The sequence below is a fragment of the Herbidospora yilanensis genome (assembly GCF_001570565.1).
Taxonomy (GTDB): Bacteria; Actinomycetota; Actinomycetes; order Streptosporangiales; family Streptosporangiaceae; genus Herbidospora; species Herbidospora yilanensis.
Map to the genome: position 1 here is coordinate 1 of NZ_BBXE01000045.1, position 56,668 is coordinate 56,668.

The following is a 56,668-nucleotide window of genomic DNA, read 5'->3' on the forward strand; positions in this document are numbered from 1 at the left end:
GGCCGGGGGGCGGCGGGCGGGGCCGGCCGGGCGGAGCCGTAACGGAAAGGATCTTCGGCTGTCGATAGGGTCGGGCGGATGAGTGATCCGCTGGTCGTGGTGGCTGAACTGCCCGGGGTGCCGGAGGCCGTCTCGGAGGCCCGGGAGGCCGTCGACGTCCTCTATCGGCATCGCATCCTGCGCAGACGGCAGCCCGAAGTGTCGGCCGAGTCCGCATTGCGCGGGGCTCGGGCCTCCGCCGAACTGGAGGGTGTCGACGTTCCGCTGGGCACGTTGCGGGCCGGTGAGGCCGACGATCCGGTGGCGCAGGGGGCGCTGCGGGTCTCCGCCGCGCTGGGGCGGCTCGGGCCGCTGTGGCGGTCGGCGCCGCCGCAGGTGCTGGCCCGTCTCCACACGCTCGCGGCCGCGGGGCTGCTCGCCGATCCGGGGCGTCCGCGTACGGGGGCCACGGCGGCCGATCCTTTCGGGATCGGGCCGGCTCCGGTCGACGTGTCCGCGCGGATGGCCGCTCTGGCCGGGCTGACCTCGACGAAGGCCCCGGCGCTGGTGCTGGGCGCGATCGTGCACGCCGAGATCGTGACGCTGCGGCCGTTCGGCGTGGCCGACGGGCTGGTGGCGCGGGCGGCCGAGCGGCTCAGCCTGGTCGAATACGGCCTCGACCCCAAGTCGCTCGTGGCGGTGGAGGTGGGGCACCGGGAGTCGATGGGGTCGTACACGGAGGCTCTGAAGGCCTATCTGACCGGCACTCCCGACGGTGTCGCGACGTGGGTGATCCACTGCGCGCGGGCGGTGGTGCTGGGCGTCAGGGAGACGACGGCCATTTGTGAAGCGCTGTCGCGGTAAACAATTGCGGACACAAGCGGACGGCGTCCCTGGAATGGGACGCCGTCGCCAGTACGTCGAACCGGGTTACCAAGCGTGCACCTGATTTTGTCGAAACGGGACAAGCCCGCAACGACACGCCTCCCGCGGCTGGTCGCACGTGGGTACCCGGCGGCCGTACCCGGACACTCGGTCCGTACGCCCTTTGTACGTCGGAACTGCGCACTTGGGAACCCCTCCGAGCAAGACCTTTACTGAGCCCGGAACCGGCCGATTACGGCTTCTGGTGTGGTTTGTGGCCATGTGGGGCAATGGATCGATACATCACGTCCCCTCTGACAGTGATCACTGACCGTGACCGCGTGGCCGCATTCCCTCTACTTGCGCGAAGCCCAAAAAAACTGCCGCAAAATGCAGATTGCTCCTCGACGAAACTCGGGCGGATCGGGCAGCATACGGTGTTATCTCCCAGTGTGGGAGTGACTGTGCACAGGGCACCTTTGCAAGTCTCTTGCCATGCCCTGGCCCACTGATGAAAGCTTTCATCACACGGGACCGGCTCTACCCCCCCGGAGCCGGACCGATCGGCGACCCCCGCTCTCCCCCCCGGCGGGGGTCGCCCCTTTTCCACAGGGCGATCCTTATCCACAGATCCCGGTTCGGGCGTTTCCGATCTTCGGCCGGTCGGCACCGTGAGGCTTCCGACCGTCGACCGAGGAGCCTCCGCCCATGCACCGCCCGCTGGCCGTCACCGCCGACCGCGACCTGCTCGACGACCTGCTGCGGGTGGCCGCGGCCGCCGGAGTCGAACTCGACGTCGCCCACGAGGCCGCCCAGGCCCGCCCGCGCTGGCGGACCGCTCCGCTTGTCGTCGTAGGGGCTGACCTGGCCGACGCCCTCGCGGCCACCGGCCCGCCGCCCCGCCAGGGCGTGCTGCTGGTGACGGCCGACCCGGCCGACCCGTCGATGTGGCGGCGCTGCGTGGCGGTCGGCGCGTCCGCCGTCCTGGAACTGCCCGACGCCGAACGGCTGCTCGTCGACGAGTTCGCCGAGGCCGCCGAACCCTCCTCCCGCGCCGGGGCGGTGGTCTGCGTGGCCGGCGGGCGCGGCGGCGTGGGCGCGACGGTGCTGGCCGCTTCACTGGCCCTGACGGCGGCCCGATCGGGCTCGCGAACCCTGCTCGTCGACGCCGATCCGCTCGGCGGCGGCATCGACGTGGTGCTCGGGCAGGAAGAGGCGACGGGCGCCCGCTGGCCCGACATCGTCGGGCGGGAGGGCCGGGTGAGCTACGCGGCGCTCCAAGGGGCCCTGCCGACCTTCGGCGAGTTGACCGTCCTGTCATGGCACCGGGGCGAACCGATGCGGATCCCCCGCGAGGCGATGCGGGCCGTGCTGGAGGCGGCGCGGCGGGGATGTGATCTTGTGGTGGTCGATCTGCCCCGGTTCGTCGACGCCGGGGCCGAAGAGGCATTATCGCGGTCCGGAGTGACTTTGCTGGTGGTCTCGGCTGATGTGCGGGGGGTGCTCGCCGCCGGGCAGGCGCTGGCCGGGGTTCGGGAACGGGCCGGGGACGTACGGGCGGTCGTGCGCGGCGGCAGCCTGGAACCTGGCGTGGTGGCTCGGTCGCTGGGGGTGCCGCTGGCGGGGGTGGTGCCCGAGCAGCGGGGCCTGTCCGAGGCACTCGACCGTGGAGACGCCCCGCCGCTGAAACGGACGCCGCTGGGGCGGTTCTGCGGGGAACTGCTGGCGGGGTTGTCGGTGTCGTGAGCGCGGTGTCCGGGGAACTACTGGAAGCGGTCCGCGTCCGGCTGGCACGCGACGGGCTCGACCCTTCACCCGCCCAGGTGGCCGCCGCCCTGCGGGCCGAGCGGGCGGTCCTCGGTGACGCCGAGGTACTGGCGGTCGCCCGGGTGCTCCGCGCCGAACTGATCGGGGCGGGCCCGCTCGAAGGCCTGCTCGCCGAGCCCGGGGTGACCGATGTGCTGGTCAACGGCCCCCGGGAGGTGTGGGTCGACGACGGGGGCGGGCTACGGAAGACGTCCGTGGCCTTCCGGTCCGACGACGACGTGCGGCGTCTGGCGCAACGGCTGGCGGCCGCCGCCGGCAGACGCCTGGACGACGCCTGCCCCTACGTCGACGCCCGGCTGGCCGGCGGGGTGCGGCTGCACGCCGTGTTGCCGCCGGTGTCGGCGGAAGGCACCTGTTTGTCGTTGCGGTTGCCGCCCCGGCACACCTACGGGCTCGACGACCTGGTGACGGGCGTCGGGGCGCAGGTGCTGCGGTCGGTGCTGCGGGCCCGGCTGGCGTTCGTCGTGTCGGGCGGCACCGGGACCGGGAAGACGACCTTGTTGTCGGCGCTGCTGTCGCTCGCCGACCCGGGTGAGCGGCTGCTGCTGGTCGAGGACTCGGCGGAGCTGCGGCCGGCCCATCCCCACGTGGTGCGGCTGGAGACTCGGCCGCCGAACCTCGAAGGTGTCGGCGGGGTGACGCTCCGGGACCTGGTTCGGCAGGCGTTGCGAATGCGGCCCGACCGGGTGGTCGTCGGGGAGGTGCGCGGGGCCGAGGTGGTCGACCTCCTCGCCGCCTTGAACACCGGGCACGAGGGCGGGTGCGGGACCTTGCACGCCAACACGGCGGCTGACGTGCCACCTCGGCTTGAGGCGTTGGCGTGTGCCGCCGGGTTGAGCCGGGAGGCGGTGCACAGCCAGCTCTCGGCGGCGCTCGACGCGGTGATCCACGTGGTGCGGGACTCCGGCACGGGGGTGCGGCGGGTGGCGGAGATCTGCCTGTTGCGGCGCGGGGCGGACGGGTTCGTGGAGGCGGTGCCGGCGGTTTCGTTCGACGGGCGGGGCGGGGTGCGGGAGGGGGCGGCGTTCGGGGCACTGCGGGAACGGTGCCTGGGGAGGTGAACGGGGCGCTGCGGGAACGGTGCCTGAGGAGGTGAACGGGGCTTCTGTCTTTTCTCCGTTACGGCTCCGCCTGGCCCGCACCGCCCGCCGCCTCCAGAGCTCTCCCTCGAACGGCGGCAACCGGGCGCTTCGGAGCTGCCCCGCTACGGGCGAAGTGCGATCTATGTGGCGTTGGTCTGTGCGGCGTTGGTCTGTGCGGCGCGGCCTGGTTTGTGCGGCGTGTGAGGCGCTTGGCGATTTGGAGTTTTGAATGATCACCCTGCTCGTCGGGTCATGTGCCGGGCTGGCGGTTTGGGTCTGGCTCGGGCCTTCGGTTCCCGTGGTGCGGCTGGCGCACTTGACGCGCGAAGCGAGACCAGGCTTCTCCTGGCCCGCCCTGCTGAAGGTCAGGCGGTCACGTAAGGGGTCGGCGCGGGCCTGGCGTGGCGGAACCGTCGAGTTGTGTCAGGCGATCGTGGCCGAGCTCGCGGCCGGGCGGACGCCTGGTGAGGCGCTTTCCAGGGCCATCGGGTCCATCGAAGGGCCGCCGGAGATCGTCGGAGCGCTTCGGCCGGTCGCCCGGGTGGCTCGCGATGGCGGCGATGTCGCGGCGGCGTTGATCGACGCGGCGCCTCCCGTCGGAGGTGAGGGGTTGCGGCGGCTGGCGTCCTGCTGGGCGGTGGGGGTCAGCGTCGGGGGTGGGCTCGCGCCTCTCGTCGAGCGGGTGGGCGGGGCGTTGCGGGACATGGAGAACCATCGGCAGGAGATCTCGGCGCAACTCGCCGGGCCCCGGGCCACCGCTCGGCTGCTCGCGGGCTTGCCCGTGCTGGGGTTGTTGATGGCGGCCGGGTTGGGCATGCAGCCCCTTCCGTTCCTCTTCACGACTCTGCCGGGGATCGGATGTCTCGTCGTTGGGCTGCTGCTCAATGCGGCGGGGCTGCGGTGGACGGATCGGATGGTGCGGAAGGCCGAAGACGGTGTCCGTTGATGGTCGGGCTCGGTCGGTTCGGGGCGGCAGAGCGGATTGTCGTGCCAGTAGCCCGGCGGCTCGCCAGGGGCCGGCGCGGGCGTCGGGTCAGGCGGTCGAGTCTTCGATCCCGTTGGTTGAGGAACGAGGGTGTGGTGGTCGGGATTCTTTCCGGTCTGTGTGTGGCGCTTGCCGTCATGTGCTGGCCGGTTCGCCGTACCGCGGCTGAGCGGCTCAAGGCCGTGGTCGAGCCTCCCGAGGTTCAGGCCCCTGCGGCCGAGAATCCGGCGGGCCGGATCGCCCTGGTCGCGGGGCCGGTGCTCGTGCTGGTGGTGCTCGTGGTCGGCGGGGTGGCCGGGGTCGTGCTGGGGGTGATTCTGGCCGGGCTCGTGGTCGTGCACCTCAGGCGGAAGGAGGCTCCGCAGGAGCGCCGTCGTAGGGAGCTCGTCCGGGCCGATCTGCCGTTCGCCGCCGATCTCATGGCCGAGTGTCTGCGGGCCGGCCAGCCGCTCGTGGGCGCCGTCGAGATCGTCGCCCGGGTTGTGGACGGTCCGTTGGGGGAGCGGTTGCGGTGGGCGGGTGGGCAGATGCGGCTGGGGGCCGATCCCGTCGAGGTGTGGCGGGGGCTCGCCGCCGAAGACGCGCTCGCTCTGCTGGCCAGGGCCATCGCGCGGGCGGTCGAGTCGGGGGCGCCCGTGGCCGATGTGCTCACCCGGGTCGCTGAGGACGCCCGGCAGGCCGGGCGGGCCGCCTCTTCGGCGGCCGCGCGGCGGGTGGGGGTGCGGGCGGTGGCGCCGTTGGGTCTGTGCTTTCTGCCGGCGTTCTGTTTTCTGGGCATCGTTCCGGTCGTCGCGGGGCTGGCCGCCCAGGTTCTGTCATGATCTTGGCGCGGGGTTTTCCACACCCGTCGGCGGTACTGCACAGGGTGTGGACGGAAGTTGTCCACAGGTGTGGATAACGCGGAGTCTCCATGTGGATTTTGGGCTCGATTCCCCTGTGCACACAGGTCTTTTGAGTTATCCACAGGCCATTCGTTTTCCACAGACCGCGGTCTGCGTCGGTGGAAAGGCCGTCTCGGTCGGCAGGCTGGCAGCGCCGGAACGGAAGGTCCGGGCCGGTGTCAGGAGGACGCGTGAACGTCAAGACCGAAGGCATTTCGTGGACGCGGGAGGCCAAGCGGGCTCGGGCGGCCGAGCGGTTGCGGGAGGCGGCCGCTCGGGCGGCTCGGGTCTTGTCCGAGCAGGGCGGGAGGCGGCGTGCGGACGCGGGGATGTCGACCGCCGAATACGCCGTCGGCACCATCGCCGCGTGTGGGTTCGCGGGGCTGCTGTTCAAGGTGGTGACCTCGCCCGACGTCCAGCAGATGCTCGCCTCGCTCGTGCAGAAGGCGTTGGCGCTGGCCGGGTGAGCCGGCGCGAGCGCGGCTCCGTCACCGCCGAGACGGCCGCTGCGCTGCCCGCGCTCGTGGTCGTGCTCGGGGCCGCCCTGTGGGCGGTGAGTGTGGTCGGGGCCCGGCTGGAGTGCGTCGACGCCGCTCGGGCGGGTGCGCGGGCCGCGGCCCGGGGTGACGGGGTCTCCGCCGTGCGCGAGGGTGCCCTGGCGGTGGCGCCCACCGGGGCCACGGTCGAGGTGACCGTGGGGGCGGCGCTCACGGAGGTGACGGTGCGGGCTCGGGTCCGTCCCGCCTGGGCGGTGGTGCTGCCCGAGGTGGCGGTGTCCGCGTCGGCGAGTTCGGCGACCGAGAAGGGTGTGCTGCCGTGACGGTCGGTCGGTGAGCGGGAGGCGATGGTGAGTGATGTGGGCGGAAGACGTGATCGGGGGTCGGCGACCGTCTGGGTCGTCGCGGTGATGGCCGTGGTGTGGGCGGCGGCTTATGTGCTCGTCCAGGTCGGGATGGCGAGAGTGGCCGTGCACACGGCTCTGGCCGCCGCCGACCTGGGCGCTCTGGCCGCCGCCGAACTGGCTGTCGCGGCCCCCGGTGAGGCCTGTGGGCGGGCGGCGGAGGTGGTCGCCGCCAACGACGCCCGGATCGTGTCGTGTGAGGTCGAGGGAGGGGTGTCGGAGGTGACGGCGCGGGTCCGGCTTCGGTTCCCGGGGTTGACCGAACGGGAGGCGTCGGCCACGTCCCGTGCCGGGCCCGTCTATCTGAACACGGAACGCTGAGAAAGGAGGACGTCGAGCAGTTCCAGCGCTCCGCGCTTGCTCAGCGGCTCGTTCCCGTTTCCGCACTTCGGCGACTGGATGCAACTCGGGCACCCGTGCCCGCACTCGCACGACGCGATGGCGTCCCGGGTCGCCGTCAGCCAGGCCACCGCGTTGCCGAACCCCCGTTCGGCGAACCCGGCCCCGCCGGCGTGGCCGTCGTAGACGAAGACCGTCAGCCGGCCCGTGTCGGGATGCAGTTCGGTCGATACCCCTCCGATGTCCCACCGGTCACACGTCGCGAACAGGGGCAGCAGGCCGATCGACGCGTGTTCCGCCGCGTGGGCGGCTCCGCCGAGGTCGCCGATTCCGGCGGGCAGCGATTCGGGCGGCAGCGTCCACCACACCGCCTTGGTCCGCAGGCTGCGCGGCGGCAGGTCGAGGGGTTCGTCGCCGAGCATCTCGCCGGTGGACATGCGCCGCTTCAGATAGGACACCACCTGCCGCGTCACCTCGACCGACCCGAAGTGCAGTTCTCCCGGGCCGAGGGGATGGGAGCGCAGCGACTCGATCACGGCGATGTCGGTCACGTCGCGGGCGAAGGTCGAGTAGTCGGGGGTGCCGGGGGTGACCAGGGCGACGCCCATCTCCAGGTCGAGTTCGTCGACCACGAACGTCTCCCCCTGGTGGATGTGCACCGCCCCGGTGTGCACCGACGTGTGCGACGAGGCTTCGTCGCAGGTGCCCAGCAGCCGTCCGGTGTCGGTCTCCACGATCTGCACCGGCGAGCCGCCCGAGCCACGGATGTCGGCCAGCCCGGCGGCGAGCTCGCGGCTGGTCCAGAACCAGCCCGTCGGGCGGCGGCGCAGGAGGCCGTCGGCCACCAGGTCGTCGAGCACCGAGGCCGCCGAGGGGCCGAAGATCTCCAGGTCGGCCTCGGTCAGCGGCACCTCGGCCGCGGCGGCGCACAGGTGGGGGGCCAGCACGTAGGGGTTGTCGGGGTCGAGGACCGTCGCCTCGACCGGGCGGCCGAAAAGGGCCTCCGGGTGGTGGACGACATACGTGTCGAGCGGGTCGTCGCGGGCGATCAGAACCGCCAGCGCGTCCTGGCCGTCGCGTCCGGCGCGGCCGGCCTGCTGCCACAGGCTGGCGCGGGTGCCGGGCCAGCCCGCGATCAGGACGGCGTCGAGGCCCGACACGTCGACGCCGAGTTCCAGGGCGTTGGTCGTGGCCACGCCGAGCAGGTCGCCCGACCGCAGGGCCTTCTCCAGCAGGCGGCGGTCTTCGGCCAGATAGCCGGCCCGGTAGGCGGCGATCTTGTCGGCCAGGGGGACGCCCGCGTCCTCCAGGTGTCCGCGGGCGGTGAGCGCCACCGTCTCGGCGGACCGGCGGGAGCGGACGAACGCCAGCGTCCGCACCCCGTCGACCACGAGGTCGGCCAGCAGGTCGGCCGCCTCGGCGGTGGCGGCCCGGCGAATTGGAGCTCCACCTTCGCCGCGTAGATCGGTCAGGGGCGGTTCCCACAGCGCGACCGTCGTCGTGCCTCTCGGGGAGGCGTCGCGGGTCACCTCGGCCATCTGGAGGCCCGTCAGGCGCATGCCGGTCGTCGCCGGGTCGCTCGCCGTGGCCGAGGCCAGGAAGAAGACGGGGGAGGCGCCGTATTTCGCGGAGACCCGCCGCAGGCGGCGCAGGATCTGGGCCACGTGGGAGCCGAAGACGCCCCGGTAGCCGTGGCACTCGTCGACGATCACCAGGCGCAGGCGGCGCCAGAACGACGTCCAGGCCGAATGCCTCGGCAGGATCGAGCGGTGCAGCATGTCGGGGTTGGTCAGCACGTAGTTGGCGTTGCGCCTGACCCAGGCCCGTTCCTCATGGGGCGTGTCGCCGTCGAAGGTCGCGGCGCGCAGACCTTGCACGCCCAGCGCGCTCACCGAGCGGAGCTGGTCGGCCGCCAGGGCCTTGGTCGGGGTCAGGTAGAGGACGGTCCCGCCCGACAGCGCCTCGGTCACCGCCGGCACCAGATAGGCCAGCGATTTCCCCGACGCGGTGCCTGTGGCGATGATCACGTTTTGGCCACGGTGCACCAGGTCGGCGGCCTCTGACTGGTGACTCCACAACCCCTGTATCCCGAGCCCCTCGAACCCCTCGCGCACCAGCGGCGGGACCCAGGAGGGCCACTGGGCTTGACCTGCCTGACGTGCCGGAACATGCTCCACATGAGTGACCCGCCCGTGGCGGCCCGGGACCGTGACCAGACGGTCGAGAAGGGGGCGGCCCCGGTTTGGCGTACGCTCTCGGGGAAGAGCTGGGGATGTCGGCGAAGTCATGGGTTTCCATCCTGGCATCTCGGGGGAGAGTCGCCCGGAGTCGTGATTTCGTATAGACACAGGGGCGTGGCGTGGTTGAATGCCGCGCGTCGGGGTCGTGCTTTCTTAGGATGCACGATCCGCATCGGGACCTACGCAGGCAAGGCGCTGGAGGATCTGTGGATCTGAAGTTGGACCACCGTACCGAGGACCGACTCACCATCGTCGAGGTTGAGGGTGAGATCGACGTCTACACCGCGCCCAGATTGCGTGAGCTGCTCATCGATTTGGTGAACAAGGGGAACTTCCACCTTCTCGTGAACATGGAGAAGGTCGACTTCCTCGACTCGACCGGCCTCGGCGTGCTGGTCGGCGGGCTCAAGCGGGTGCGGGCGCACGATGGCTCCCTGGAACTCGTCTGCACTCAGGAGCGGATTCTGAAGATCTTCCGGATCACCGGACTGACGAAGGTCTTCGGGATCTACGCCTCTGTGGAGGAGGCCAAGGAAGCCCACGGCCGAGACAAGTAGTCATGGCCACCGTCGAGCTGACGTTCAGCGCGCTCCCGGCCCACGTGCGCACCGCTCGGTTGGTCGCGACGGCCATCGCCCGGCGCACCGGGGTGGCCGAGGCGCTGCTGGACGAAGTACGGCTCGCCGTCGGAGAAGCGTGCTCCCGGGCCGTGGAGGCACATCGTCTCCACTGTCCGGGAGAGCCGATCCGGATCGAGCTCAAAGACGACTCGGGGCGGTTCGAGGTCACCGTGACCGACGCCGCCCCCAGCGACGACCTGAAGGCCGTCGACTCCTCTGACGGCTACCGGCTGGTCGACGCGATGCTCGGGATAGTGCCCGAGATGCCCGGCCTCGGGATCGCGGTGATCGCGGGCCTGGCCGACGACGTCGAAGTGTCACCGGGTCCGACCGGTGTGAAGATCAGAATGAGCTGGCCGGCCGCCCCCACCCCTAACGGGCTGGCTGCCGTCTAGTCAGGGCTCCCGGTCATGCGGGAGCCCTTTTTTACCTGTGCGCAATCCCCTCGACATACGGCGATGCCCAATCTTCAGCCGATCTGTTCACCAATTTGCGGGGCGCAGGGGGTTCATATATGGCGAAGCGCTGCGTAGAGTACCCGGCACCGGCCAAGGTATTGCGGAACGCAACCGGAAGCGGCACTGCCAATGACCCGGAAGTGCGCCGCCGGAGCTCTCCTCCTACGGGGCAGCCGTAACATTTTGGGGCAGCCACTCCCGGGCAGGACCTACCCGTCTGGCCGAGGAGGACGGATTGTCTGTTCCTGCACATTTTCTAGCCGTGGATGACGGCGCGGCGGTTTCCCTGAGCGGTGGTCACCTCACTCTCGTGGTCGTGGTGGCGGCCGTGGCCCTTCTCGCCCTCGCTGTCGCGGGCGGGCTCGTACGCGAGGTGCTCGCGGCGGGTCAGGGCACCGAGCGCATGCAGAACATCGCGAAAGCCGTTCAGCAGGGCGCCGCCGCCTATCTCACCCGGCAGTTCAAGACGCTTGCCATCTTTGTCGTGTTGATCCCGTTGGTGCTTCTGTTGCTGCCGGCGGAGACGACGGGGGTGCGTATCGGGCGCAGCGTCTTCTTCGTGATCGGCGCGCTGTTCTCGGCGCTGACCGGTTTCATCGGCATGTGGCTGGCGGTGCGCGGCAACGTCCGCGTCGCCGCGGCGGCCCGTGAGTCCGGTGAGAAGACGGCGATGCGCATCGCCTTCCGCACCGGTGGTGTGGCGGGCATGTTCACCGTGGGGCTGGGCCTGCTGGGCGCGGCGATCGTGGTCTTCGCCTACAAGGGGGACGCGCCGAGCGTCCTCGAAGGGTTCGGTTTCGGCGCCGCGCTCCTCGCGATGTTCATGCGAGTCGGCGGCGGCATCTTCACCAAGGCCGCCGACGTCGGCGCCGACCTGGTCGGCAAGGTCGAGCAGGGCATCCCGGAAGACGACCCGCGCAACCCGGCGACCATCGCCGACAACGTGGGCGACAACGTCGGCGACTGCGCCGGCATGGCGGCCGACCTGTTCGAGTCGTACGCGGTCATGCTGGTCGCCTCGCTGATCCTGGGCAAGGCGGCGTTCGGCACAGAAGGCCTGGTGTTCCCGCTGATCGTCCCGATGATCGGTGTCATCACCGCGATCATCGGCATCTTCATCACCGCGCCCCGGGCGGGTGACCGCAACGCGATGGCCGCCATCAACCGCGGCTTCTTCATCAGCGCGATCATCTCGGCGATCTTCGTGGCGGTGGCGGCGTTCCTCTACCTGCCGGGCAGCTTCTCGGAGCTGAACGGCGGCGTGCAGAACCTCGACGCCGACCCGCGCTGGATCGCCATCGGCGCGGTGCTCGTCGGCCTGGTGCTGGCCAGCGCGATCCAGATCCTCACCGGCTACTTCACCGAGACGAACCGCCGTCCGGTGAAGGAGATCGGCGAGAGCTCGCTGACCGGCCCCGCGACCGTCATCCTGTCGGGCATCTCGGTCGGCCTGGAGTCGGCGGTCTACTCCGCCCTGCTGATCGGTGGCGCCGTCTACGGCGCGTTCCTGCTCGGCTTCGGCAACGTCACCGTGGCGCTGTTCGCGGTGGCCCTGGCCGGAACCGGTCTGCTGACCACGGTCGGCGTGATCGTGTCGATGGACACCTTCGGCCCGGTCTCCGACAACGCCCAGGGCATCGCCGAGATGTCGGGCGACGTCGAGGGCGAGGGCGCCCAGGTGCTGACCTCGCTCGACGCCGTGGGCAACACGACGAAGGCGATCACCAAGGGCATCGCGATCGCGACCGCCGTGCTCGCGGCGACGGCGCTGTTCGGCTCGTTCCGGACCGCGGTCGAAGGGGCGCTGGCGGGCGCGTCACCGGCGGTGAGAGACATGCTCGGCGGGTTCTCGAACTTCTCGCTGAGCGTCGACTCGCCGAACGTGCTCGTCGGCCTGATCATCGGCGCGGCCGTGGTGTTCCTGTTCTCCGGTCTGGCGATCATGGCCGTCGGGCGCGCGGCGATGCGGGTGGTCTTCGAGGTACGCGACCAGTTCCGCAGCAAGCCGGGGATCATGGCGGGCACCGAACTGCCCGACTACTCCCGCGTGGTCGACATCTGCACCAAGGACTCGCTGCGTGAGCTGGCGACGCCGGGTCTGCTGGCCGTCATGACGCCGATCGCGGTCGGTTTCGCGCTGGGATACGCGCCGCTGGGCGCCTTCCTCGCGGGCGCCATCGCGGCCGGCACGCTGATGGCGGTCTTCCTGTCGAACTCGGGCGGCGCCTGGGACAACGCCAAGAAGCTCGTCGAAGACGGCCACCACGGCGGCAAGGGCTCCGAGGCCCACGCCGCGACGGTCATCGGCGACACCGTCGGCGACCCGTTCAAGGACACCGCCGGTCCGGCCATCAACCCGCTGATCAAGGTCATGAACCTGGTCGCGCTGCTGATCGCCCCGGCCGTGGTGACCTACTTCGACAACGTCGCCCTGCGGGTCGGCGTGACGGTCGTGGCCGTGGTCGTCGTGATCGGCGCGATCGTCGCGTCGAAGCGGCGCTCGGTGACGATCGACAAGCCGAACAGCGACAACGAGAAGAAGCTGGAGCCGGTGGTCAACTAGACCGTCGGCCGGTGGCGGCCCCCCGGCACCCACGTGCCGGGGGGCCGCCGCACGTCCATAGACTCGATGTTCATGAACGACAAGGGTGGCCGCGGCCTGGCAGTCATTCTGCTCGGCATGGCTCTGATGTTCGCCGTGATCGTGGCCCTCGCCATGTGGGCGATGCCCTGAAAGGGGAGTTGACCGCGTGAAGACGCTGATCGTGTTGCGGCACGCCAAAGCCGAGCACACGCCCGGGGTCCTCGACTTCGAGCGGGTGCTGACCAAACGCGGCGAGCGCAACTCCCGCGAGGCCGGTGAGCTGATCGCCCGGCTGACGCCCGACCTGATCGTGGCGTCGCCCTCGGCCCGCACCCGGCTGACGGCCGAGCTCCTCGGCCTCGAAGGGGTGCCCATCGAGTTCGAGCGCGACGTCTACGAGGCGTACACCGACGAGCTGATCGAGATCGTCCGGCGGACCGATCCCGAGGTCGACACGCTGGTGCTGGTGGGGCACAACCCGTCGGTCCACGACCTGGTCGTGCAGTTGTCGGGGCCGCGGACCGAGACGTTCAAGCCGGGGGCGTTCGCGGTGATCGAGCTGCCGGGGCCGTGGGAGGAGCTCGACCCGGGCACCGGCACCCTGGTCGATGGCCACCAGCCTTAGAGACCGCGGCCTCGCCGTCGGCTACGGGGTCGTCGGCGCGGCCGGCCTGCTCATCCCGCTCCTCGTCGGGCTGGCGATCGGGCGGCCCGCCATGGGCGGCGTGGTGGCGCTCGGCGCCTTCCTGGTGACCATCAGGGCCAACCCCGATCCGCCGGGTGTACGCCTGTCCTTCATGCTCGCCGGCGTGCTCGTGCTGGCCGTGGGGTCGGTCCTCGGTGTGTTACTCATCGGGCACGACTGGCTGCTGGCGCCCGTGGCGACGCTGGCGGCGGCCCTGGCCATCCGGTTCCCCGTGGTGGGCTTCACCGCGCCGCTGGCGCTGCTGCTGACGGCGGCCAACCCACTGCCGGTCGATCCGATCCCGCACCTGGTCCTCCAGATCGTCGGAGGGCTGCTGGCGGCCTTCCTGCTGACGTTGCCGTGGGCGTGGCGGCGCACCCGGCCGCTGGCCGCGACCCTGGCGGAGACCGCCGGCCTGCTGGCCGACCTGCTCGACGCGACCTTCGACGGCGAGCGCCGCGAGGAACTGCGCGACGAGGTCGCCGACGCCCTCCAGAGCGCCCGCACCGCCTGCGCCCGGCACCGGTGGGAACGCCGGTCCCGTGACGCCGAACGGGTCACCACGGCCCTGCGCAGGGTCTTCTACGAGGCCATCACGCTGCGCGAGCTCGCCGAGGCGGCGGGCCTGCGCGCGGAGATCGAGCCGCTCACGGCCGAGCTGGCCGCGCGCACCCGGGCCCTGTTCCAGCAGGAGGTCGAGGTCGCCGAGGTCGACTTCGCCGCCCGCATCGACGATCTGCGGGGCGAGCGGCCCGACGGCGAACGGGACCTGCTGAGGCTGGTGCTGCTGCGGCAGGTCGACCACGCCGCCACCCGGATCAGGGCCACGCTCGACCAGGCGAGAAGGCCCGCGATGAAGCTGAAGTCGGGGCTGATCCCGATCCCGCGGCTGCCCGTGGAGAGCCCGGTCACCGACGCCATCATGGTGGTTCCGAGATCCCCGGGCATGCGACTGACCAGGGACGATCCCGGATTCCGGCATCTGCTGCGGGCCATGCTCGGCACCGCCATGGCGTGCGTGATCATCGCGATCTTCACGCCGGAGCACGCGCAGTGGCTCGCGCTCGGTGTGCTGCTGACCATCCAGCCCACCTACGGCGAGACGCTCGACAAGGCCGGCGCCCGCGTCGGCGGCAGCATCGCCGGGGCGCTGGTCGCCGCCGTGGTGCTGCTGATCGCCCCCGGGTACGGCTGGCTCGCCGCCCTGATCGTGGTCAGCGCCGGCCTGGGCTTCGGCCTGTACGCCGTCCACTACGCCTACTGGGCCACGTTCATGACCATGTGCGTGCTGCTGCTGATCGACTTCCAGGCGGTCCAGACATGGGAGATCGCCGGGTTCCGGATCGGGCTGAACGTGCTCGGCGGGGCCATCGCGCTGGCCTGTGTGCGGCTGTTGTGGCCGCGCGGCGAGGCGGTGCGGCTCCAGGGGCGGCTGGCCGAGCTGCTCAGGGCGCACGCCCTGGCGGCCAGGACGCTGGCCGAGACGACCCGGGGACGGCGGCCCGAAGGGGCGGCCGAGCTGGCCATCCGGCGGGCCGCCGACATGGCCGAGGCGGTCGGGCAGGGCATCGCGGCGATGGCCCACGAACCCGGCGCGGGCGAGACGGGCCACGTCGCCGAGTTGCTCGAAGAGGTGACCAGGGTCCGCGACGGGCTCATCACGCTGACCTCGGTGTTGCGGGAGGACCCGGGCAACGACGTCGGCCCGGCTCCGGCCGTGCTGCACGCGGTGGCCGACCGGCTGGAGGGCGGGGCGGTGGCCGTCCAGGAGGGAACGCCTTACCAGGCGCGGGGTGACGTCGACCAGAAGCTCTCCGACCTGCGGAAATGGCTCGGAAAGCTGGCGCTGAGGAGACTCGACGAGCTGAAGGCCGACCCGGCCGACTCCCGCACCGAGGTCAGGAGGGCCCTGCTGCACGCGGCCGCCGCCGACCACGCGCTCAAGGCCCTCGCCGACGACTCGGCGCGGGTGGTGAGCCTGGCTACCGGAGACCGGTGAGGCCGTCTTCGGCGTCGGCCGCCTCTACTTCTTCGCGGGAGATCCCGAGCAGGTAGAGGATCGAGTCGAGGTAGGGCACGTTCAGCGCGGTGTCGGCCTTGGCCCGGACCACCGGCTTGGCGTTGAAGGCGATGCCGAGCCCGGCGACCTCCAGCATGTCGAGGTCGTTGGCGCCGTCGCCGACCGCGACCGTCTGGGTGACCGCGATCCCGGCCTGGGCGGCGAACCGTTCCAGGGCGCGGGCCTTGCCGGGCCGGTCGACGATCTCGCCGACGACCTTCCCGGTCAGCCGGCCGTCGACCACTTCGAGGGTGTTGGCGGCGGAGTAGTCGATGCCCAGGTCGGCCACCAGCGTGTCGGTGATCTGGGTGAACCCGCCGCTGACGATCGCGAACTTGTAGTCGAGCCGCTTCAGCGTGCGGACCAGGGTGCGGGCGCCGGGAGTGAGCACGACCTCCTTGGCGACCTTCTCGAAGACCTCCTCGGGCAGGCCCTCCAGCAGCGCGACCCGGCGGATCAGCGACTCGGCGAAGTCGAGTTCGCCGCGCATCGCCGCCTCGGTCACCCGGGCCACCTCGTCGAGGTTGCCCGCGTGGCGGGCCAGCAGTTCGATGACCTCGCCCTGGATGAGGGTCGAGTCGACGTCCATGACCACCAGGCGCTTGGCCCGGCGGAGGATGCCGGTGCGCTGCACCGCCACGTCGACCTGCTGGTGGCTGGCCTCGATCGCCAGCTCGGCCCTCAGGGTCTTCGGGTCGGCGCCGGAGACGGCCATCTCGATGCAGGTGACCGGGTAGGCCGACAGGCGTTCGATGCGGTCGATGTTGGCCCCGCTCGCGGCGATCCGGCCGGTGATCCCGGCCATCGCGGCCGGGGTGAGCGGGTTGCCGAGGACCGAGATGTGCAGGCGCCCTCGCCTGCGGGCCTCCTTGGAGGCCGTCCCGGTGGTCAGTTCGAGGTCCATGTCCAGGTCGGCGGCGACCTGCTCGATTGCGGTCCACAGGCCGCCGATGGTCTCACCGGTGCCCTTCGGTTTGCCTCCCGCGTAGGCCACCAGGACGCCCAGCGTCAGGCGGCCGCGGATGACCACCTGCTCGACGTCGGCGACGGTCACGGGGAAACCGGAGAGTACGGAGAAGAGTCGGGAGGTGACCCCAGGGCGGTCAGGACCGGTGAGCGTGATCAGAAGAGTGCGCTGTTTCATCCCGGATCTCTGGGCGTAGGACGGTTCCGTCGTCTCAACGCTACTGGGCCTGATCCCGGAGCCGTACACCAGGTTCACCATGCGGACGCCGACACGCCCGAAAAGTGAGAGATCTTCGTCACTTCCTCATGTCGTCATTTCAGTCATGAAGACTGAAAGGGAACTCCACCTCACGGACGCCCGCGGACGGTACTCCGTCAGCCTCGCCACCAGCGCGGCGGACGTCCAGGCGGCCCAGCGGCTGCGCCACGAGGTGTTCGCCGGGGAGATGGGCGCGCGGCTCGACTCCCCGGTGACCGGGCTGGACGTCGACCGGTTCGACGCCTACTGCGACCACCTCGTCGTGCGCTCGGGCACCGAGGTCGTCGGCACCTACCGGTTGCTGCCCCCGGGGCGGACCGACCGGATGTACTCCGACGGCTACTTCGACACCGGCCGGCTGGCGGGGGTCCGGGACGGCCTGGTGGAGGTGGGCCGCACCTGCGTGCGCGCCGACCACCGGGGCGGCGCGGTGATGGGCCTGATGTGGGCCGCCATCGCCCACTACATGGTCGGCGGCGGCCACTCCTGGCTCGCCGGCTGCTGCTCGGTTCCCCTCGACGACAACGGCACGGCCGCCGCCGGTGTGGTCGCCAACATCGACCTCGGGCCGGAGGAGTACCGCGTCACCCCGCGCCGGCCGTGGACGGGCGGCACCCCGCCGGAGCGGTTCGTGATCCCGCCGCTGCTGCGCGGCTACCTGCGGCTCGGCTCGTGGATCTGCGGCGCGCCCGCCCACGACGCCGACTTCGGCACGGCCGACTTCTTCGTGCTGCTCTCGCTGGCCAACGTCGACACCCGCTACCTGCGGCACTTCCTGGGAGAGGCGGCATGACCATCACGGCACCGGTCCGGGCGCTCACGCCCTGGTTGCCGCTGGCGCCCTGCGAGCCGGACACCTGCGTGGCGCCCGCGCGCCACCCGGCCGGACCGGTGCGGCAGGCGGCACGGCTGACCGGTGCCGTCGTCGTGCTCGCGGCCGGGCTGGTCTTCGCGGTGTTCGCGCGGCGGTTGTCGGCCGAGACCCTGGCCCGGGTGACCATGGCCTGGTCGCGGCTGCTGCTGCGGGCCCTCGGCATCAAGGTCACCGTGACCCGGGGGTTCGCCTTCGTCGGCGGCGCGGCCCTGGCCGTCAAGGCCATCTCCGGCGAGGCCGGCGCCCTCATCGTGGCCAATCACATCTCCTGGCTCGACCCGCTCGTGATGGCGGCCGTCCTGCCCTCACGCCTGCTCGCCAAGAGCGAGATCGCCCGCTGGCCGCTCATCAACACGCTCGTCGCGGGCTCCGGCGCCATCTTCATCGACCGCGAACGGCTCAGCCGGCTTCCCCGGACCGTCGGCGAGGTCACCGGGGCCCTGCGCGCCGGCGACACCGTGGTCGCCTTCCCCGAGGGCACCACCTGGTGCGGCCAGAGCATGGGCGGCTTCCGCCCGGCCCTGTTCCAGGCCGCCATCGACGCGGGCGCGGCCGTCCGCCCGGCGACGATCCGCTACCTGGAGGACGACGCCACCTCCGCCAGGCCCAGTTACGTCGGCGGCGACTCCCTGATCGGGTCGATCACCCGGGTGGCCTCGACCAGGCACATGACCGTCGAGGTGACGATGTTCCCGCCGGTCGCCGGCGCCGGCCAGACGCGGCGGTCGCTGGCCGGAGTGGCCGAGGCGCAGGTCAGGACCGCCCTCGGCACGTCCTTCACCGGCTTGCACTCGTGAAACGAACAAGCGACCAGGCCGTGAGGCCTGATCGCCCGTATTCGTACTTCACCGTCAACGGCTGAGCGTCGCCATTCGCAGCGGCGGCGTGTGGTTGACGAACGGCGAGCAGTTGCCGGGCCACGCCGGGTTCATGCCGGTGCCCGGCGTCGGGTTGACCGTGCACGACGTCTGCCGGATCTGGCCGGTGGCGCTGACGACGGTGACGTGCAGGTCGTTACCCATGACGGCCAGGGAGACCCCGGTCACGTCGCCCGGGTACCCGGGAACCGCGCTGATGTTGTTCCAGAACGGGTTGGTCCGCGGGTCGCGGATCAGCGTGGAGCCGTCACCGGGGGCGTACCCGATGAACTTGTTGTTGCCCTGGAAGGCGGTGTCGATCGAGGTGCCCGAGCGTCCGGGCGGGCCCTGCTCACCGGGCGGGCCCTGCATTCCGGGCGGGCCGGGAGGGCCCTGGACTCCGGGCGGGCCCTGGACTCCGGGCGGGCCCTGCATTCCGGGCGGGCCGGGAGGGCCCTGCGTTCCAGGAGGTCCGGGCTCCCCCTGCATTCCGGGCGGGCCGGGAGGGCCCTGCATTCCGGGCGGGCCGGGAGGTCCGGGAGGGCCGGGAGGGCCGGGACGGCCCTTGCAGATCACGCACGGCGGCTTGGGCTTGTGGTGGTGGTGCCACCGGTCGCAGTTCCAGTGGTTGCAGCTGGACGTCTGCGCCTCGGCCACGTACTGCGGCGTGACCGCCTGGGCCTCGCTCGCCTGGGCCGGCGTCGCCATGGAGAGGAGACCGCCGGTCATCAGCGCCGCCGTCGCCACGGCGGTCGCGAGCGACCCCTTGGCCGGCGGGCACGAAGACCCGATCCTGAATCGGTGAATCACTGTGTTTCTCCTGGGTTGTCTGAGAGAAGCGCCCCACACGTTCGGCCCCGCAGGGGCGCAAGATCAGAAATACCCGTGAACGCGTGTGAATCCTGAGACAGCGGTTACTGATAGTGCAAAATCAATACGCCGGGGCTGGAAGAGGCTTTTGTGGCAGCTCGGGGCGAATCGCCCGCCGACCTTCACGCCTGGGTAGTCTTCGCCCCATGGGGTCCACGATCATCGTCAATGATCTGCGCAAACACTATGGTCAGGTGCGCGCCGTCGACGGCGTCTCCTTCTCCGTCGAACAGGGCGAGTTCTTCGGCATCCTGGGCCCGAACGGCGCCGGGAAGACCACCACCCTGGAGATCGTCGAAGGGCTCCGCGAGGCCGACTCCGGCACCGTCGAGATCCTGGGCATGCGCCCCTGGCCCCGCAACCCCAAGCTGCTGACGCGCATCGGCGTACAACTCCAGGCGACCTCGTTCTTCGAGCGGCTCACCGCCCGCGAGCAGATCAGGACCTTCGCCTCCCTGTACGGCGTCGCCGCCAAGAAGGCCGACGAGATGCTCGCCCAGGTCGGGCTGGAGGACAAGGCCGACACTCCGGCCGAACGGTTGTCGGGCGGCCAGGGGCAGCGGCTCTCCATCGCCTGCGCCCTCGTCCACGACCCCGACATCGTCTTCCTCGACGAGCCGAGCGCCGCCCTCGACCCGCAGGCCCGGCGCAACCTGTGGGACCTGCTGCGCCAGATCAACGACAACGGCCGCACGGTCGTGCTGACCACCCACTACATGGACGAGGCCGAGTCGCTCTGCGACCGCGTCGCCATCATGGACGACGGCCGCATCCTCGAACTCGGCCCGCCGGCCTCCCTGGTCAGGGGCCTGGAGTCGGTCACCAGGATCAGCCTGGAGACCGGCACGCTGAGCGTCGAGTCGGCCGCCGAGATCGCCGGCCCCGGCGCCTCCGTCGACGACGACGGCGTGTCGGTCACCATCGGCACCGACGACCCCGCGCGGGTGCTGACCGCGCTGGCCGAACGCAACCTGCTCACCGGCATCCAGGTGCGCGGTGCCACCCTCGAAGACGTCTTCCTCAACCTCACCGGACGGGAGTACCGCGCGTGACCGCGTTCACGTCCCTGTCGCGGGCGATGTTGCTCGGATGGTTCCGCGACCGGTCGGCCCTGTTCTTCTCCATCCTGTTCCCGCTGATGTTCCTGGTCCTGTTCGGCGGCGTCTTCGGCGACATGGGCACCTCCAGGCTGGCGGTGATCCAGGTCGGCCAGGTGCCGCTGCTGGAGCAGGGCGCGGCCGGGTTGGGCGAGGTACTGGAGATCCAGAAGAGCGACGACCCGGCCGCCGCGCGGGAGAAGGTCAAGGAGGGCGACGTCGTCGCGGCGATCAGCCAGCAGGGCGACACCCTCCAGGTCTCCTACTCGGCCGCCGACCAGGTGCGGTCGGGCACCGTCCAGGGTGTGCTGCGGCAGGTCGTCAGCCAGGCCAACGCCGCCGGGGTGCCGCAGCGCTTCACGATGACCGCCCAGCAGGTCGAGGACGACTCGCTGAAGGCGATCCAGTACGTCACCCCCGGCCTGCTGAGCTGGGCGGTCGCCATGGGCGCCGCGTTCGGCGCGGCGGCGACGCTGGTCACCTGGCGGGAGAAGCGCATCCTGCGCCGGTTGCGGCTGGCCCCGGTCGCGCTCGGGTCGGTCGTGGGCGCGCGGGTCGGCGTCAGCGTCGCCATCGCCCTGATCCAGACCGCGATCTTCCTGGTGGTCGCCTCGTTGCCGTTCTTCGGGCTCCAGTTGTCGGCCTACTGGTGGATGTCGATCCCGCTGATCATCGCGGGCACCCTGACGTTCATGGCGATCGGCCTGGTCGCGGGCGGGCTGGCCAAGTCGGCGGAGGCCGCGGCGGGCATCTCGAACCTGATCGTGTTGCCGATGGCGTTCCTGTCGGGCTCGTTCATCCCGCTGGACGCCGCGCCCGGCTGGCTCCAGACGTTGTCGAACGTCTTCCCGCTCAAGCACCTCAACCAGGGCCTGCTCGACGTGATGGTGCGCGGCCAGGGGCCGTTGTCGGTGCTGCCCGAACTGGGCATCGTGCTGGCGTTCGGGCTGGCCATCAGCCTGATCGCGATGAAGGTGTTCCGCTGGGACACCGTCTAGGAAAACGGGAACCCGCCGTCGCGGCCACGACGGCGGGTTGTGGGGGTGCCTTGGGGTGCTGCTACTTCTTCTTGACCACCGCGGTCTTGACGGTCCGCATCATCTCCCAGCCCTTGAGGTTCTGCTCGCGCAGCCGGGCCCGGTCGAGGTTCTCCGCGCCGGCGGGGATGTCGTAGACCCAGGCGCCGACCTTGCCGGTCTGGGTGCCCTTGGCGGTCTTCTTGAGCTGGAACCGCAGACTCACCCAGGTGGAGTCGCCCACGTCGAGGATGAAGTCGTTGGGGCAGAAGAAGTTGCGTCCGTCGAGGTAGCACTTGAGCTCGTCGCCGGAACCGTAGGAGATCTTCTTCTTGAGGTCGACGTACTTGGGCAGGACGCCGCCGATGTCGAAGTAGTCGGCCGCGTGCGGGCCCTTGTTGGTCACCTCGAAGGTGTAGGTGACGTAGCCACCCGGCTTGGCCTTCTTGGTGTACGACAGCTTCGTGATCTTGAACAGCGACCACGGGTCGTCGGCGGTGGTGGCCGATGCGGAGGCCGGGGCGACTAAGGCCGCCGCGGCCAGCAGGGCGACCCCCGCGATCGCGCGCGTGACAGTGCGCATGTGTTTTTGTCTCCCAATGAACAGACGGGGAGAGAGAAGGAACCCCCGTGATACTCGAAGGGATTTCTTACCATTCCGCGGCTGAACCGCGAAAGATCTTTTATGTGTCGATTCGGTGCGTTCCAAGGATGAGGTGGACATCGCCGAACTCGTGCCACAGGTAGCCGTTGTCGAGCGCGGCCTCGTACGACTTCATGACGAGATCGGCGCCCCCGATGGCCGACAACATCATGAGATGGGTGGATCTCGGCTCGTGCAGCCCGGTCAGCAGCCCGTCGACGACCTCGGGCGGGTGCTCCGGCGACACGATCCGCGACGTCCAGCCCTCGTCGTGGGCGGTCTCCAGCGCCCGGACCACCGTCGTGCCGACCGCGATGACCCGGCCCCCGTTCTCCCTGGTCATCGCGACGAGCCGCCGGGTGGCGGCCGGGACGTCGAACCGCTCGGCGTAGGGCGGTTCGTCCTTCTCCGGCGAGGCCACCCCCGTGTGCAGGGTGACCGGCGCGATCGTGATCCCCCGGGCGACCAGGTCGGTGACCAGGCGGGTGGTGAACGGCCGCCCGGCGCTCGGCATCTCGGCGCTGCCGGGGATCCGGCCGAACACGGTCTGGTAGTCGTCGATGGGCCAGTCGCGGTCGACGTAGGAGTAGCGGATCGGCGTGCCGTGCCGCTGCAGGTAGCCGATGACGTCGGTGTCGAGCCGCGCCTTCCACAACCGCGGGGTGAAGCGTTCGACCAGCCGCAGCGTGGCCCCGCCCGGGAGCGGCAGCCACTCGCCCGGTGCGCCTCCCTTGTAGGTGGTGCCCCCCGGGCACCGGAGCTCGACCAGCCACTCCCCCCAGGGCAACTCGGTCGAGAAGTGCACCCAGAGCCGGTCGAGCTTCACGGCGGCCGGGAGGGTGCGCGAGTTGTTCACCACGACCAGATCCCCGGGGTCGAGCAGTTCGGGCAGGTCGGTGAAGGTGTGATGGGTGATCGCACCGGTCCGCCGGTCGGAGACCATGAGCTTGACCGAGTCGCGGGCCTCGGGCGGCCGGTGGGCCTCGTTGACCGAGGGCAGGGCGAAGTCGATGCTCATGCCAGGCTCCCCCGGGTGTGGCGTCCGCTGGGCCGGCGCTCGCCGACCAGCTTGACGATCAGCGGTGCGACCTCGTCGGGGAGCGGCGCCTCGCCCGCCTCCTGCGGCCCGATCGCGTCGGCCAGCATCCGGGTCCGCATCTCGCCCGGGTCGAGCCACCAGACCGCCACGTCGGGCTCCTCGACGGCCAGCACGTTGGAGATCTGCTCCAGGGCGGCCTTGGAGGCGCCGTACCCGCCCCATCCCTCGTAGGCCTCGACGGCGGCGTCGGAGGAGACGTTGAGCACCGCCCCCTTGCGCCGGCGCAGCGCGGGCAGCACCGCCTGCGTCAGCGCCAGCGGCGCCAGCACGTTGGTCTCCAGCAACCGCCGCAGGACCGGGACGGGATAGTCGCCCAGCGCCGGCAGGGGCACGGCCCCCAGCCCACTGGCGTTGTTCACCAGCAGATCCAGGTCCGGTACGGCCTCCGCCAGCCTCTCCCGGTGCGCGGGATCGGCCACGTCCCCCGCGATCGCGGTCGCGCCCAGGCGCTCGGCCGCCTCGGCGAGGTCGTCGGCGCCGCGGGCGGTCAGGGTCAGCCGCCACCCGTCCTTGGCGAGCTCGGTGGCCAGCGCCAGCCCGAGCCCCCGGGAGGCGCCGGTGATCAGTGCGTTCTTCATGGCTCAACGCTAGGAATTCCGGCGTTCGACCACATCGGGCCCGAGACCGGCCGGTCCTAGGCCTTCCGGGCTAGGACTTAGGGTTGCGGCATGCGGGAAAGTCAGGACGCCCTGCTGAACGCCGTCAGCGCCGCCGTCCTCGCGGTCACCCGGCACCTCTCCCCACGGGAGGTGTTGCAGGTCATCGTGCGCTCGGCCAGGGAGCTCCTCGACGCCCGCTATGCCGCACTCGGCGTGCCCGACGACGACGGGTCGTTCGCCGAGTTCGTCGCCGACGGCATCACGCCCGAGCAGTGGGAGGCCATCGGGCCCACCCCGCGCCAGCACGGCCTGCTGGGCGCGATGTTGCGGGAGGGCACCCCGGTCCGGCTCGGCGACGTGCGCCGCGATCCCCGGTTCGACGGCTGGCCCAAGGCCCATCCCGTGCTGAAAGACTTCCTCGGCGTCCCCATCCAAGACGGCGACCAGGTGCTCGGCATCATCTTCCTGGCCAACAAGGCCTGCGGTCCGTTCACCACCGACGACCAGGACGTGCTGACCCTCTTCGCCGCCCACGCCGCCATCGCGCTGACCAACGCCCGCCTCTACGAACGGGGGCGCGAGCTGACGGTCATCGAGGAGCGCCAGCGCATGGCCCGCGAGCTCCACGACGCCGTCACGCAGAAACTCTTCTCACTGCGGCTGACGGCCCAGGCGGCCAGGGCGCTGCTGGTCACCGACCCCGAACGGGCCGCGCGGGAGCTCGACACCGTCCAGCGGATGGCCGGCGAGGCGCTGGCCGAGCTCAGGGAGGTCATCGTCGAGCTGCGGCCGGCCGAGCTCGACAGCCACGGGCTGGTCGAGACGCTGCGCAAGAACGTCGGGCTGCTCGACCGGCTCCACTCCGCGACGGTCACCTTCGAGGGGCACTTCGAGGGCGAACTCCCGGCCGAGACCGAGGTCGCGGTGCTGCGCGTCGCCCAGGAGGCCCAGCACAACGCGCTGCGCCACTCGGGGTGCGCCTCGTTGCGGGTACGGCTGCGGCGCGACCGCGCCGACCTCGTGCTCGAAGTCGTCGACGACGGCGACGGCTTCGACGGCGAGCCCACCCGGGGCCTCGGGCTCGAATCGATGCGCGACCGCGCGGCCGGAGTCGGTGGCAGGCTTGACGTGATCTCCCGGCCGGGGGCCGGGACGACGGTGAGGATGGTGGTGCCGACATGATCCGGGTGCTGATCGCCGACGACCATCCGATCGTGCGCCAGGGCCTGCGTACGTTCCTTGAGGTCCAGGGCGACATCGAGGTCGTGGCCGAGGCCGGTGACGGCGCCGAGGCCGTCGAACTGGCCCGCGCGCTCACTCCCGACGTGGTGCTGCTCGACCTGAAGATGCCCGTCCTCGGCGGGCTGGGCGCGCTGGCCGAGCTCGACGGGGCCGCGCGGGTGATCGTGCTGACCTCGATGACCGAACGCGGCGACGTCGCGCCCGCGATGCGGGCCGGGGCGGCGGGCTTCCTCTACAAGGACGTCGACCCGGCGGCGCTCGTGTCGGCCATCAGGGCCGTCCACGGCGGGCAGGTCGCGCTGGCGCCCGAGGCGGCCGAGGCGATGCTCGCGCCGTCGTCCGAGGCGGTGGCGCTGACCGACCGGGAACGCGAGGTGCTGGCGCTGATCGCCGGCGGGCGGTCGAACCGGGAGATCGCGCGGGCGCTCGACGTGGCCGAGAAGACCGTCAAGACGCATGTGTCCAACGTGCTGATGAAGCTGGGCGTACAGGACCGGACTCAAGCGGCCCTGTACGCCGTGCGGCACGGATTGGCCTAAGCCGTCAGGTGCCCTTCTTGCGGTTGCGCGTGGGAGCCCGGTCGGGCTTCGGCGGGGGCGGGGGCGGCGGCACGTAGACCTGCTTGGTGCTCTTCTTCTTGACCGAGGGGGCGACGATCTGGGTCTTCACGGTCTTGGTGTAGATCCAGCCCTTGATGCCCAGGTCGCGAAGGCGCTTCTCGTCGAGGTCGCCGGCGCCCGAGGGCACGTCGAAGGTCATGCCGCCGAGCTTGGCGGTGGCGGTGCCGCGGGTCTTCTTGTTCAGGGTGACCTGGATCGTCAGCCACGTGGTGTCGGTCTGCCAGTCCTCTTCGGGGTCGGGGTAGAGGATGGGCGGCGGCCAGCACCAGAACTCGTTGCCCTCCCACGTGCACGTGGTGTTCTTCGGGCCGTTCCACTTCAGGGTGCTGATGATGCCCTTCGGCAGGATGCCCCCGATGTAGTAGTAGTCGGCGCTGTACGGGCCGAGGTTGGTGATCTCGAAGTAGTAGGTGATCTTGGCCCCGGCCTTCACCTTCTTCGGATAGACGACGTTGTGCACCTTGAAGGTGGCGTAAGGAGCCTTCTTCGCGGTGACGCCCTTGGCGGCGCTCGCCAAGGCGGGCGCGGCGCTCGCCGGAACGCTCACCGCGAGCGGCGCTAAGAGCACGAGTCCGGCGACGATGCCGGAAGTTGGGCGCATGGAGTTCTCCGTTGGACAAGACATGGCAATCCCCGTATGTCTAGACCATTATCACTTTGGAACGGTTGAGCACTACTACACTTCGCGTAGAGTTGATCGTTTGTACGGGGGAGCACCGTCGTGTCGCAGACTTCGCCATTACGGCCTGGCGACCCAACTGAGCTGGGGGTTTACCGCATCGATGCGCGCCTTGGGGAGGGCGCGCAGGGTGTCGTGTACGCCGGGACCGCACCCGACGGGAGCCCGGTCGCGATAAAACTGTTGCGAGTCACGGACGCGATCGACGCAGACTCGTTTCTCCGCGAGGTGTCCGCCGCGCGGCGGGTCGCGCAGTTCTGCACCGCCCAGGTCCTCGGCGCCCACATGGACGGCGACCGGCCCTACATCGTGTCCGAGCTCGTCGACGGCGTCTCGTTGCAGCGGGTCGTCCAGCAGGAGGGCCCCCGCACCGGCGGCAACCTCCACCGGCTGGCCGTCGGCACCATCACCGCCCTGGCGGCCATCCACCGGGCCGGGATCGTCCACCGCGACTTCAAGCCGTCGAACGTGCTGCTGGCCCAGGACGGGCCGCGCGTGATCGACTTCGGCATCGCGCGGGCGCTCGACTCGTCGTCGACCCTGTCGAGCGGGGTGGTCGGGACACCGGCGTACATGTCGCCCGAGCAGATCGAGGCCAAGCGCGTCGGGCCGCCGTCCGACATGTTCAGCTGGGCCGTGACGATGTTCTACGCGTCGACCGGCCGGCCCGCCTTCGGCCACGACAGCCTGCCCGCCGTGCTCTACCGCGTCATGAACGACACCCCCGACGTCTCGACGCTGCCCGACCTGCTGCGCCCCATCGTCGAGGCCAGCCTCGACAAGCAGGCCGAGAACCGCCCCACCGCGAGCGAGGCCCTCTTCGCCCTCCTCGACCACCAGGTCGACGACGACCTCGACAAGTCCCTCCTGGCCGGCCTCAACGCCGCGTCGAAGAAGAAGGAGGCGGCGGAGAAGCCCGCGGATCCGGCCGGCCCGGGTTTCGCGCCGCCCGACCCGCAGGCGCCCCACCTGCGGCCACCGGCCCAGAGCTTCCCGCCTCCGGGCCATCAGGGCCAGCCGGGTCATCCGCAGGGTCCCGGTCAGAGCTTTCCGCCCCCGGGCTATCAGGGTCAGCCGGGTCATCCGCAGGGTCCCGGTCAGAGTTTCCCGCCCCCCGGTTACCAGGGCCAGCCGGGTCATCCGCAAAGTCCGGGACAGAGTTTCCCGCCTCCGGGCTATCAGGGTCAGCCGGGTCATCCGCAGGGTCCGGGTCAGAGCTTTCCGCCTCCGGGCTATCAGGGTCAGCCGGGTCACCCGCAGAGTCCCGGTCAGAGCTTTCCGCCGCCGGGCTACCCGCAGGGCCCTGGATACCCGCAGGGCCCGCCGCAGCCGGGTCCCGCTCAGGGGTACCCGCCGCCCTACCACCAGCAGCCGGGTCAGAGTTTCCCGCCGCCCGGGTACCAGCCGCCCAACGGCGGTGATCCGGCGCCACCGGCCGAGCGGAAGGCGAAGTCCAAGGCCAAGGGCAAGGCGAAGGCCAAGGACACCCCGCCGCCGCCCGCCGATGCCGACGCGACCACCTACCACCCCCGTCCCGACCCGACCGGCGGCTGGCTCGGCGAGGCGCCGCCCACGAAGAGCAGGGCGGGTCTGGTCACCGGGGTTCTCGTCGGTGTGCTCGCGGTGGCGGCGACCGCGCTGTTCCTCGTGCCGAACCTCTTCGACGGCGACGAGGACGACCCCGGGAAGATCCCCGTGGCCGCCCAGGGCGGCGTCACCGGCGCGCCGGTGACCCGGTTGCCGACGACGACCGCCTCGGCCTCGGTCCCGTCGCCGGCGGCGGCCTCGTTGTCCCCGACCACCGCGCCGTCACCGTCCTTGTCACCGTCGCCCAGCCCGCCGCCGACCGCGGCCCCGGTCCCCGCGCTCGGCAAGCAGGACGGCGGTTCCCTGACCGGGCACCGGAGCTCGATCTACTCCGTCGCCGTGGGAGGCGACGCGGACAACCCGATCGTCGTCACCGCCAGCGTCGACCGGTCGGTCCGGATGTGGAGCGCCGAGTCGCACAAGGCGCTCGGCAAGCCGATCTACGCCCACGGCGACTGGGTCTACGCCGTCGCCACCGCCGAGGTCAACGGCCGTCCGCTCGCCGTCACCGGCAGCCGCGACGGCTCGGTCCGCGTCTGGGACGTCGAGAAGCGCAAGGCCGTCGGCGGCGGACTGTGGGGGCACGGCAACTCCGTCTACACGGTCGCCATGGGCAAGGTCGGCAGCAAGTGGGTGGCCGCCTCCGCCGGCGCCGACGGCCGGATCCGGTTGTGGGACCTGAAGACCCGCCAGCCCATCGGCGGCGGCATCAGGGCACACAAGGACGTCATCAACTGGCTGGCCTTCGGCAAGGTCGGCGACAAGACGGTCATCGTCTCGGCCAGCGAGGACAAGAGTCTCAAGGTCTGGGACGCCTCGTCCGGCAAGCAGTACGGCAAGACCTTCAGGGGCCACGGCAAGCCCGTCTACTCCGTCACCACCGGCGAGGTCGACGGCAAGGCGGTGGCCATCTCGGGCGGCGAGGACAAGAAGGTCCGCGTCTGGGACCTGAAGACCGGCAAGCAGATCGGCGAGAGCCTCACCGGCCACAAGGACAACGTCTACTCGCTGGCCTACCGCGAGATCGGCGGCCACCCGATGGCGGTCTCCGGCTCCACCGACGGCACGCTCCGGATGTGGGACCTGGAGAAGTCGGAGGAGGTCGGCAAGCCGGTGAAGGCCCACGACGGCAAGAACGTCTACTCGGTCGGGTTCGCCGAGGTCGACGGCCGGACGGTCGTCGTCTCGGCCGGGGAGGACAAGCGGGTCAGGTTCTGGAAGCTGGAGAGCTAGGCGCGAAGTTGTTCGAGGATCGCGTGGTGGGCGGCGACCCGCGCCCGGCGTACCGCGTGGTCGAGGGCCTTCAGCGCCTCGCGGCGCGCGGCGACCTGGCCGGAGGTCAGCCCGCGCTCCTCGGCCAGCCGCAGCGCGAGCGCGAGGCGGGCCGCGAGGTGGCCGACGCGGTGGGCGCGGCCGGGATAGCCGGGCGCCAGCGCGCCGTCGACGTGGTCGAGCGCCGGGAAGCCCTGCATGGGCCCGTCGACCGAGGTCAGCGCGTCGGTCGCCGACCGCATCGCGGCCGACAGGGCGCGCTCGGCGTCGGCGAGCTGCGGCACGTCGGCGTCGGCGACGTGGGCGTCGTGGACGGTCCACCGGATGCCCGAGTAGGACGAGCCGCGCCGGTCGGGGGAGGGCACCAGCCCGAACCGCCGGGCGCCGAGCACCGCGATGACCGCCTGCCCCGCTTCGAGCGCGGCGCCGTTGAAGACCGGCGGCCCGGTGAGGCCGAGAAGGTCGCCGGGGATGGGCAGCGCCAGCCGGAACGACGACAAGCCCGTCGCCCGCAGCTCCGCGAGGAAGACGCGCAGCGGCGACTCGCCAGTGATATCCGTCACGATCTGTGGACCGGCCGACCGCTCAAGGGCGTCGACGGCGTCGTCGAGACCGGCGTGGCCGGTCAGCCAGGCGTTCCCCCAGGAGACGAGGGCCGCGGAGATCGGTGAATCGGTGCGCACCCCAACCACGATAAGGCAATAGATTTTACGCGGACGGATTCGGACGTGAGGGGGATCGTCGTGGGCGGTCAGGTGCTCAACATGCGTGGCGTCGCCATCCGGCGCGACGGCGCGATCCTGGTGCGCGACATCGACTGGGCGGTGGCCGAAGACGAACGCTGGGTGGTGATCGGCCCCAACGGCGCCGGCAAGACCACGCTGCTGCAGATCGCCGCCGCGCTGCTGTTCCCCACCGACGGCCACGTCGACATCCTGGGCGAGCGCCTGGGTCAGACCGACGTGTTCGAGCTGCGTCCCCGCATCGGCCTGGCCAGCTCGGCGCTGGCCGAGAAGGTCCCGCCGGAGGAGAAGGTCATCGACCTCGTGCTGACCGCCTCCTACGCCATCCTCGGCCGCTGGACCGAGGAGTACGACTCCCACGACGTCACCCGCGCCGTCGAGCTGATCGACCAGCTCGGCTGCGCCCACCTGATCCGCCGCCGGTTCGGCACCCTGTCGGAGGGCGAGCGCAAGCGTGTCCAGATCGCCCGCGCCCTGATGCCCGACCCCGAGCTGCTGCTGCTCGACGAGCCGGCCGCCGGGCTCGACGTCGGCGCCCGCGAAGACCTGGTGAGGCGCCTTTCCCAGCTCGCGCAAGACCCGAAGGCGCCCACGATGGTGCTCGTCACCCACCACGTCGAGGAGATTCCGGCCGGGTTCACCCACGCGCTGATGCTCCGGCATGGTTCGATCGTCGCCCAGGGCCCGATCGACTACGTGATGACCGGCGACAACCTGTCGAAGACGTTCGGGGTGCCCTTGGGGCTGGAGAGGAACGCGTCCGGTCGTTGGTACGCCCGGCCATTCTGATATTTCGTTCTTTTTCCTCTTGTAAAGCGTCGCCCAAATATCATTTACTCCAGTCGTCACAGACTGGAGTGGACCCATGACCCAGCTCGTCATCACCCTCGTCGTGGTCTTCCTCGCCGCGTTCGCGCTGGCCCGGACGATTCGGATCGTGCCGCAGGCGACGGCGAGAATCGTCGAACGATTCGGTCGATATCACCGCACTCTGAACGCGGGGCTGAACATCGTCGTGCCGTTCATCGACCGCATCAAGGTCGAGGTCGACCTGCGCGAACAGGTGGTGACGTTCCCTCCCCAGCCGGTCATCACGTCCGACAACCTGGTCGTCTCCATCGACACGGTCATCTATTTCCAGGTGACCGATCCGAAGGCGGCGACGTACGAGATCGCGAGTTTCATCGTCGCGGTCGAGCAGTTGACCGTGACGACCCTGCGCAACGTGGTCGGCGGAATGGACCTCGAACGCACGCTGACCTCCCGCGAGGAGATCAACACCGAGCTGCGCGGGGTGCTCGACGACGCGACCGGCCGCTGGGGCATCCGGGTCAACCGGGTCGAGCTGAAGGCCATCGACCCGCCCGCCTCCATCCAGGACTCGATGGAGAAGCAGATGCGTGCCGACCGCGACAAGCGCGCCGCGATCCTCACCGCCGAGGGCAACAAGCAGTCGGCCATCCTCACCGCCCAGGGCGAGCGCGAGGCGGCCGTGCTGAAGGCGCGCGGCGAGGCCGAGGCCGTCGTGCTGCGGGCGCAGGCCGAGGCGGAGGCCCGCGCGATGCGGGCCAAGGGCGAGGCCGACGCGATCGGCATGGTCTTCAAGGCCATCCACGACGGCAACCCCGACGAGCGGCTGCTGGCCTACCAATACCTCACGACGTTGCCGCAGATCGCCAAGGGCGACGCGAACAAGTTGTGGATCGTGCCGTCCGAAATGGGCAAGGCGCTGGAGTCGCTCGGCGGCCTTTTCCAGCCGCAGAACAAACCCGACAAGGACCTCCCCGGGAAGCCCTTGTGACCTGACCGGAATTTCCGCCCCCGTGTCCTGAGCTCGGACCGCTGCCGCCTAGGATTCCGTCAGCCGGTACGAGATGAGGATCCGTGACACCGTGTTGACACCGTGGGAAGCGGTCGCGGTGTTCGCGGCCGGGGTCGGGGCGGGCGGCATCAACGCCGTCGTGGGCTCCGGTTCGCTGATCACGTTCCCGACGCTGCTCGCGGTGGGCTATCCGCCGATCGTCGCGAACGTGTCCAACAACATCGGGCTGGTGCCCGGCGGTGTCACCGGCGTGCTCGGCTACCGCGCCGAGCTCCAGGGCCAGCGGGCCCGGCTGACCAGGCTCGCCGTCGCGTCGGTCCTGGGATCGCTGGTCGGCGGGTTCCTGTTGCTCCGGCTCCCGCCACAGGCCTTCAACGTGATCGTGCCGATCCTGATCGCCATCGCGTGCGTGCTGGTGGTCATCCAGCCCCGGGTGGCCGGCTGGATCTCCCATCGCCGCCGCTCGGAGCACGGCGGGCCGTGGCTCTGGCTGGGGGTCTTCGGGGCCGGCATGTACGGGGGCTACTTCGGCGCCGCCCAGGGGGTCGTGCTGATCGGGTTGATGGGGGTGTTCCTCGACGAGGAGCTCCAGCGCCTCAACGCGGCCAAGAACCTGCTGTCGCTGCTGGTCAACTTCACCGCGGCGGTGTTGTTCATCGTGATCGCCGAGGTCGACTGGACCGTGGTCGCGCTGATCGCGGTCGGTTCGGCGATCGGCGGGTTCGTGGGCGCCCGGGTCGGGCGGCGCATCCCGGCACCCGTCCTGCGGGGGGTGATCGTTGTGGTGGGGATCGCGGCGATCGTGAAGTTGTTGACTTGATTTATGCGTACAAATTATCGAAAACGGGTATGAAACCCCATGTGAAAGGCGATCGCGTAGAAATCGTCATCGACGCCGGAGGAACCCCCCGCACCTACGAGGTCATCGCGACGAAGGCCGGCCGCCGGGTCGAGGTGACCACCGGCCGGGGCGTCGTCGAGGTCTCCGAGGTGACCAGGAACGGAACTCCGGTCCGCACCGCCCGGTTCATGCAGAGCCGGGTGCTCGCACTGGTGGAGCACCCGATCGACGCTAACGAGCCGGCCTGACCTGAACCACGCCGTCGCGGCGCACCCTCGTCTCGAACGAGGGCTGCTTCGCCGTCGCCGGGCCGTGCATCACCGCGCCGTCGGCGATCCGGAACACGCTGCCGTGCCACGGGCACACCACGCACGGCTCGCCGTTCTCGACCGTCACGCGGCCCTGGTGCAGCGGCCCGGCCAGATGGGAACACCCGTCGGCCAGCACCGTCACGCCCTCGCCCAGCCGCAGCACGAACAGGTCGATGTAGCCCAGGCGGCGGGCGACGGGCCGCCCGTTGGGCAGGTCGCTGATCGGGCCGAGGTCGTGCCAGCCGGTCGGCACCAGATGGCTGACCTGCTCGGCGTGGTTGGCCCCCGCGGCGAGCCGGTAGGCCAGGTGGCCGCCCAGATAGGCGCCGGCGCTCGCGGCCATCAGGCCCGCCGTCGCGAAGAACCGCCCGGCCTTCTCGCGCCCGGCGATCCGGAACGCCAGCGAGCCCGCGTAGAGGCCCACGGCGGCGACGTTGGCCAGGGCGTGCACGAAACCCACCCGCTGCTGCTCGCGGTGCAGAGCCGACCAGTCGGTGACCCCCGCCGCGGCGGTCGGCAGCGCGGTCGCCAGGCCGGCGGCCAGGACGGTCCGGGCGGCCATGGGGTCGGCCTTGGTGGCGTCGAGGATGGCGGTGGCCGCGAAACAGCCCACGGCCACAGTCGCCAGCGGCGGGTGCACCGGGTGGCCGATCGGCACGCCGTGGAGCGCGTCGCGCACCCAGCCGGGCCCGATCCGCGCCCTGACCGCCTTCGCGAGCCCCCTGATCGGCCGGTCGAGCGTCGTCGCGTGTTCGAGCCGGTCCAGGAGATCGCCGCCGCCATTGCCGATTTTGCGTGGCTTCGCGGACTTCTCGGTTGATCTGTCCATCGATGTCACCCCCTGACACGACGTACCCGGACTGTCAGGAGACGAACATCATCGGGCGAGGTGACCTCTGAGCACCGACGTCTCCACCAGATCGTGGGCGTATGCCCCCAGGGTGGGGGAGCCCTCCTCGATGATCGCCACGTTGGCGAGCACCTGGGAGGCGGTGACCTTGTAGAGGGCCCAGGTGCCGCCGTCGTTGTGGTGGTTGGCCATGATCGGCGCGAGCCGGTCGAGGGCCTTGGCGTAGCGGGCCTCGGGGGTCTGCCGGGCCTCGAACTCGTCCCACAACTCCCGCAGCGGCCCCGCCTGGTCACTCGGCAGCAGCCCGAAGATCCGGTCGGCGGCGGCCCGCTCGGCGGCCTCCTGGGCCTCGACGGCCACCCGGTCGTAGATGAAGGTGTCGCCGGCGTCGATCTCGACGATGTCGTGGACGAGCAGCATGCGCACCACCCGGTCGATGTCGGTGCCCGCCGGGGCGTGCTCGGCCATCACCAGCGCCCAGACGCCGAGCTGCCAGGAGTGCTCGGCGTCGTTCTCGCGGCGCGATCCGTCGATGAGGGTGTTGCGGCGGATGACACGCTTGAGCTTGTCGATCTCCACCACGAAGGCGAGCTGAGCGTCGAGGCGATCCCGGTGCTGCGCGATGGTCACCGCGCCACCTTATTCGGTGGTGATCAAACGCGGCACAGGATCACCGGAACACCGTTGAACACGGCATTCCCGGACAGCGGATCGATGACCTTTTCATCCGTCAGCACGTTGACGTTCACGCCCGCGTTGCCGGCGGCCACCTGTTGCGGCAACCCGTCGTGCCCCCAGCCGTGCGGCAGGCTCACGACGCCCGGCATGATCTTGTCGGTCGGTTCGAGCGGGACGGTCAGTTCGCCCGCCTCCGATCGGATCAGGGCGTGGCCGCCGAGCCCGAGGCGGGCCACGTCGGCCGGGTTGATCTGGAGCGTGCACCGGTTGGTGCCGCCGACGAGCGGCTCGACGTTGTGCAACCACGAGTTGTTCGACCGCAGGTGACGGCGTCCGATGAGGACGAACTCGGGCGCCTCCCGGTCGAGCCGGTCGCGGAGCCGGGCGACGTCCGCGACGATCTCCGGCGGCGCGAGCTCGATCCGCCCCGAGGCCGTGGTGAGGATCTCCGGCAGGCGCGGCTTCAGCGGCCCCAGGTCCAGGCCGTGGGGATGCTCGTCGCGGAGCTTGCGCAGCGTGAGATCGCCGCCGTTCCATTTCCCGTACGGCCCCAGCCGCAACATGGCGTCCAGACGCCGTTCGGCCCCGGTGTCCCCGTCGAGTTCGGCCGGATCGTGGTCGCCGACGAGCTGGGCGATGATCAGGTCGTCGATCCCCGTGACGCCGGAGGCGATCGTGATGAGCCGGGTGAGGATCTCGGCCTCCGACGGCCCGCCGGCCGCCATGACGGGCGGGGAGTAGCGGGCGTAGTCGCGCACCGCGAAGTTCAGCAGCGCGAAGTCGTAGTGGCCGGTGGCCAGCAGCCGGGGCGGCGGCAGGATCACGTTCGCGTGGCGGGTGGTCTCGTTGAGGTAGATGTCGACGCTGACCATGAAGTCGAGCTTGGTCAGGGCGCCGGCCAGCCGTCTCGCGTTGGGCGCCGACGAGGCCGGGTTCCCGGCCACGGTCACCAGGGCCCTGATCCGCCCCTCGCCGGGCGTCTCGATCTCGTCGGCCAGGGTCGCGACGGGCAACTCGCCGTTGGTCTCCTTCAGGCCGCGGACCCGGCTGGTCCACCGTCCGGTCCGGTACGGCTTGCGCCGGCGTGCCCCCTCGGTCGCGGGCGTCGGGAACATGGCCCCGCCCGGACGGTCGAGATTGCCGGTCAGGACGTTGAGGACGTCCACGAGCCACTGCGTCACGGTGCCGAACTCGGCGGTGCAGGTCCCGATGCGGGCGTAGACGGCGGCGGTGGGGGCGGCCGCGAGGGCGCGCGCGAGCCGTACCGTCACCTCGGCCGGGACGCCGCAGGCGGCCTCCACCACCAGCGGCGGGAAGTCCTTGACGGCCGCCTCCACCTCTGCGAGCCCTTCGACCGGCAGCACGACCTTCACCAGGTTCTCGGCGAAGAGCGTGTGCACGATCCCCGCCAGCAGGAACGCGTCGGTGCCGGGCCGGACGAAGACGTGCTCGTCGGCCAGGTCGGCGGTCCGCGTCCGCCGGGGGTCGACCACGACGAGGGTCCCGCCCCGCTTCCGGAGGGCCTTGAGACGCCCGGGGAAGTCGGGCGCGGTGCAGAGCGACCCGTTCGACTCCAGCGGATTGGCCCCCAGCATCAGCAGGAAGTCGGTCCGGTCGAGATCGGGCACCGCGATCGTCATGGGATGCCCGAACATCAACCCCGAGGCGACGTGCTTGGGCATCTGGTCGGCCGTGCTCGCCGAGAAGACGTTCCGGGTGCCCAGCGCCCTGACCAGCGCCCCTCCGTAGAGGGCCCCGGCCATGCTGTGGGCGCTGGGATTGCCCAGGTAGACGGCCCGCTCGGGTCCCGAGATGTCCTTCAGGCCCTTGGCGACGGCCGCGAAGGCCTCCTCCCAGCTCACCTCGCGCCACTGGTCACCCTCGCGAACCAATGGTGCCGACAGCCGGTCGAGGTCTTCGTCGAGCCGCCCGAGCGAGGCCCCCTTGGGGCAGATGAAACCCTTGGAGAAGGGATCGTCACGGTCGCCGGTGACCTTGGTGACGTGGCCACCCTCAAGGGTGATCGTGAGGCCGCAGACGGCCTCACAGAGGGGACAGGTTCGGTGGACGGTCGTCATGGATCTCATCGTGCGCCCGCGAGCAGGAGGGGCGGAAGCCCCAGAACGGAATAAAATTCTGCGGCCCCCGCCGTCGCCCAGACGCCCCCGCGGACCGTCCGGGCCTCCTACTGAGCCGTGCCCGGCGCCCGGTGGGCACGGCCCAGCTCCATGGGTCAGCCGGTCGGCACGAGCCGCCCGGCCTCCTCGACCTCACGAACGACGTCGAAACGGGGATCGCGGTAGACGCGACTCCCGAAACCTCTGCGTGTGGTGGTCCACTCCAGCTCGTAGGCCCAACGATCCTGCGCGGAGCACAACCGACGGTCGGCTCCATCACGGAGCAGTATGAGTCGGGCCTTGCATAGCAAGAGGGCGTTGGTACGGTGGAAGGGCATAGGAGACTCCTTATCGGTGGCTTCGAGTGGAGCTCTCGGGTCGGGTCGTCGGTGGCAGCCTTCGGCCCGGCCTTTTTTCATTGCCGGAAGGTCCTGAGGAGACCGCATCTGTCCGGTTGATGATCTTCTATGGACCTTTCTGTCTCGATGGTCTATCAGAAGAGATTTGTCGGCAAGACGTGCCGTAAGAAAATTCTCGGCTTACACTGCATGTGCAGTGCAATTTGCATACGATGCGAGTGGCTCTCCCTATGAGGGCTCCCAGTCCAGCAGTTGAGGGACGGAGGGGACGAAATGGCAGAGAAGGACACCGCCGCACCTCGTCGCCGCCGCCTCGGTCAGCAACTTCGCCGCCTCAGAGAGGCGACCGGCAAAACCGGCGCGCAAGTGGCAGGCCCTCTGGGCTGGTCCGCCGCGAAGGTAAGCCGTATCGAGACCGCACAGACCATGCCGAGCGAGGCTGACATCACCGCACTTGTATCTGCGTATGGTGCCGATGACGCCGCACTCGTGCATGCTCTCAAGCTCCGGCAGGATGCCGCCCAAAAGGGCTGGTGGGAGCCATACAGCGAATCCATGCCACAGGGATTCGTCTCCTATCTGGGACTTGAGGCCGACGCCGAGGAGATGCGGAACTGGGAGCCGATGGTGCTGCCCGGCCTGCTGCAGACCTCGGCCTACGCCCGAACGTTGATGGGGCAGCACATGCAGCCCATCGCACCGATCCCCAAGACGTGGCTGAACGACCGAGTCGAGGTGCGAGAACGCCGGCAGGAGATCCTCCTGCACGGTCCCAAACCGCTGCGGCTGCGGGTCGTCTTCGAAGAATCGCTGCTCCGCCGAGATGTCGGCGGAGCCGAGGTGATGGGCGAGCAGCTGGAGAAGCTGGTCGACGTCTCCGAATTCGATCACATCGAGATCAGGGTCATTTCCACGTCAACGCCGCTGCCGGTGACCACCGGCCCGTTCGTTCACTTCACGTTCCCCGACTTCCCGGACATCGTGTACCTCGAAGATCTCGAAGGATCACGCTTCCTGGAGGACGCGGAAGAGGTCTTCAGATACGAGCGAGCTTTCGATCATCTGATGGGAGTGGCCCTAGACGCCGCCGCTTCCAGGCGGGCGATCAAGGACGCAGCGGCGTTCTGGCATGGTTAGGGTGTCAGGCGCGGAAATGGATGTCGGTCTACATGGACATGAGCAGGGCTGTCTGGCGTAAGAGTTCGTTCAGCGGGACCGCGCAGTGCGTGGAGGTGGCGCGGCTCGATGAACAACACGTGGGCGTGCGTGACAGCAAGAATGAGTCGGGCCCTGCGCTCATCTTCACGCCGCAGGAGTGGCGCGCCTTCGTCGGGGGCGTCAAGAACGGCGAGTTTGACCTGTAAGTTATCTATGTTCCGGTTGTGCCGAATGAGGTATTGCTGGACTACATAGTGACGTTTGAGGCATTGAGCGGCCCATCCCCTTTTCGTCATTCTTGGGGTGACCAAGACGAAAAGGGGTGGGCCGTGTCGAGTGTCGACATGTCCGATGCCGTCTGGCAGAAGAGCAGCTTTAGCGGTCAGTCCAACTGTGTTGAAGTGGCTCGGCTGGCAGGGAGTTACACCGCCGTCAGAAACAGTCGGGACCCTGACGGGCCTGTACTGGTGTTCACCGAAGCCGAGTGGAACGCCTTCCTCCAGGGTTTGGCGGTTGGAGAGTTCGACTGAGGCTGACGTGAAGCGGCCCGCATCCTCGGTGGGGAGGAAGCGGGCCGTTCTTTTTGCGGCGGGCCGTAAGCCCCATTGGGGTTAGGTAAATATCACTACAAACCGTCAAGTGTCGCTGTTACGCTGGATGTAGGGGTAATCCAGATCGATACCTGAGGTGATGTATGCCCCACGGGTCACCGTCATAAGTCGGCGCTTCTTTCCATGACCTGGATTCGGCAAATGGCGGATCTGCTGGATTTCCCACCTGAAACGCGTTGCCCATGACTCGTTCGGTCTTCCGAAGCGGGCATGAGAATGATCTTGATGATGCCCGTGGTGAAAGCCCGCGAGGAACGACTCAGTTCGCAAGCGCGCTTTCCACTGTTCCAAAGACGAGGCAGGGGCGGCGCTGGTCTGCGACGCGGTTCCGGGAACCGGTCGCCTAGATTGGGGGCTGAGCCAGTGGAAACGATCACGCCAGTCTGGAAGAAGAGCTCTTACAGCTGCGCCGGCAACTGTGTCGAGGTGGCGGATCTGGGTCTCCACGGGATTGCCGTGCGTGACAGCAAGAACCAGTCCGGTCCCGCTTTGATCTTCACCCGTCCCGAATGGGACGCCTTTCAGCAGGGAGTGAGGGACGGCGAGTTCGACTACTGACCGAAACCAGAACGGCCCGCATCCTCTCCAGAGGACACGGGCCGTTCTCTTTGGTCGGATGGCTAGTCGAGGCCCAGGCCCCTGGCCACGCCCTGCCCCAGGTCCTTGTGCACGTTGGTCCAGTACTCGACCACCCGCTTCTGCACCTCGGGCGTCATCTCCGGCGCCGAGGCGTGCCCGACGATGTTGCTCGTCAGGTTCGCCCGGTCCTCGTCGCTGAGCACGTTCTCCCACAACGCCCGAGGCTGCACGAAGTCGTCGTCTTCGGCGTGCGGCCGGTAGGCGGAGCGCATGATCTCGCCGGTCACGTGGTAGGTGTCGCCGGCGTACAGGTCCTCGAAGGCCGCCGGGCCGCCCATGCTGTTGGGCGCGTACACCGGGTCGGGCATGTTGGCGTAGCGCATCGCGCCGTCCCGGTTGTAGCTGTGAACCGGCACCCGCGGGGCGTTGATCGGGAGCTGCTGGTAGTTGGGCCCGATCCGGTAGCGGTGGGTGTCCGGGTACGAGAACAGCCGCCCCTGCAACATCTTGTCCGGCGACGGTCCGATCCCGGGCACGAAGTTCGACGGCTCGAACCCGGCCTGTTCGACCTCGGCGAAGTAGTTCGCGGGGTTCCGGTCAAGGGTGAACCGGCCGATCGTGATCTCCGGGTAGTCGCCGTGCGGCCACACCTTGGTCAGGTCGAAGGGGTTGAACCGGTAGTCGGCGGCCTCCTCGAAGGGCATGATCTGCACGTTCACCGTCCATGACGGGTGGTCGCCGCGCTTGATGGCGTCGTACAGGTCCCGGATGTGGAAGTCGGCGTCCTGGGCGATCATGGCGGTCGCCTCGGCGTCGGTGAAGTTCTTGATGCCCTGCTCGGTGCGCAGGTGGTACTTGATCCAGAACTTCTCGCCGGCCGCGTTGTACCAGAGGAACGTGTGCGAGCCGAAGCCGTGCATGTGCCGCCACGACGCCGGGGTGCCTCGGTCGCTCATCAGGAACGTCACCTGGTGCGCCGACTCGGGGGACAACGTCCAGAAGTCCCACTGCATGTTGTGGTCGCGCATGTGGTTGTCGGCGCGGCGCTTCTGGCTGTGGATGAAGTCCTGGAACTTCTGGGGGTCCCGGACGAAGAAGATGGGGGTGTTGTTGCCGACGAGGTCGTAGTTGCCCTCGTCGGTGTAGAACTTGATCGCGAAGCCGCGCGGGTCGCGCTGGGTGTCGGCGCTGCCGAGTTCGCCGGCGACCGTCGAGAAGCGCAGGAACAGTTCGGTGCGGGCGCCCTTCTGGAAGAGCCCGGCCTTGGTGAACTGGCTGACGTCCTCGGTGATCTCCATGAACCCGTGGGCGCCGCCGCCCTTGGCGTGGACGACCCGCTCCGGCACCCTCTCCCGGTTGAACTGGGCCATCTTCTGGATCAGATAGTGGTCCTGCAGCAGAAGCGGCCCCTCGGGGCCGACGGAGAGCGAGAACTCGTCGCTCGGGGCCGGAGTGCCGGAATCCGTCGTGGTACGTGGCCTGCCATTGTTTCGGTCAGTCATCGGGTGTCCTCCAGAGCGGTCTGGTTCTCACCACCTTCCCCACGCTACGTCGCTTAACTTGAACTGTTCAAGTAAGCGAATTTCCCCACTTTGTCCATAAGAAGTCTCCGTAAGGCGCGAACCTTCATGAGATGGCATGCTCTGGACCGTGAGACGTGCAATTGCGATGATCGCCGCCGCTGCCCTGAGTGCCGGATGCGCCGCCGCCGAGGGCGAACCGGGCGTCCAGCGCGTCAAGGCCCCTGAGCAGGCCACCCGCACGAGCCCGTCTCCGAAGCCGTCGCCGGCGAAGAAGCCGTTCACCATCGCGTTCGGCGGCGACGTGCACTTCGAGGGCATCCTGCGGACCCGGCTGAACGCCAACCCGAAGACCGCGCTCGGGCCGATCGCCAAGGTGCTGTCCAGGGCCGACATCGCGATGGTCAACCTGGAGACCGCCATCACCGAGGCGGGCACCCCGGCCCCCGGCAAGCAGTACACCTTCCGCGCTCCGGCCACCGCGCTGACCGCGCTGAAGGCCGCCGGGGTCGACGTCGCGTCGATGGCCAACAACCACGGCATGGACTACATGCAGAGCGGCCTGGACGACTCCCTCGCCGCCATCAGGAAGTCGAAGTTCCCCATCGTGGGCATCGGGCGCAACGCGACCGAGGCCTACCGGCCCTGGCGGACCGTCGTGAACGGCAACAAGGTCGCCATCATCGGCGCGACGCAGGTGCTCGACGCCGAGTTCATCTCCTCCTGGACGGCCACCGGCTCCCAGGGCGGCCTCGCCTCGGCCAAGGAGGAGGCGCGGCTGATCCAGGCGGTCAAGAACGCCCGCAGGAACAACGACACGGTGATCGTCCACCTGCACTGGGGGACCGAGCTGCAGAAGTGCCCCAACGAGGCGCAGCTCTCGCTGGCCCCCAAGCTGGTCGCGGCGGGCGCCGACGTCGTGGTCGGCGGCCACGCCCACATCCTGCTCGGCGCCGGCTACCTCGACAACGCCTACGTCAGCTACGGCCTGGGCAACTTCGTCTTCTACAACTGGGGGCCCGACACCGGCCGTACCGGCGTGCTGACCCTGACGATCAACGGCCGCAAGGTGATGAAGGACACCTGGACCCCGGCCCGCATCAACGGCGGCGTGCCGGTCCCGGTCACCGGGTCGGCGGGCAGGCAGGAGATCGCGTACTGGCGGTCGCTGCGCGAGTGCACGGGTCTTTCTGCCAAGCCCTGAATCTGTTGATCGGCTGGTCATGGCGCGGTAAGCCCCGGCGGCACTACCGTCTCCTCATGACGCAGCGGTCCCAGTTCATTCTCGACGTCCTGCTGGCCGAGTTCGGTGAGTCCATCGGCCGCGAGCCGGGGGCGTTCCGGGCCAAGTTCCGCAAGATGGCGGCCTCCCCGTTCGCCTTCTACCGGGGCAGCGCGTGCCTGTTCTACGCCGACCTGTCGGGAGACCTGGCCGACGACTCGTTCCTCGACGACCTGACCCGCCGCGTCTGGATCCACGGCGACCTGCACGCCGAGAACTTCGGCACCTACATGAACTCCTCGGGCCGCCTGGTCTTCAACGTGAACGACTTCGACGAGGCCTACGTCGGGCCCTACATCTGGGACCTGAAGCGGTTCGTGGCCAGCGTCGCGCTCATCGGCTACGCCAAGGCGCTGTCCGACGAGGTCATCACCGAGCTGGTACGCGAGTTCGCCGGCTCCTACCTCCACGAGCTCGCCGCCATCGCCCACGGCGGCGACGACGCCATCGGGTCGCTCACGCTGGAGACCACCAGCGGGGTCCTCCACCGGGTGCTGCAGACCGCGCGGCTGAACACGCGGGTGGCGCTGCTCGACGAGGAGACCACGATCGAGAACTTCGAGCGCCGCTTCGCGGTCGCCGACAACCGCCACCCGGTCGACGACGCCACCCGCGACGCCGTGCTGGCCGCTTACGAGGGCTACCTGGCCACGCTGCCGCAGCCGCTCAACCCGGTGGAGCACCACGTCAAGGACGTCGTCCTGCGGCAGGGCATCGGGATCGGGTCGGCGGGGCTGCCGTCCTACAACCTGCTGCTCGAAGGGCACACCCAGGCGCTGGAGAACGACGTCATCCTCTACATGAAGCAGGCCCAGGTCCCGGCCGTGGCCCGCTACATCGACGACGAGAAGGTGCACGGCTACTTCAAGCACCAGGGCCACCGCACCGCCGAGTCGCAGCGCGCCCTCCAGGCCTACGCCGACTCCTGGCTCGGGTACGCCGACCTGAACGGCGTCGGCCAGCTCGTCGCCGAGGTCTCGCCCTACTCGGCAGACCTCGACTGGAGCGACGTCAACGAGCCCGCCGAGCTCGCCTCGGTGATCACCGACCTGGGCCGCGCGGTGGCCCGCATGCACTCGGTCGCCGACGACGAGTCGAGCCACGACCTGGTCGACTTCTCCACCGAAGAGGCGATCGTCGCCGTGATCGACGGCGACGAGGCCGAGTTCACCACGCTGCTCGTCGAGTTCGCCCACGCATACGGCGCCCGCGCCCGGCACGATCATCAGCTTTTTGTGGATCTGTTCCGCAACGGCCGATTCCCCGGTCTGTAGATTCCCGGGCAAGATAGGGAGAGTGTCCAGCCAGCCCCTTGACTGTTCCGACGATTCCGCAAACTCTTCGCTTCGCCGCCGGCCGACGCAGCGCCGCAGCGCGCGCCGGGTCGAGCGCATGCTCGACGCCTGCGCCGAGCTGCTGGACGAGGTCGGCTACGACGGCCTGTCGACGACCCGGATCGCCGAGCGCGCCGATGTGGCGATCGGCTCGGTCTACCAGTTCTTCCCCGACAAACGTGCCATCAGCCAGGCTCTGACCAGGCGTAACGTCGAGCTCTTCGTGGCCCGGGTGGGCCGCCGCTTCATCAGCGAGGAATACGGCGGCTGGTGGGACGCGGTCGACGCGATCATCGACGAGTACGTCGAGATGCACCGCTCGGTGCCCGGCTTCAAGTCGCTGCGGTTCGGCGACGCGGTCGACCTCAACCTGCTCGACGCGGGCACCGACAACAACACCGTCATCGCCGGCCGCCTGCGCGGGCTCCTGCTGAAGGAGTTCGGGATGGCCGACAGCGAACGCCTCGACACCGCGATACTCGTCGCCGTCGAGGGCGGCGACGCCGTACTGAAACTGGCCTTCCGGCGTGATCCCGACGGTGACCCCGAGATCATCGCGGAGGCCAAGACCCTGGTGCGCAGCTATCTGTCGCGGCAACTGCGCGACTTCAACGCGTCGGCCACCCGGGTGGCGCCTGGAGCTCGATCCGGGTCCTGATGAGCGCCTCGACGGCGGCCGGGTCGGGCATCGGCGTGCGCGGCACGGCCAGCGTGATGTGTTCGGGCTGCGACCGGCACGGCTGCCGCTGCGCCTTCTCGTAGCGGATCTGCGCGGCCCGCAGTTCGGCGTCGCGCAGTTCGAGGGTGCGCATGTCGGCGCCCCTCGCGGTCCGGATGTCGTGCAACTGTGCCCTCAGCCGGAGCACCTCTTTGACGGCTTGTTCGTGGGCCTCGAAACGCGCCGCGACATAACCCGCCAAACCGGGCAGAATCGCAGCCGCCATGAGCGCGCAGGCCACTGTGAAGGTCGTCTGCTTGGAAAGGCCCATCGCAGTCCCGTCACCTCCTGATGAAGCTCAGGTCCCGTCAATAATGCCCATGAGCTGGAACGACACACGCTCTGTAGGTGATCTGGCGCGAATCGTTGCCGGAGGAATGCCTGCCGTTGTCCGGGCAAAGAACCTTCGCGCTCGCTAGCCTCATCCTTGTGGCACATGTGACGCGGGAGCAGCTTGATCGTCTGCTCGAACAGGCTCTGCTGCTCGACGACCACGGTGCCCTCGCGAGGCGCCTCGACGACCTCGCGCAAGGGTACGAATCAGGCGAAGTATCGCGGGCCTACATCCTGGCCCTGGCCGCCGAGGAATGGCGTCAGGCGGGTCATCCCGACGCTGCGCTCGACCGCTACCGGATGGCGGCCGAAGACGACGGGGGAGACGTCAACGTCGACCCCCGGGCGGGCATCGCCGACACCCTCTTCGAACTCGACCGGCCCGACGAGGCCCGCGACGTGATCGAGGCCCTGCGCGCCGCCCCCTGCACCCCGGCGACCGTGCTGAACGTGGCCGAGACCCTGGCGGCGTACGGAGACCTGGCGGGGGCCCACGAATGGGCCACCGAGGGCGTCACCGCCTGCCCCCCGGGCAACTCGCTCCGCCAGTCCCTGCTCCGCACCCGCTACCGCATCCGCATCGACCTGGGCCTCCCGGAAGACGAGCTCGACGCCCTGGCCTCCTGACGAAACAGAACGGGCCGCGAGTGTACGTACACTCGCGGCCCGCTTTTATGTCGACGGCCCGCCCGCTCGCGGGGAGCGCTGGCCGGAGGCGAAAGGGAACTACGGGGAAGAAGATCAGTGGAGGAGGGCTCCGCCGAGGAGCCCGCCGGTGAGCCTGGTGAGGCCGGAGAGGCCGCCGACGCCCAGGTCGCCGCCCTTCTTCGGCGCGGGGGCCTGGTGCGGCTGGACGCCGTCGACGACCCCGCCCACCGAGTCGGTGATCCCGCGCGGCACCACGGCGACCTTCGGGACCTTCGGCAGCGCCTTCGACACCCGGGGCATCGGCGGCACACCCGGCAGGTCGGGCAGCAGCGAGAGACCGGGCACCACGTTGGGCAGCCCCGGCAGCGCCGACCCCGACGCGATGCCGAGCACCCCGTCGGCCCGCGCCAGGCCCGCCAGGCCGAGCAGGGAGGCGGCGCGCTGGACGGTCCGGGCCACCTCGTCCTGGGGGGCCACCCGCCCGCACGGCACCCCGGCCAGGCGGCCGGCCTGGGCCATGGTCATCGCCGTGGAACCGCCCGTGCGGGTCAGGTCGCGGACCGTCTGGCCCGCCGCGCCCGCCGACCGCGCCACGTCGGCGGCGCCCTTCACGACCGAGGCGGCGACCGCGCCCGTCTTGGCGGCGGCCCGGTAACCGGTCACGCACAGGCCGTCGTCTGCGTGGGCCTGGTGGCCGGCGGCGGACAACCAGCTCACCCCGGCGGTGACGACCGCCAGGGCGACGAGCCGCCCCCGGATGCTACGTGATGTCGTCGACATCGACGTCCCCCTGTTGCTTGCGGTAGTTCGGTGAGTGCCGAACGTAGCAGCGGGGTTTTCGCAGCCGGGAGCCGCTTGTCCCAGTCCTGGCGAACTGATTACACGCCGCGCCGAACGCTCAGCGTGTCGCCGGCCCCGTCGAGGTCGACGATCACCTCGTCACCGTCGCGGATCTCCCCGCTCAGCAGCGCGCGGGCCAGCTTGTCGCCGATGGCCGACTGCACCAGGCGGCGCAGCGGCCGGGCGCCGTAGAGCGGGTCGTAGCCGGTCAGGGTCAGCCACTCGCGGGCCGCCGGGGTGACCGTCAGCGTCAGCCGCCGGTCGGACAACCGCCGCGCCAGGTGGTTCACCTGCAGGTCGACGATCTGCGACAGCTCCTCGGAGCCGAGCGCGTCGAACAGGATCACGTCGTCGAGCCGGTTGAGGAACTCGGGCTTGAACGACCCCCGCACCGCCGCCATCACCGCGTCGCGCTTGGCCCCCGGCTCAAGCGCCGGGTCGACCAGGAACTGCGAACCGATGTTGGACGTCAGGATCAGGATCGTGTTCCGGAAGTCGACGGTACGCCCCTGCCCGTCGGTCAGCCGCCCGTCGTCGAGCACCTGGAGCAGGATGTCGAAGACCTCCGGATGGGCCTTCTCGACCTCGTCGAGCAGCACGACCGTGTAGGGACGCCGCCGCACCGCCTCGGTGAGCTGGCCGCCCTCCTCGTAGCCGACGTAGCCGGGCGGGGCGCCGACCAGCCGGGCCACGCTGTGCTTCTCGCTGTATTCGCTCATGTCGATGCGGGTCATCGCCCGCTCGTCGTCGAACAGGAAGTCGGCCAGCGCCTTGGCCAGCTCGGTCTTGCCGACACCGGTCGGGCCGAGGAACAGGAACGAGCCCGTCGGCCGGTCGGGGTCGGCCACGCCCGCCCGCGCCCGCCGGACGGCGTCGCTGACGGCCTGGACGGCGGCCTTCTGGCCGATGAGACGGCGGCCCAGCTCCTCTTCCATGCGGAGCAGCTTGGCCGTCTCGCCCTCCATCAGGCGGCCCGACGGGATGCCCGTCCAGGCGGAGATGACCTCGGCGATGTCGTCGGGGCCGACCTCCTCCTTGACCATGGTCTGCTCGCGCTGGGAGGCCTGGATGGCGTCGGCGAGCTCCTTCTCCAGGCGCGGCACCTCGCCGTACATGAGCCGGGCGGCCTCTTCGAAGTCGCCGTCGCGCTGGGCCCGCTCGGCCTGGCTGCGGGTCTCGTCGAGGCGCATCTTCAGGTCGCCGACCCGGTTGAGGCCGGCCTTCTCGGCCTCCCAGCGGCCGACCAGGCCGTTGAGCTCCTCCTGGCGGTTGGCCAGCTCCTCGCGGAGCCGTTCGAGGCGGGCCACGCTCGCCTCGTCGGTCTCCTTGGCCAGGGCCAGCTCCTCCATCTTGAGCCGGTCGACGATGCGCTGGAGCTCGTCGATCTGCACCGGACGCGAGTCGATCTCCATGCGCAGCCGCGAGGCGGCCTCGTCGACCAGGTCGATCGCCTTGTCGGGCAGGAACCGGGCGGTGATGTAGCGGTCGGACAAAGTCGCGGCGGCCACCAGCGCGCCGTCGGCGATCTGGACCTGGTGGTGGGCCTCGTAGCGGCCCTTCAGGCCACGCAGGATGGCGATCGTGTCTTCCACGGTGGGCTCGCCGACGTACACCTGCTGGAACCGGCGCTCCAGCGCCGGGTCCTTCTCGATGCGCTCGCGGTATTCGTCGAGCGTGGTCGCGCCGATCATGCGCAGCTCGCCGCGGGCCAGCATGGGCTTGAGCATGTTGCCCGCGTCCATCGCGCCCTCGGCCGCGCCCGCGCCGACCATCGTGTGGAGCTCGTCGATGAACGTGATGACCTGGCCGTCGCTCTCCTTGATCTCGTTGAGCACGGCCTTCAGGCGCTCCTCGAACTCGCCCCGGTATTTGGCCCCGGCGACCATAGCGCCGAGGTCGAGCGCCACGAGGCGCTTGTTCCGCAGGCTCTCCGGCACGTCGCCCGCGACCACCCGCTGGGCCAGGCCCTCGACCACGGCGGTCTTGCCGACGCCCGGCTCGCCGATGAGGACCGGGTTGTTCTTGGTCCGCCGCGACAACACCTGCACCACCCGGCGGATCTCCGAGTCACGGCCGATCACCGGGTCGAGCTTGCCGTGACGGGCCCGCTCGGTCAGGTCGACGCCGTACTTCTCCAGCGCCCGGTAGGTGTCTTCGGGGTTCTCGCTGGTCACCCGCGTGTGGCCGCGCACCTTCTCGAACGCGTCGAGCAGCGCCTGCGCGGTCGCGCCCTGGCCTTTCAGCAGGTCGGCGATCGGCCCGCCGTCGGTGGCGAGACCGACCAGCAGATGCTCGGTCGAGACGTAGTCGTCTTCGAGCTGCGCGGCCCGCTGGGCGGCGGTGTGCAACACGGTCAGCAACTGGCGGGAGGTCGACGGCGCGCTCACCGTGGCGCCCTGTGCCTTCGGGAGCGCGGCCAGCATCTCCTCGGCGCGGGTGCGCAGGCTCTTCCAGTCGGTTCCGACGGCTTCGAGCAGCGGCACGGCCGTGCCCCCGGTCTGCGCCAGCAACGTGGTCAGCAGATGAGCCGGCGCCACCTCGGGATTCCCCTCGGCCGCCGCCCGGCGCACCGCCCCCGCGAGCGCCTCCTGGCTCTTCTGGGTCAGCTTGTAGTCCATATTCGATGGCCTCGCTTCGCTCGGCGGCCCGACCGCCTTCAGCCGATGTCTTCCCTCGTCGCTCCGGGTCGCTGCGCTCCCCTGCGCTCCTCAGTCCAGACATCGGCGCGGTCGGGCACTTCCCCCATACGACTGAATTTCTGATCTATGACGGCGGTAGTTCGTATCTGACCAAAGCCCGGATCAGCTTCAACTCCGTGGCCACACGGGCTAGTTCGTCTCTCAGGCGGAGGTTCTCGGTCTCCAGCTCCAAGATTCGTTTGATGCCTGCCAGGTTTATGCCCTCTTCCTGGGACAGGCGCTGGACCTCGCGCAACAGGACGATGTCGCGGGTCGAATAGAGGCGGCCGCGGCCTGCCGTGCGGCCGGGGCTGACCAGGCCCAGGCGGTCGTATTGACGCAGGGTCTGGGGGTGGAGGCCGGACAGCTGGGCCGCCACCGAGATCACATAGACGGGCGTCTCGTCGGACAGGTCGAAGAAATTGGCGTCCATGCGCTACTCGCTTCTGGCCTGCTTGATCAATTCCTCACGAAGGTCGTGGCCGTCGGTCGCGTCGCGGAACTGCTCCAGGGCGGCCCGGGCCTTCTCGTCGAGGTGGTCGGGCACGGCCACCTGGACGGTCGCGAGCAGGTCGCCCTTCGTGCCGTCCTTGCGCGGGGCGCCCCGGCCGCGCACCCGGAAGGTGCGGCCGTTGGGGGTGCCCTCGGGGATGCGCAGCGTGACCGGCATGCCGCGCAGGATGGGCACCTTGATCTCGGCGCCCAGCGCGGCCTCGGGGAAGGTGACCGGCACGTTGACCGTCAGGTTCTCGCCGCTGCGGCCGAAGACGGGATGGGGCTGGACGTGCACCAGCACGTAGAGGTCACCCGCGGGCCCGCCGTTCTCGCCGGGGGCGCCCTTGCCCTTCAGCTTGACCCGGCCGCCGTCGCTGACGCCCGCCGGGATGCGGGCCTGGATGGTGCGGGTGCTGCGGCCGCGGCCGCTGCCCTCGCAGACCGGGCACGGGTCGTCGACCAGCAGGCCGCGGCCCCGGCAGTCGCGGCAGGGCTCGGAGAAGGCGAAGTTGCCCAGGTTGCGGCTGGCCGCGCCGGTGCCGTCACAGGTCGGGCAGACGCGGGGTGTGGTGCCGGCCTTGGCGCCCGTGCCGGAACAGGCCGGGCAGGCCGACGAACTGGTCAGCCGCAGCGAGACGGTCGCGCCGTCGATCGACTCGGCGAACGACAGGGTGACCTCGGACTCGATGTCCTGGCCGCGGCGGGCCCGCCCGGCGGTGCTGGCCTTCGGGCCGCCGCCGCGGTTGAACAGGCCGCCGAAGATGTCGCCGATCCGGTCGCCCGCCTGGGCGGTGCCGCCGAACAGGTCGCCGAAGTCGAAGCCCTGCTGGCCCTGGCCGGGCCGGCCGCCCCGGTTGAACCCGCCGAGGCCGCTGCCGAACAGGCTCCTGGCCTCGTCGTACTCCTTGCGGCGCTTGGTGTCGCTCAGGATGTCGTAGGCCTCGGAGACCTCTTTGAACTTCTCCTCGGTCTCCTTGTTGCCCTTGTTCGCGTCGGGGTGGTACTGCCGGGCGAGCTTGCGGTAGGCCTTCTTGATCTCTTCGGGGGTCGCGGTCTTGGGCACACCGAGGACGCCGTAGTAGTCCTTCTCCAGGTAGTCCTTGGTGCTCATCTAACGCTTCCTCCGCGTGAAAGACACATATGTGATGGGGTGCCCCTCCCGCGTCCGGGACGGGAGGGGGCTCCCCTGGAGAATCAGGCGCCGGCGGGCTCGTCGTCGAGGACGTCGCCACCACCGGTCTCCGGCTCGGCCACCGCGACCCGGGCGGGGCGCAGGACGCGCTCGCCGAGCCGGTAGCCGGGCTGCAGGATCTCGACGCAGGTCGCCTCGGTGACCTCGGCCGAGTAACTGTGCATCAGGGCCTCGTGGACCGTCGGGTCGAAGGGGTCGCCCTTCGTGCCGAACGAGGTCAGGCCCAGCTTGCCGACGGCCGCTTCGAGCGACTCGCTCACCTTGGCGAAACCACCGGTCAGCTCCCCGTGGTCACGCGCCCGGCCGATGTCGTCGAGAACCGGCAGCAGTTCGTTGATGACACCCGCGACGGCCTGCTCCCGGACCGTGATCCGGTCGCGCTCGACCCGCTTGCGGTAGTTGGAGAACTCCGCCTGGAGACGCTGGAGATCGGCGGTGCGCTCGGCCAGGAGTTCCGCGGCCACCCCGCCGAGGGCGGAGGCGTCGGCCACGGTCTCGTCGGGGGCCGGTGCGTTCTCGCGGGCCGCCAGCGTCTCGGGGTCGATCTTGCGGTTGTCGCGGATCACCGGCTCCTGCTCGGAACCGTTCTCACGCGGGGTCACTTGGCGCCGCCCTCCCGCTTCGGCTCGTCGTCGACGATCTCGGCCTCGACGACGTCGTCGTCGGCCTTGCCCGCGTCGCCCTGCTCGGCGCCGGGGCCGCCTTCGCCGGCCTGGGCCTGGGAGCCGGCGTAGATCGCCGAACCCATCTTCTGGCTGACGGTGGCGAGCTTGTCGGCGGCGGCCCGGATGGCCGGGACGTCGGTGCCCTCCAGAGCCTTCTTCAGCTCGGCGAGCGACTCGGTGACCTCGGTCTTGATGTCGGCCGGGACCTTGTCGTCGTTCTCGCGGAGGAACTTGTCGGTCTGGTAGGCCAGCGAGTCGGCGTTGTTGCGGACCTCGGCCTCCTCGCGACGCTGCTTGTCCTCTTCGGCGTAGGACTCGGCCTCGCGGACCATGCGGTCGATGTCGTCCTTGTTCAGCGCGGAGCCGCCGGTGATGGTCATCGACTGCTCCTTGCCGGTGCCCAGGTCCTTCGCGCCGACGTTGACGATGCCGTTGGCGTCGATGTCGAAGGTGACCTCGATCTGCGGGATGCCGCGGGGCGCCGGGGCGATGCCGGTGAGCTCGAAGGTCGCCAGCTTCTTGTTGCGCGCGGCGATCTCGCGCTCGCCCTGGTAGACCTGGATCTGCACCGACGGCTGGTTGTCCTCGGCGGTCGTGAAGACCTCGGAGCGCTTGGTCGGGATCGTCGTGTTGCGCTCGATGATCTTGGTGAAGATGCCGCCCTTGGTCTCGATGCCCAGCGACAGCGGGGTCACGTCGAGCAGCAGGACGTCCTTGACCTCACCCTTGAGCACACCCGCCTGGAGCGCGGCGCCGATGGCCACGACCTCGTCGGGGTTGACGCCCTTGTTGGGCTCCTGGCCGCCGGTGAGCTCCTTGACCAGGTCGGTGACGGCGGGCATGCGGGTCGAGCCGCCGACGAGCACCACGTGGGCGATGTCGGAGACCTTGATGCCGGCGTCCTTGATGACCTGGTGGAACGGGCCCTTGCAGCGGTCGAGCAGGTCGGCCGTGATGCGCTGGAACTCGGCGCGGGTCAGCTTCTCTTCGAGGTGGAGCGGGCCCTCGGCCGAGGCGGTGATGTAGGGCAGGTTGATCGTGGTCTCGGTCTGCGCCGAGAGCTCGATCTTGGCCTTCTCGGCCGCCTCGCGAAGACGCTGGAGGGCCATCTTGTCCTTGGACAGGTCGACCCCGTGGGCGTTCTTGAAGCGGGTCACCAGCTCGTCGACGACGCGCTGGTCCCAGTCGTCGCCGCCCAGGTGGTTGTCACCGCTGGTGGCCTTGACCTCGACGAAACCGTGACCGTCTTCCTGGCCGACGTCGAGCAGCGACACGTCGAAGGTGCCGCCACCGAGGTCGAAGACCAGGATGGTCTGGTCCTTGTCCTTGTCGAGCCCGTAGGCCAGCGCCGCGGAGGTCGGCTCGTTGATGATGCGGAGCACGTTGAGGCCCGCGATCTGGCCGGCCTCCTTGGTGGCCTGGCGCTGCGCGTCGTTGAAGTAGGCCGGGACGGTGATGACCGCGTCGGTGATCTTCTCACCGAGGTAGGCCTCGGCGTCCTGCTTCAGCTTCTGGAGGACGAAGGCGCTGATCTGCTGGGGCGTGAACTTCTTGCCGTCGATCTCGACGGTCCAGTTCGTGCCCATCTCACGCTTGACAGAGCGGATGGTCCGGTCGACGTTGGTCACGGCCTGACGCTTGGCGACCTCGCCGACGAGGACCTCTCCGTTCTTCGCGAAGGCGACCACCGAGGGGGTGGTGCGGGAGCCCTGCGCGTTGGCGATGACGGTGGGCTCACCGCCTTCGAGGATCGAGACGACGGAGTTGGTCGTCCCCAGGTCGATACCTACCGCACGTGCCATGAGTACGTCCTTGTAGTCAAAGTTGAGTCGTGGTGACTCAAGTCTCGGTGAGTACGACAGCCCTTGTCAAACGCTGTCCTGTCAACGGTCTTGAGTCTAGTGGGCTCAACTCTCAGCGCGAGCGGAATGTTCCCGGGATATCCCTGATTCGACCCTTAGGGGTTACCTGGCGCCGTCGAGGATCACCCGCTTCCCCACGGGGTTCTTGAGCCTCACGTACGTGGCCTTCTTGATCGCCATGGCCACGCACATGCCGGCGTCCTTGACCGAGCCCTCGTACAGGGTGATCCGGACCGTCTTCCTGGTCTCCTTCACCGTGACCCTGGTCAGCACGGTGCACGGCTCGACGCCCGACCACCACACGACGCGCACCCCGCGCATGTGGGGCTTGGCGCTCAGCCACCGCACCTTCTTCGGCGAGAGGGCGCCCTTCTGGACCTTCACCACCTTCGGCCCGGGAGCGGCCTGCGTGGGGGTGGCTGGAACGAGCAGCGCGGCGACGGCCGCGGCGACGACTAAGAGTCTCACTTGGCACCATCCACGACTTTCCGGCCGGCCAGGGGCTCGGCCAGCTTGACGAACGTCTCCTTCTCGATCGCGATCTCGATGCAGGCCGCCTCGGGGTCGGTGGTGCCCTCCCAGAGGGTCACCGTCACCTCGGTGCCGGACTCCTTCACGTCGACGCGGTCGAGGGTGTAGCAGGGCTCGACCCCCGAACTCCAGGAGATCATCACGCCGTCTCCCGCGGGGGTGGCGCGGGTCCAGGGCACCTTCCGTGGTTCCACCGTGCCGCCCTTGGGCTGCACCAGCTCGGGCCCGGGGCTCGGCATGGCCGAGGCCGGCGGGGTGGCGGGCTGGTCGGGGCCGATCGGCGAACCGCTGTCCACGGCGTCTCCCTTTCCGCAGGCCGCGGTCATGATCACGGCTGTGAGCATGGTCGCGGTGGCGAGCCAGATCCTTCTCATGCCCGTATGACGGGTCTCACTCGGAAGGGGTTCAGCAACCCGTTGACTCCGGTATGGGCCCCGGTTTAATTTCATCACATGATGAGTTCTGCTGAACCCGCGATAGCCGTCACCGGGCTGCGGGTCGTCCGTGGAGCCCGCGAGGTGCTCCACGGGTTGTCGTTCGAGGTGCCGAAGGGCCAGATCACCGGGTTGCTGGGCCCGAGCGGCTGCGGCAAGACCACGCTGATCCGGTCGATCGTGGGCGTGCAGGTCGTCGCCGGGGGCGAGGTGACCGTGCTGGGGCGTCCGGCGGGCTCGGCCGAGTTGCGCCGGCTCATCGGTTACTCCACCCAGAACCCGGCGATCTACCGTGATCTGTCGGTCGTGGAGAACCTCCGCTACTTCGCCGCCGTGCTCGGCGCGCCGAAGACCGACCCCGCCCGGGTCCTCCAGGAGGTCGGCCTCGAAGGGCACGCCGACCAGCTCGGCGGCACCCTGTCGGGTGGTCAGCTCAGCCGGGCCAGCCTGGCGGTCTCGCTGCTGGGGTCGCCGCGGCTCCTCGTGCTCGACGAGCCGACCGTCGGGCTCGACCCGGTGTTGCGCAAGGAGTTGTGGGAACTGTTCGGCGGCCTGGCCGAGCGGGGCGTGACGATCCTGATCTCCAGCCACGTCATGGACGAGGCCGCCCGCTGCCAGCGCCTGATCATGCTGCGCGAGGGCGACATCCTCGCCGACGACAGCCCGGAGGGTCTGCGCGCCCGCACCGGCACCGCCGACCTGGAGCAGGCCTTCCTGCGCCTCATCGAAGAGAGGCAGCCGGCGTGATCACGCTCGCCACGGCCCGCCGGATCCTGGCCCAGCTCCGCAACGACCACCGCACGGTCGCCCTCATGGTGCTGGTCCCGAGCCTGATCATGATCCTGCTCTACTACGTGATCGACAACGGGCTCGTCTTCGCCCAGTGGGCGCCGGCACTGCTGTCGATCTTCCCTTTCCTGGTGATGTTCCTGGTCACCTCCATCGCCACCCTCCGCGAGCGCACCTCCGGCACGCTGGAGCGGCTGATGGCCTCCCCGCTGCGCCAGCTCGACCTCCTCCTCGGCTACGGCCTCGCGTTCGGCGCCGCCGCCGTACTCCAGGTGGCCCTGGCACTGACGGTCTCGCTGACCTGGCTCGGCCTCGACCTGCGGGGAGACCTCTGGGCGCTGGTCCTGGTCGCCCTGCTCAACTCGCTCCTGGGCACCGCGCTCGGCCTGTTCTGCAGCGCGTTCGCCCGCTCGGAGTTCCAGGCGGTCCAGTTCATGCCGCTGGTGATGATCCCGCAGCTCCTCCTCGGCGGGATCATCGTGCCGCGCGACCAGATGGCGACCGTGCTGGAGTGGATCTCCAACGTGCTGCCGATGTCCTACGCCCTGGAGGCCATGAAGCTGGCCGTCATGAGCGGCGACCTGGGCTCCGACTTCTGGCGCGACATCGCGGTGGTGGCCGGATCGGTTCTGCTGGCCCTGGTTCTGGGCGCCGCGACGCTGAAGAGGCGCACCCCGTAAACTGCCCCCGTGATCGCGATCCTGGGCACCGGCAAGATGGGTGAGGCTCTGCTCTCCGGCCTGGTCCGGGCGGGGCGGGCGGCTGACCAGATCATGGTCACCACCCGCCGGCCCGACCGGGCCAAGCAGTTGGCGGAGACCTACGGCGTCAAGGTGGTCACCAACCTGGAGGCGGCCGAGCAGGCCGACGCGCTGATCCTGGCGGTCAAGCCCCAGGACATGGGCACCCTGCTTCGCGAGATCGCCCCCGTGGTGCCGTCAGACCGGCTGGTCATCTCGGTCGCGGCGGGCATCACCACCGACTTCGTGCAGGCCAGGCTGGGCGGGCCGATCCCGGTCGTCCGGGTCATGTCGAACACGCCGGTGCTGGTCGACGAGGCGATGAGCGTGATCTCGGCCGGCGCCCACGCGAAAGAGGAGCACCTCAAGCTGACCGAAGACCTGCTCAGGCCGGTCGGCAAGGTGCTGCGCATCCCCGAGTCCCAGCAAGACGGCGCGACCGCGCTCAGCGGCTCGGGCCCCGCCTACTTCTTCTATCTGGTCGAGGCCATGGTCGACGCGGGCATCCTGCTCGGCATGCCGCGGGCGGCGGCCCTCGACATGGTCAAGCAGTCGATCGTGGGCGCGGCGATCATGCTGCGCGACTCGGGGGAGCACCCGGTGATCCTCCGCGAGGCCGTCACCTCGCCCGGCGGCACCACCATCGCCGCCATCGCCGAACTGGAGCGCCACCGCGTGCGCGCCGCCTTCCTCGATGCGATCGAGGCGGCCCGCGACCGCAGCCGCGAGCTGGGCGGCACGAACAAGTAGCCCTCGCTACCCGCGGTGACCAGGCGAAAAGGGTTTATTAGTTAGGAAGCTTTCCTTATAGGCTGAGGCGAGTGGTCGTACTCTCCCCGGCGCGCCTGTGGACGCGTGACTTCTCCCTCTACTTCGTCGGCCGGGCGGTCGCCCTCATGGGCGACGCGATGTTGCCGGTGGCGGTGACGCTCGGCGTCCTCGGCATCTACGGCCCGGTGGGGGTCGGCGTCGTCCTGGCGGCGTGGATGGCGGCCTTCGGGGGCCTGGTGCTGTTCGGCGGGGTGCTCGCCGACTGGTTCACCGCCCGGCGCATGATGATCTTCGCGGACGTCCTGCGCGTCGCCACCCAGCTCACCATCGCGGTGACCTTCTTCGCCGGGCAGCCCCCGCTCTGGCTCCTGATCACGATGTCGTTCCTGAGCGGCCTCGGGGCGGCGCTCTTCCAGCCCGGCGTGAACAGCATGATCCCGCAGATCGCCGCCGACCCCCAGCGCGCCAACGCGACCCTCCGCGTGGCCGACGCGGTGGCCCGCCTCATCGGCCCCGGCGTCGCGGGAGCGATCGTCCTGTTCGGCGGCCCCGGTGTCGTGTACGCCATCAACGCCGGAACGTT

Annotated in this window: 56 protein-coding genes and 1 pseudogene (1 of these 57 cut by a window edge); 36 read left to right on the forward strand and 21 right to left on the reverse strand. The window is 69.9% G+C overall.

Translation table 11 applies throughout. The features are described 5' to 3' along the window. Positions 1-78: 78 nt before the first annotated feature. From AW273_RS32575 to AW273_RS32610, 8 genes are all read left to right on the forward strand, one after another. Positions 79-843: a Fic family protein gene (locus AW273_RS32575; RefSeq protein WP_062356844.1), complete on the forward strand. Its 765-nt coding sequence runs from the start codon at positions 79-81 to the stop codon at positions 841-843. A 708-nt stretch (positions 844-1,551) separates the two neighbouring features. Beyond that, a complete protein-coding gene (gene ssd, locus AW273_RS32580; protein WP_062356847.1) occupies positions 1,552-2,589 on the forward strand; it encodes a septum site-determining protein Ssd in 1,038 nt (345 codons plus the stop codon). Beyond that, the gene (locus AW273_RS32585; RefSeq protein WP_083950222.1) at positions 2,586-3,731 is read left to right on the forward strand and encodes a TadA family conjugal transfer-associated ATPase; all 1,146 of its coding nucleotides are present in this window, start codon (positions 2,586-2,588) and stop codon (positions 3,729-3,731) included. The genes ssd and AW273_RS32585 overlap by 4 nt, the downstream gene beginning before the upstream one ends. Positions 3,732-3,981: 250 nt before the next feature. Next, positions 3,982-4,698: a type II secretion system F family protein gene (locus AW273_RS32590; RefSeq protein ID WP_062356849.1), complete on the forward strand. Its 717-nt coding sequence runs from the start codon at positions 3,982-3,984 to the stop codon at positions 4,696-4,698. Between the two features lie 161 nt (positions 4,699-4,859). Further along, entirely contained in the window at positions 4,860-5,558 is a 699-nt protein-coding gene (locus AW273_RS32595) for a type II secretion system F family protein (RefSeq protein ID WP_232327710.1), read from the forward strand. Between the two features lie 251 nt (positions 5,559-5,809). Continuing rightward, positions 5,810-6,085: a DUF4244 domain-containing protein gene (locus tag AW273_RS39445; protein ID WP_062356852.1), complete on the forward strand. Its 276-nt coding sequence runs from the start codon at positions 5,810-5,812 to the stop codon at positions 6,083-6,085. Beyond that, on the forward strand, positions 6,082-6,438 hold the full coding sequence (locus AW273_RS32605; RefSeq protein ID WP_062356854.1) for a TadE family type IV pilus minor pilin: 357 nt from the start codon (positions 6,082-6,084) through the stop codon (positions 6,436-6,438). The genes AW273_RS39445 and AW273_RS32605 overlap by 4 nt, the downstream gene beginning before the upstream one ends. Positions 6,439-6,474: 36 nt before the next feature. Beyond that, the gene (locus AW273_RS32610; RefSeq protein WP_198168479.1) at positions 6,475-6,840 is read left to right on the forward strand and encodes an Rv3654c family TadE-like protein; all 366 of its coding nucleotides are present in this window, start codon (positions 6,475-6,477) and stop codon (positions 6,838-6,840) included. On the opposite strand, the gene AW273_RS32615 is transcribed toward AW273_RS32610, so the two are convergent. After that, positions 6,819-9,146, reverse strand: coding sequence for a DEAD/DEAH box helicase (locus AW273_RS32615; RefSeq protein WP_439648647.1), 2,328 nt, complete (start codon positions 9,144-9,146; stop codon positions 6,819-6,821). The genes AW273_RS32610 and AW273_RS32615 overlap by 22 nt on opposite strands. Positions 9,147-9,304: 158 nt before the next feature. On the opposite strand from AW273_RS32615, the gene AW273_RS32620 reads away from it, so the two are divergent. The 5 genes from AW273_RS32620 (at position 9,305) to AW273_RS32640 (ending at position 15,444) form a co-directional block, all read left to right on the forward strand. Then, entirely contained in the window at positions 9,305-9,655 is a 351-nt protein-coding gene (locus tag AW273_RS32620; protein WP_030456213.1) for an STAS domain-containing protein, read from the forward strand. Positions 9,656-9,657: 2 nt separating this feature from the next. Continuing rightward, positions 9,658-10,113 carry an ATP-binding protein gene (locus AW273_RS32625; protein WP_030456212.1) on the forward strand — a complete coding sequence of 152 codons (456 nt, stop codon included), beginning with the start codon at positions 9,658-9,660 and terminating at the stop codon, positions 10,111-10,113. A 325-nt stretch (positions 10,114-10,438) separates the two neighbouring features. Further along, positions 10,439-12,739 carry a sodium-translocating pyrophosphatase gene (locus AW273_RS32630; RefSeq protein ID WP_062356860.1) on the forward strand — a complete coding sequence of 767 codons (2,301 nt, stop codon included), beginning with the start codon at positions 10,439-10,441 and terminating at the stop codon, positions 12,737-12,739. 187 nt (positions 12,740-12,926) lie between these two features. Continuing rightward, positions 12,927-13,385 (forward strand): SixA phosphatase family protein, encoded by a 459-nt coding sequence (locus AW273_RS32635; RefSeq protein ID WP_063910193.1) that lies wholly within the window; start codon positions 12,927-12,929, stop codon positions 13,383-13,385. Further along, positions 13,369-15,444, forward strand: coding sequence for an FUSC family protein (locus AW273_RS32640; protein WP_062356863.1), 2,076 nt, complete (start codon positions 13,369-13,371; stop codon positions 15,442-15,444). The genes AW273_RS32635 and AW273_RS32640 overlap by 17 nt, the downstream gene beginning before the upstream one ends. Here AW273_RS32640 and serB read toward each other — a convergent pair. Further along, complete coding sequence (gene serB, locus AW273_RS32645; RefSeq protein WP_062356866.1) at positions 15,428-16,648, reverse strand: phosphoserine phosphatase SerB; 1,221 nt, start codon at positions 16,646-16,648, stop codon at positions 15,428-15,430. The genes AW273_RS32640 and serB overlap by 17 nt on opposite strands. 145 nt (positions 16,649-16,793) lie before the next feature. Here serB and AW273_RS32650 point away from each other — a divergent pair, with 145 nt between their 5' ends. Together AW273_RS32650 and AW273_RS32655 are read left to right on the forward strand one after the other, a co-directional pair. Then, positions 16,794-17,522 (forward strand): GNAT family N-acetyltransferase, encoded by a 729-nt coding sequence (locus AW273_RS32650; protein ID WP_062356869.1) that lies wholly within the window; start codon positions 16,794-16,796, stop codon positions 17,520-17,522. After that, entirely contained in the window at positions 17,519-18,400 is an 882-nt protein-coding gene (locus tag AW273_RS32655) for a lysophospholipid acyltransferase family protein (RefSeq protein ID WP_062356872.1), read from the forward strand. The genes AW273_RS32650 and AW273_RS32655 overlap by 4 nt, the downstream gene beginning before the upstream one ends. 54 nt (positions 18,401-18,454) lie before the next feature. Here AW273_RS32655 and AW273_RS36745 read toward each other — a convergent pair whose 3' ends face one another. Continuing rightward, positions 18,455-19,270, reverse strand: a complete 816-nt coding sequence (locus AW273_RS36745) for a hypothetical protein (protein WP_198168480.1) — start codon at positions 19,268-19,270, stop codon at positions 18,455-18,457. Between the two features lie 206 nt (positions 19,271-19,476). On the opposite strand from AW273_RS36745, the gene AW273_RS32670 reads away from it, so the two are divergent. Both AW273_RS32670 and AW273_RS32675 read left to right on the forward strand, forming a co-directional pair. Continuing rightward, a complete protein-coding gene (locus tag AW273_RS32670; protein ID WP_062356882.1) occupies positions 19,477-20,382 on the forward strand; it encodes an ABC transporter ATP-binding protein in 906 nt (301 codons plus the stop codon). After that, positions 20,379-21,425 (forward strand): ABC transporter permease, encoded by a 1,047-nt coding sequence (locus tag AW273_RS32675; protein WP_232327711.1) that lies wholly within the window; start codon positions 20,379-20,381, stop codon positions 21,423-21,425. Before AW273_RS32670 ends, AW273_RS32675 begins: the two co-directional genes overlap by 4 nt. A 61-nt stretch (positions 21,426-21,486) precedes the next feature. Here the strand turns inward: AW273_RS32675 and AW273_RS32680 are convergent, their stop codons facing one another. The 3 genes from AW273_RS32680 to AW273_RS32690 form a co-directional block, all read right to left on the reverse strand. Continuing rightward, positions 21,487-22,026 (reverse strand): DUF11 domain-containing protein, encoded by a 540-nt coding sequence (locus AW273_RS32680; protein WP_062356885.1) that lies wholly within the window; start codon positions 22,024-22,026, stop codon positions 21,487-21,489. Between the two features lie 100 nt (positions 22,027-22,126). Beyond that, complete coding sequence (locus AW273_RS32685) at positions 22,127-23,104, reverse strand: S-adenosylmethionine:tRNA ribosyltransferase-isomerase (RefSeq protein ID WP_062356888.1); 978 nt, start codon at positions 23,102-23,104, stop codon at positions 22,127-22,129. Further along, positions 23,101-23,763 carry an SDR family NAD(P)-dependent oxidoreductase gene (locus AW273_RS32690; protein ID WP_062356891.1) on the reverse strand — a complete coding sequence of 221 codons (663 nt, stop codon included), beginning with the start codon at positions 23,761-23,763 and terminating at the stop codon, positions 23,101-23,103. Before AW273_RS32690 ends, AW273_RS32685 begins: the two co-directional genes overlap by 4 nt. A gap of 90 nt (positions 23,764-23,853) precedes the next feature. Here AW273_RS32690 and AW273_RS32695 point away from each other — a divergent pair, with 90 nt between their 5' ends. Both AW273_RS32695 and AW273_RS32700 read left to right on the forward strand, forming a co-directional pair. Next, positions 23,854-24,966, forward strand: a complete 1,113-nt coding sequence (locus AW273_RS32695) for a GAF domain-containing sensor histidine kinase (protein WP_062356893.1) — start codon at positions 23,854-23,856, stop codon at positions 24,964-24,966. After that, complete coding sequence (locus tag AW273_RS32700; protein ID WP_062356896.1) at positions 24,963-25,565, forward strand: response regulator; 603 nt, start codon at positions 24,963-24,965, stop codon at positions 25,563-25,565. The genes AW273_RS32695 and AW273_RS32700 overlap by 4 nt, the downstream gene beginning before the upstream one ends. Positions 25,566-25,569: 4 nt before the next feature. On the opposite strand, the gene AW273_RS32705 is transcribed toward AW273_RS32700, so the two are convergent. Next, a complete protein-coding gene (locus AW273_RS32705; RefSeq protein ID WP_157556402.1) occupies positions 25,570-26,247 on the reverse strand; it encodes a hypothetical protein in 678 nt (225 codons plus the stop codon). 120 nt (positions 26,248-26,367) lie between these two features. Here AW273_RS32705 and AW273_RS32710 point away from each other — a divergent pair, with 120 nt between their 5' ends. Next, entirely contained in the window at positions 26,368-29,145 is a 2,778-nt protein-coding gene (locus AW273_RS32710; protein ID WP_083950224.1) for a WD40 repeat domain-containing serine/threonine protein kinase, read from the forward strand. On the opposite strand, the gene AW273_RS32715 is transcribed toward AW273_RS32710, so the two are convergent. Continuing rightward, positions 29,142-29,867: an Rv1486c family protein gene (locus AW273_RS32715; protein WP_198168481.1), complete on the reverse strand. Its 726-nt coding sequence runs from the start codon at positions 29,865-29,867 to the stop codon at positions 29,142-29,144. The genes AW273_RS32710 and AW273_RS32715 overlap by 4 nt on opposite strands. A 60-nt stretch (positions 29,868-29,927) precedes the next feature. Here AW273_RS32715 and AW273_RS32720 point away from each other — a divergent pair, with 60 nt between their 5' ends. From AW273_RS32720 to AW273_RS32735, 4 genes are all read left to right on the forward strand, one after another. Continuing rightward, the gene (locus tag AW273_RS32720; protein ID WP_030456193.1) at positions 29,928-30,716 is read left to right on the forward strand and encodes an ABC transporter ATP-binding protein; all 789 of its coding nucleotides are present in this window, start codon (positions 29,928-29,930) and stop codon (positions 30,714-30,716) included. Positions 30,717-30,792: 76 nt separating this feature from the next. After that, positions 30,793-31,728, forward strand: a complete 936-nt coding sequence (locus tag AW273_RS32725) for an SPFH domain-containing protein (protein ID WP_062356904.1) — start codon at positions 30,793-30,795, stop codon at positions 31,726-31,728. 94 nt (positions 31,729-31,822) lie between these two features. Beyond that, entirely contained in the window at positions 31,823-32,569 is a 747-nt protein-coding gene (locus AW273_RS32730; protein WP_062357025.1) for a sulfite exporter TauE/SafE family protein, read from the forward strand. A gap of 41 nt (positions 32,570-32,610) precedes the next feature. Continuing rightward, on the forward strand, positions 32,611-32,838 hold the full coding sequence (locus tag AW273_RS32735) for a DUF8836 family protein (protein ID WP_030456190.1): 228 nt from the start codon (positions 32,611-32,613) through the stop codon (positions 32,836-32,838). On the opposite strand, the gene AW273_RS32740 is transcribed toward AW273_RS32735, so the two are convergent. From AW273_RS32740 to AW273_RS32750, 3 genes are read right to left on the reverse strand one after another with little or no spacing between them, the layout of a single operon-like run. Continuing rightward, positions 32,822-33,730: a Rieske (2Fe-2S) protein gene (locus AW273_RS32740; protein ID WP_062356907.1), complete on the reverse strand. Its 909-nt coding sequence runs from the start codon at positions 33,728-33,730 to the stop codon at positions 32,822-32,824. The genes AW273_RS32735 and AW273_RS32740 overlap by 17 nt on opposite strands. Before the next feature lie 48 nt (positions 33,731-33,778). Beyond that, a complete protein-coding gene (locus AW273_RS32745; RefSeq protein ID WP_062340523.1) occupies positions 33,779-34,381 on the reverse strand; it encodes an HD domain-containing protein in 603 nt (200 codons plus the stop codon). 23 nt (positions 34,382-34,404) lie between these two features. Next, positions 34,405-36,507: a molybdopterin-dependent oxidoreductase gene (locus AW273_RS32750; protein WP_062356910.1), complete on the reverse strand. Its 2,103-nt coding sequence runs from the start codon at positions 36,505-36,507 to the stop codon at positions 34,405-34,407. A gap of 671 nt (positions 36,508-37,178) precedes the next feature. Between AW273_RS32750 and AW273_RS32760 the strand changes: the two genes are divergently transcribed. The 4 genes from AW273_RS32760 (at position 37,179) to AW273_RS38955 (ending at position 39,232) form a co-directional block, all read left to right on the forward strand. Beyond that, entirely contained in the window at positions 37,179-38,042 is an 864-nt protein-coding gene (locus AW273_RS32760; RefSeq protein ID WP_063910194.1) for a helix-turn-helix domain-containing protein, read from the forward strand. Between the two features lie 20 nt (positions 38,043-38,062). After that, positions 38,063-38,269: a DUF397 domain-containing protein gene (locus AW273_RS32765; protein ID WP_157556404.1), complete on the forward strand. Its 207-nt coding sequence runs from the start codon at positions 38,063-38,065 to the stop codon at positions 38,267-38,269. 123 nt (positions 38,270-38,392) lie between these two features. Beyond that, positions 38,393-38,593 (forward strand): DUF397 domain-containing protein, encoded by a 201-nt coding sequence (locus tag AW273_RS36750; protein ID WP_353051408.1) that lies wholly within the window; start codon positions 38,393-38,395, stop codon positions 38,591-38,593. A gap of 444 nt (positions 38,594-39,037) precedes the next feature. Then, positions 39,038-39,232: a DUF397 domain-containing protein gene (locus AW273_RS38955; protein ID WP_304608021.1), complete on the forward strand. Its 195-nt coding sequence runs from the start codon at positions 39,038-39,040 to the stop codon at positions 39,230-39,232. A gap of 62 nt (positions 39,233-39,294) precedes the next feature. Here AW273_RS38955 and AW273_RS32775 read toward each other — a convergent pair whose 3' ends face one another. After that, positions 39,295-40,755, reverse strand: coding sequence for a catalase (locus AW273_RS32775; protein WP_062356921.1), 1,461 nt, complete (start codon positions 40,753-40,755; stop codon positions 39,295-39,297). Between the two features lie 136 nt (positions 40,756-40,891). On the opposite strand from AW273_RS32775, the gene AW273_RS32780 reads away from it, so the two are divergent. From AW273_RS32780 to AW273_RS32790, 3 genes are all read left to right on the forward strand, one after another. Continuing rightward, positions 40,892-41,977 (forward strand): CapA family protein, encoded by a 1,086-nt coding sequence (locus AW273_RS32780; protein ID WP_062356924.1) that lies wholly within the window; start codon positions 40,892-40,894, stop codon positions 41,975-41,977. A 56-nt stretch (positions 41,978-42,033) separates the two neighbouring features. Then, positions 42,034-43,329, forward strand: a complete 1,296-nt coding sequence (locus AW273_RS32785; RefSeq protein WP_062356927.1) for a DUF2252 domain-containing protein — start codon at positions 42,034-42,036, stop codon at positions 43,327-43,329. A 118-nt stretch (positions 43,330-43,447) separates the two neighbouring features. Continuing rightward, positions 43,448-44,047, forward strand: a complete 600-nt coding sequence (locus AW273_RS32790; protein ID WP_062356928.1) for a TetR/AcrR family transcriptional regulator — start codon at positions 43,448-43,450, stop codon at positions 44,045-44,047. On the opposite strand, the gene AW273_RS32795 is transcribed toward AW273_RS32790, so the two are convergent. After that, a complete protein-coding gene (locus AW273_RS32795; protein ID WP_157556406.1) occupies positions 43,998-44,333 on the reverse strand; it encodes a hypothetical protein in 336 nt (111 codons plus the stop codon). The two genes, AW273_RS32790 and AW273_RS32795, sit on opposite strands and share 50 nt — an antisense overlap. 203 nt (positions 44,334-44,536) lie before the next feature. On the opposite strand from AW273_RS32795, the gene AW273_RS32800 reads away from it, so the two are divergent. Beyond that, on the forward strand, positions 44,537-45,067 hold the full coding sequence (locus tag AW273_RS32800) for a tetratricopeptide repeat protein (protein ID WP_083950225.1): 531 nt from the start codon (positions 44,537-44,539) through the stop codon (positions 45,065-45,067). A gap of 114 nt (positions 45,068-45,181) precedes the next feature. Here the strand turns inward: AW273_RS32800 and AW273_RS32805 are convergent, their stop codons facing one another. From AW273_RS32805 to AW273_RS32840, 8 genes and pseudogenes are all read right to left on the reverse strand, one after another. Next, positions 45,182-45,868 carry a hypothetical protein gene (locus AW273_RS32805; RefSeq protein ID WP_062356936.1) on the reverse strand — a complete coding sequence of 229 codons (687 nt, stop codon included), beginning with the start codon at positions 45,866-45,868 and terminating at the stop codon, positions 45,182-45,184. Between the two features lie 98 nt (positions 45,869-45,966). Beyond that, positions 45,967-48,546, reverse strand: a complete 2,580-nt coding sequence (gene clpB / locus AW273_RS32810; RefSeq protein ID WP_062356938.1) for an ATP-dependent chaperone ClpB — start codon at positions 48,544-48,546, stop codon at positions 45,967-45,969. A 234-nt stretch (positions 48,547-48,780) separates the two neighbouring features. Continuing rightward, positions 48,781-49,039 (reverse strand): annotated as a pseudogene (locus AW273_RS32815) (heat shock protein transcriptional repressor HspR); the annotation flags it as partial. 3 nt (positions 49,040-49,042) lie between these two features. After that, on the reverse strand, positions 49,043-50,212 hold the full coding sequence (gene dnaJ / locus AW273_RS32820) for a molecular chaperone DnaJ (RefSeq protein WP_062356944.1): 1,170 nt from the start codon (positions 50,210-50,212) through the stop codon (positions 49,043-49,045). An 83-nt stretch (positions 50,213-50,295) separates the two neighbouring features. Next, on the reverse strand, positions 50,296-50,895 hold the full coding sequence (grpE, locus tag AW273_RS32825; protein ID WP_062356947.1) for a nucleotide exchange factor GrpE: 600 nt from the start codon (positions 50,893-50,895) through the stop codon (positions 50,296-50,298). Further along, entirely contained in the window at positions 50,892-52,760 is a 1,869-nt protein-coding gene (gene dnaK, locus AW273_RS32830) for a molecular chaperone DnaK (protein WP_062356951.1), read from the reverse strand. Before dnaK ends, grpE begins: the two co-directional genes overlap by 4 nt. Before the next feature lie 162 nt (positions 52,761-52,922). Then, on the reverse strand, positions 52,923-53,288 hold the full coding sequence (locus AW273_RS32835) for a hypothetical protein (protein ID WP_232327713.1): 366 nt from the start codon (positions 53,286-53,288) through the stop codon (positions 52,923-52,925). After that, entirely contained in the window at positions 53,285-53,725 is a 441-nt protein-coding gene (locus AW273_RS32840) for a hypothetical protein (protein ID WP_232327714.1), read from the reverse strand. Before AW273_RS32840 ends, AW273_RS32835 begins: the two co-directional genes overlap by 4 nt. Positions 53,726-53,806: 81 nt before the next feature. On the opposite strand from AW273_RS32840, the gene AW273_RS32845 reads away from it, so the two are divergent. The 4 genes from AW273_RS32845 to AW273_RS32860 form a co-directional block, all read left to right on the forward strand. Continuing rightward, the gene (locus AW273_RS32845) at positions 53,807-54,532 is read left to right on the forward strand and encodes an ABC transporter ATP-binding protein (protein WP_232327715.1); all 726 of its coding nucleotides are present in this window, start codon (positions 53,807-53,809) and stop codon (positions 54,530-54,532) included. Continuing rightward, a complete protein-coding gene (locus AW273_RS32850) occupies positions 54,529-55,254 on the forward strand; it encodes an ABC transporter permease (RefSeq protein ID WP_062356956.1) in 726 nt (241 codons plus the stop codon). The genes AW273_RS32845 and AW273_RS32850 overlap by 4 nt, the downstream gene beginning before the upstream one ends. Positions 55,255-55,263: 9 nt before the next feature. Next, positions 55,264-56,064 (forward strand): pyrroline-5-carboxylate reductase, encoded by an 801-nt coding sequence (proC, locus tag AW273_RS32855; RefSeq protein WP_083950226.1) that lies wholly within the window; start codon positions 55,264-55,266, stop codon positions 56,062-56,064. A gap of 71 nt (positions 56,065-56,135) precedes the next feature. Continuing rightward, on the forward strand, positions 56,136-56,668 hold the beginning of the coding sequence (locus AW273_RS32860) for an MFS transporter (RefSeq protein ID WP_232327716.1). Its footprint extends 667 nt past the window's final position; only the first 533 of its 1,200 coding nucleotides appear in the window; the start codon lies at positions 56,136-56,138; its stop codon lies off the right edge, out of view.

Coding starts and splice junctions, on each gene's coding strand:
- AW273_RS32575 (WP_062356844.1), top strand. CDS start 79: ATGAGTGATCCGCTGGTCGTGGTGGCTGAACTGCCCGGGGTGCCGGAG.
- ssd (WP_062356847.1), top strand. CDS start 1,552: ATGCACCGCCCGCTGGCCGTCACCGCCGACCGCGACCTGCTCGACGAC.
- AW273_RS32590 (WP_062356849.1), top strand. CDS start 3,982: ATGATCACCCTGCTCGTCGGGTCATGTGCCGGGCTGGCGGTTTGGGTC.
- AW273_RS32615 (WP_439648647.1), bottom strand. CDS start 9,146: ATGACTTCGCCGACATCCCCAGCTCTTCCCCGAGAGCGTACGCCAAAC.
- AW273_RS32625 (WP_030456212.1), top strand. CDS start 9,658: ATGGCCACCGTCGAGCTGACGTTCAGCGCGCTCCCGGCCCACGTGCGC.
- AW273_RS32640 (WP_062356863.1), top strand. CDS start 13,369: ATGGCCACCAGCCTTAGAGACCGCGGCCTCGCCGTCGGCTACGGGGTC.
- serB (WP_062356866.1), bottom strand. CDS start 16,648: ATGAAACAGCGCACTCTTCTGATCACGCTCACCGGTCCTGACCGCCCT.
- AW273_RS32650 (WP_062356869.1), top strand. CDS start 16,794: ATGAAGACTGAAAGGGAACTCCACCTCACGGACGCCCGCGGACGGTAC.
- AW273_RS32655 (WP_062356872.1), top strand. CDS start 17,519: ATGACCATCACGGCACCGGTCCGGGCGCTCACGCCCTGGTTGCCGCTG.
- AW273_RS32670 (WP_062356882.1), top strand. CDS start 19,477: ATGGGGTCCACGATCATCGTCAATGATCTGCGCAAACACTATGGTCAG.
- AW273_RS32680 (WP_062356885.1), bottom strand. CDS start 22,026: ATGCGCACTGTCACGCGCGCGATCGCGGGGGTCGCCCTGCTGGCCGCG.
- AW273_RS32685 (WP_062356888.1), bottom strand. CDS start 23,104: ATGAGCATCGACTTCGCCCTGCCCTCGGTCAACGAGGCCCACCGGCCG.
- AW273_RS32690 (WP_062356891.1), bottom strand. CDS start 23,763: ATGAAGAACGCACTGATCACCGGCGCCTCCCGGGGGCTCGGGCTGGCG.
- AW273_RS32695 (WP_062356893.1), top strand. CDS start 23,854: ATGCGGGAAAGTCAGGACGCCCTGCTGAACGCCGTCAGCGCCGCCGTC.
- AW273_RS32700 (WP_062356896.1), top strand. CDS start 24,963: ATGATCCGGGTGCTGATCGCCGACGACCATCCGATCGTGCGCCAGGGC.
- AW273_RS32705 (WP_157556402.1), bottom strand. CDS start 26,247: ATGCGCCCAACTTCCGGCATCGTCGCCGGACTCGTGCTCTTAGCGCCG.
- AW273_RS32725 (WP_062356904.1), top strand. CDS start 30,793: ATGACCCAGCTCGTCATCACCCTCGTCGTGGTCTTCCTCGCCGCGTTC.
- AW273_RS32740 (WP_062356907.1), bottom strand. CDS start 33,730: ATGGACAGATCAACCGAGAAGTCCGCGAAGCCACGCAAAATCGGCAAT.
- AW273_RS32750 (WP_062356910.1), bottom strand. CDS start 36,507: ATGACGACCGTCCACCGAACCTGTCCCCTCTGTGAGGCCGTCTGCGGC.
- AW273_RS32760 (WP_063910194.1), top strand. CDS start 37,179: ATGGCAGAGAAGGACACCGCCGCACCTCGTCGCCGCCGCCTCGGTCAG.
- AW273_RS32765 (WP_157556404.1), top strand. CDS start 38,063: ATGTCGGTCTACATGGACATGAGCAGGGCTGTCTGGCGTAAGAGTTCG.
- AW273_RS32775 (WP_062356921.1), bottom strand. CDS start 40,755: ATGACTGACCGAAACAATGGCAGGCCACGTACCACGACGGATTCCGGC.
- AW273_RS32780 (WP_062356924.1), top strand. CDS start 40,892: ATGCTCTGGACCGTGAGACGTGCAATTGCGATGATCGCCGCCGCTGCC.
- AW273_RS32785 (WP_062356927.1), top strand. CDS start 42,034: ATGACGCAGCGGTCCCAGTTCATTCTCGACGTCCTGCTGGCCGAGTTC.
- AW273_RS32790 (WP_062356928.1), top strand. CDS start 43,448: ATGCTCGACGCCTGCGCCGAGCTGCTGGACGAGGTCGGCTACGACGGC.
- AW273_RS32795 (WP_157556406.1), bottom strand. CDS start 44,333: ATGGCGGCTGCGATTCTGCCCGGTTTGGCGGGTTATGTCGCGGCGCGT.
- AW273_RS32805 (WP_062356936.1), bottom strand. CDS start 45,868: ATGTCGACGACATCACGTAGCATCCGGGGGCGGCTCGTCGCCCTGGCG.
- clpB (WP_062356938.1), bottom strand. CDS start 48,546: ATGGACTACAAGCTGACCCAGAAGAGCCAGGAGGCGCTCGCGGGGGCG.
- dnaJ (WP_062356944.1), bottom strand. CDS start 50,212: ATGAGCACCAAGGACTACCTGGAGAAGGACTACTACGGCGTCCTCGGT.
- dnaK (WP_062356951.1), bottom strand. CDS start 52,760: ATGGCACGTGCGGTAGGTATCGACCTGGGGACGACCAACTCCGTCGTC.
- AW273_RS32840 (WP_232327714.1), bottom strand. CDS start 53,725: ATGAGAAGGATCTGGCTCGCCACCGCGACCATGCTCACAGCCGTGATC.
- AW273_RS32845 (WP_232327715.1), top strand. CDS start 53,807: ATGAGTTCTGCTGAACCCGCGATAGCCGTCACCGGGCTGCGGGTCGTC.